Origin of the sequence: Streptomyces sp. NPDC046712, assembly GCF_040645695.1 — a bacterium.
Lineage (GTDB): Bacteria > Actinomycetota > Actinomycetes > Streptomycetales > Streptomycetaceae > Streptomyces.
Genome location: NZ_JBEYYW010000033.1, coordinates 1 through 57,671, shown reverse-complemented (window position 1 = coordinate 57,671; position 57,671 = coordinate 1). Strand labels below are relative to the sequence as shown.

Genomic DNA, 57,671 nt, shown 5'->3' with positions numbered 1-57,671 from the left:
TGCGCCGTCAATTTCGGCACCGCTCCGGTGCCCGCCCCGGTCTCCGGCGCCCCGCTGCTGTCCAGCGGACCGTGCCCGACCGGCGCACTGCCCGGGTCCACCGCCGCCTGGTGGATCAGTGACGACACCACCCTGGAGGGACTGCGATGACCATGCGACGGATGACGATGGCCTGCTGCTCCGTGCTCACCCTGGCGCTCGGCGCCACCGCCTGCGGCGGCGGCCCGGTGAGCGCCGGCGGCGGCGACAAGGCGCTGTCCGGCCAGACCCTCGATGTGGCGGGGGTCTGGTCGGGCGCCGAACAGAAGAACTTCCAGAAGGTGCTGGACGCCTTCACCGAGAAGACCGGCGCCAAGACCCGGTTCGTGTCCACCGGCGACAATGTCTCCACCGTCGTCGGCAGCAAGATCGAGGGCGGCAACGCCCCCGACGTGGTGATGGTCCCCCAGGTCGGCGTGCTCCAGCAGTTCGCCCGGCAGAACTGGCTCAAGCCGCTGTCGGAGACCGCGAAGAAGTCCGTCGACGCCAACTACGCGCCGGTGTGGAAGAACTACGGCTCCGTCGACGGCACCCTGTACGGCCTGTACTTCAAGGCCGCCCACAAGTCGACCGTCTGGTACAGCCCGGAGGCGTTCGACCAGGCGGGCGTGAAGCCGCCGAAGACGTACGAGGAGATGCTCAGGAGCGGGCAGGCGATATCCGACTCGGGCCTGCCGGCCTTCGCGGTCGCCGGCGAGGACGGCTGGACCCTCACCGACTGGTTCGAGAACATCTACCTCTCCCAGGCCGGCCCCGAGAAGTACGACCAGCTCGCCAAGCACGAGATCAAGTGGACCGACCCGACCGTGGTGAAGGCGCTGACCACACTCGGATCGCTCTTCTCCGACAAGAAGCTGATCGCGGGCGGTCAGAAGGGCGCACTGGGCACCGACTTCCCCGGCTCCGTCGAGAAGGTCTTCGGCCCGAAGCCCGAGGCCGGGATGGTGTACGAGGGCGACTTCGTCGCCGGCGTCGCCAAGGACCAGTTCGGCAAGAAGATCGGCGAGGACGCCACCTTCTTCCCGTTCCCGGCGGTCGCGGGCGGCAAGGCGCCGGTGGTCAGCGGCGGTGACGCGGCCGTCGTCCTGAAGGACGGCAAGAACCAGGAGGCCGCGACGGCGTTCCTGGAGTACCTCGCGACGCCTGAGGCCGCGGCCGTGTGGGCCGGGGCGGGCGGCTTCCTGTCGCCGAACAAGAAGCTCGACCTCGCCTCCTACGGCGACGACACGCTGCGCGAGACCGCCAAGTCGCTGATCGACGCCGGGGATTCGGTGCGCTTCGACATGTCGGACCAGGCTCCGGCGGCGTTCGGCGGCACCAAGGGCGTGGGCGAGTGGAAGATCCTCCAGGACTTCCTGCGCGACCCGTCGAACCCGGCCGCCACGGCCGCGGCGCTGGAGGGCGCGGCGGCCAAGGCGTACAAGGGCTGAGGCGGCCGTCATGACCACAGCCACCGCTCCCCCACCACCCCGGGTCGACGCCGCGAAGGGCGCCCGGCGGGACAGCAGCCCGCGGGACCGGGCCCGGCGACGCCGGCGGATCATCGCCGTGGCCTTCGTACTGCCGGCGCTGCTGCTGCTCGGCGCACTGGTCGTCTACCCGGTGCTGTTCTCCGTGGGCCGCAGCTTCTTCGACGCGTCCGGCACCCGGTTCGTCGGCGGGGACAACTACACGGAGATGTTCCGCGACCCGGCCACCCTGACCGCCATCCGCAACAGCGCCATCTGGGTGGTCGTCGCACCGACACTGCTCACCGGCCTGGGGCTGATCCTCGCGGTACTGGTGGAGAAGGTCCGCTGGGCGACCGCCTTCAAGCTGCTGCTCTTCATGCCGATGGCCGTCTCGTTCCTCGCGGCGGGCATCATCTTCCGCCTCGCGTACGAGGAGGACCCGGACAAGGGCGTGCTGAACGCGGCGGTGGTCGGCGTGCACGATGCCTTCCAGGACTCCTCTTCGTACCCGACGGCCCGGGTCCGCGAGGGTCAGGGGCTCGACAATCGGCCGGACGGCTCGTACGGGACGGCCGACGCGGTCTCCCCGGGGCAGAGCGTCGCCCTCGGCCTCGTCGGCGTACCGCCCAAGGAGCTCCCCGCCGGCGCGAAGCCGGCGGCCGCCGGCACGGCAGGTCCGAAGGACGTGGCGGGCGCCGTGTACCTGGACTTCACGCCCGGTGGCGGGGGGCGGCCGGGCGTGATCGACCCCGCGGAGCGAGGCCTGCCCGGCATGACGGTGGAGGCGGTGCGCGACGGGAAGACGGTCGCCACCGCGACCACGGCGGCCGACGGATCGTTCCGCTTCACCGGCCTCCAGGCCGGCGCCTACACGGTCCGGCTGCCCGCGGAGAACTTCGCGCCGCCGTACGAGGGTGTCTCCTGGCTCGGCCCCGCCCTGGTCACGCCCGCGATCATCGGCGCGTACCTGTGGATCTGGACGGGCTTCGCGATGGTGCTCATCTGCGCCGGGCTGTCCTCCCTGCCACGCGACGCGCTGGAAGCTGCGCGGATGGACGGGGCGAACGAGTGGCAGGTCTTCCGCCGGATCACCGTGCCCCTGCTCGCACCCGTGCTGACCGTCGTCTTCGTGACGCTGGTGATCAATGTGATGAAGGTCTTCGACCTGATCTACATCATCGCGCCGGGGCCCGTGCAGGAGGACGCCACCGTGCTGGCCACCCAGATGTGGCTGGTGTCCTTCGGCGGCGGCAACGACCAGGGGCTCGGCAGTGCGCTCGGTGTGCTGCTCCTGCTGCTGGTGATCCCCGCGATGGTGTTCAACGTCCGCCGCTTCCGCAGGAGTCAGTCATGAGTGCGACCGCGACGATGCCGGGCGGCCGGCTGCGCCGCTGGCTGGGCAACGGCCTGGTCCAGGCGTTCCTGGCCGTGGTCGGCCTGATCTGGGTGACCCCGGTCGCCGGGCTGCTGCTGTCCTCGCTGCGCTCGGCGAGCGACAACGCGGCGAGCGGCTGGTGGACGGCGCTGACGGGTCCCGGACAGCTGTCCCTGGACAACTACACCGCCTTGCTGGGCAACGCGGGCATTACCCGGGCCTTCTGGAACACGGTGCTGATCTCGGTGCCGACGACGGTCCTGGTCGTGGTCGTCGCGGCGCTCGCCGGATACGCCTTCGCCTGGCTGGAGTTCCCCGGCCGGGACTGGATCTTCCTGGGTGTGGTGGCGCTCCTTGTGGTGCCGGTGCAGGTGGGTCTGCTACCGGTCGCGAAGCTGTTCGGGCAGCTGGGGCTGTTCGGCACGATCCCGGGCGTGGTGCTCTTCCACGTCGCCTACGGGCTGCCGTTCGCCGTGTTCCTGCTGCGCAACTACTTCGCCGACATCCCGCGCGAGATGCTGGAGGCGGCGCGGATGGACGGGGGCGGCGAATGGCGGATATTCACCCAGCTGGTGCTGCCGGTGGGCCGCCCGGCGATCGCCAGCCTGGCCATCTTCCAGTTCCTCTGGGTGTGGAACGACATGCTGGTGGCGCTGCTCTTCGCCGACAGCTCCTCGCAGCCGCTGACGGTGGAACTGCAGTCTCAGGTACGGCAGTTCGGCAGCAACATCGACGTGCTCGCGCCGGGCGCCTTCCTCTCCCTGATCGTGCCGGTGGTGGTCTTCTTCGCCTTCCAGCGTCACTTCGTGCAGGGGGTGATGGCAGGTTCGGTGAAGTGACGCGGGCGCCTGGGGCGCCGGTCAGCGCAGGACCGAGGGGGGCAGCGCCCGGACGGCCTGGAGCGCGGCGTACAACTCGGCCGTGTTGACCGGATCGGTGACGTCGCGTCCGGTGAGCCGGTGGATCCGCCGCAGTCGTTGGCGGACGGTGTTGGCGTGACAGTGCAGCGCTTGCGCGGCCTCCTCCATGGAACCGGAGGCCGCGTACCAGGCGTTGAGCGTGCCGATCAGCACGGTGCGCTGCTCGGCGGGGAGATCGAGGAGCGTGCCGAGGACCGAGCGGGCCATCCGGGCGGCCACGTCCGGGGAGTGCACCACCAGCCCGGCGAGTGGGCCGTCGTCGAAGCTGGCGACCGGCGGGCCGGCCGGGTCGGCGGTGGCCAGGGCGAGCCGCGCCAGCCGCAGACCGGTGGCGCTCTCGGCGAGGTTGGCGAACGGCGGGCTCACCCCGTAACGAAGGGTGGCCGACCGCCGGAGCACGATCAACAGCCGCTCCAGGGTGCGCTGGTCGCGGACCGAGACCACCCCGGCCAGCAGGCCGGCGGTGCGGCTCCAGGCGGAGGCGATGCCGTGGGCGGCGAGCCGATTGCCGATCTCGGGCGCCGGCCCGGGCGGCGGATCGGCGACCAGCACCACGAACAGGCCGTCGTACGGCAGGCGCAGGGCGTCCGCCACCCGCCAGAGCGCCTCCGTGGTGCGGGCGGTGCCCTCGAACAGTTCGGCGAGAGCCGGGGAACCGGCCTGGTCCGCGGCGGTCGACGTCGCGTGCTGGTACGCGGCGGTGATCTCGTTGGCGCCCGTCTCGATCAGCCCGAGCAGGCGGGCCGCCCCGTCCGGCAGCGCCTCAAGGCCGCCGTGACCGGCGTCGCGCGCCTCGGCGGTCAGCTCCTCCAGCAGCATCCGCCCGCCCGCGTGGTAGGCGGCGATCACGGCGGGAAGCGGGACGCCCTGGCCCGCCCGGCGGAGCGCGGTGGCGGTGGCCGGGGCGGCGCCATGACGGCCCGTCAGGGTGCCCAGTGTGAAGGTCAGATGGGCGCGGCAGGAGCCCCTCAGCTCCTCGACCGGGACCAGCCTGCGGTAGGCGACGGTGCCGGAGGGGGCGAGGATCCGGTCGACGGCGCGTTCGCTCAGCTCGGTCAGCCGCTCGTTCAGAGCGGTGGCCAGCAAGCCGATTCGTCGACCCGTCGGAGGGGTGGTGACGGGACTGTCGGGCATGGCCGCATCTTAACCATCTGTACGGCATTGTCGAACGCCATTTGTCATTGTCGTCGCTCACATGATGGGGCTTCACATTCTGTCCCACGCTCCATCACCAGGCGCGCACATCCCGTCGATCATCGGTGCACAGCCTCCTCACCCGCACCCACCAGGGACAATCATGAGATTCCTGCGCACCGCCGTGCCCACATTCGCCGCGCTGCTGGCCACGCTGATCCCGACGGCGGCCACACCCGCCGCCGCCGTGGAGAGCGGCGATCTGGCAGACGCCTTCTACACCCCACCGTCCGGTGAACTCACCGTCCAGCCGGGCGAGGTGATCCAGTCCCGGACCGCCGAGTTCCGGATCGAGCCGACCGGCCTGATCGACCAGCGCGTCCACTCCTGGCAGGTGCTCTACGGCTCCGCCGACGCCGACGGGCGCCGGATCGCCGTCTCCGGCACCGTGCTCGTCCCCGAGGCCCCGTACGCCGGCCCGGGCCCACGACCGGTGGTCGCCCACGCCATCGGCACCCATGGCCTGGGCGACAGGTGCGCCCCCTCACGGGCGCTGGCCGACGGCACCCAGTACGAGAGCGTCGTCATCAAGTCGATGCTCGCGCGCGGCTGGGCCGTGGTCGTCACCGACTACCAGGGGCTCGGTACCCCCGGCGGGCACAGCTACGTCAACGGGCGGGCCGAGGGCCAGGCCGTGCTCGACTCGGTGCGTGCCGCCAAGCGGCTGCCCGGGGCGGGGATCGCGTCCGACGCCCCCGTCGTCATCGCCGGCTATTCGCAGGGTGGCCAGGCGGCGAGCTGGGCGGCCGAGCTGCAGCCCACGTACGCACCGGAGTTGAATCTGCGTGGCGCCTCCGTCGGCGCGCCCGCCGCGGACCTGCTGCTGGTCGCGCAGGGGGTGGACGGCAGCCCCGCGTTCGGCTTCGGTCTGACCGCCGCGGTCGGCCTGAAGCACGCGTACCCGGAACTCCCGCTGGAGGAGCTGCTCACCGACCACGGCCGCGAACTCCTGGCCGACATCGCCGACGACTGCACCATGGAGATCGCCGCCAAGTACGGGATGCACAGCTGGGACCGGCTGACCACCGAGGACCCGTTCGCGCGGGCCGACTGGCGCGGCCGGCTCACCGAGCAGCGGGCCGGGCAGCACCGTCCGGCGGTGCCGGTGCGGCTGTACCACTCGCGCCTTGACGACGTGATCCCGTACCGGGCGGGCACCGAGCTCAAGGACCGGCTGTGCGGACTCGGCACGTCCGTCGACTGGGACACCTATCTGGTGCCCACCCACATCGCCACCTTCTACGCCGCCGCTCCGGCGACCGTCGACTGGCTGGCGGACCGCATCGAGGGTCGGCCGGTCGTGAACGACTGCTGACCTCGGGAGGCGGCGGCCGGTGGCGGACCTGACGGCCCGCCCCCGCCGGGCGGCCTGGCGGCGCGTACGACCCCGCCGCGGGTCACACGTCGGACGGCGGCCCGGCGTCGGAGAGCGGCCGGAGGATTTGGGCCGCTGCCGCCGCCGCACCCCTCGCCTGATCGCGAGCGACGGCCGCCACGGCCGCGTCGCCCAGGCCATCGGCGAGGCGAGCTCGAGCCGACCAGTTGTACGAGCTGTCGGGCCGAAGTCCGATCCGTTCGCTGATCAGCGCACGGGCCAGTTCGTGCCGTCCGGAGCCGAGAGCGGAGTCGAGAAGGGTCTTCTGGAGGGCGTCGCGCTGCGCATGACTGCCTCCGAACTCGTGCAGCCTACGGCGCAGCGGCCACAGCAGATCCACGACGGTGGAGTGCTTCCCTTGCGCGTGCGCCACCAGCGCCTCACACGCGGGCAGGCCGATGTCCGCGGTCATCCGACGGTTGGTGAGGGTGTCCGACCCCTCCTGGGCCAGCCACCGCCGTCGGTCGGCGATGAGCCGCGTCGCCTCCCCGAACCGCCCGGCCCCGACGTACGACATGACGGCATGCACGTCGTTGAACGCGTAGAAGGGAGGATCGGCCCGCGAGGCCCACGCATCGGCCAGCGCCTCCCAGCGGGCGCCGGCATCCGCACCCGCGAGTCGGATCCGCCACAACAGCGCCGCGGCGTCCAGCAGCTCCATGGCCACTCCGGCCGACGCGTCGTTGTGCAGGGCGGCGTCGTACACGCTCAAGGCGGAACGCGTGTCTCCGGCCTCCAGCGCGTACAGGGCGTAGTGCCACCAGTTGTGGACGTTGAGGTAGTTGCCTCGCGCCCAGTCCTCACGGCGCGCATCGAGGTAGCCGATGCCTTCGGAGACACGTCCCTGCATCTCGTACGTGTGGACCACGGCGTGGATGGCCCAGACGTCGCGAGGGTTCTGCTCGACCGCGGCGAGCCCCGCCTCCTCGGCCTGGCGGTAGTGGCCCGACTCCTCCAATCCGAACGCGTACATGCCCAGCACCAGACCTCGATGGGGGTCGTCGGCGTCCCAGGCCGAGAGGGCTCCACCGATGCGGTCCCGCAGACGCACGGCGTCGCCGGTGAAGAAGTCCAGCTGGTGCCCGACGGACAGGGCGAGCGCGTCGGTCGGGCACACCAGTGACAACTCCTCCAACAGCCGGCCGGCCCGCCGCAGATCTCCTGCCAGCCATGCCTCGGCGGCGGCCAGGTGCAGGCGCTCCCGCACGGGCAGGGCGGAGACGTCGACGCCGGCCGCGTACCGGTCGAACCGCTGCCGTGCGGTGACGGCCTCGCCCGGTTCCGTCCCCAGCATCCCCAGATAGACGGCGAAGGACTGGGCGACGGGCGAGGTCGGTCCACTGAGGAGAGCGTCGTCGACGGCCTGCTCCACCTCGGGGCTGAAGTGGAGCAGGGCCTCGACTCCGCGGTCCAGATGTGCGGCTGTCTCCGAAGTGCACTCGTGCAGTGGATTGCCGTACCGGTCTGTCACCATCAGAGATCACCTCTGCGCCTACGGGGTGGTACGAGAAGCGCGGCAGCGTGAACGCACCGCGACCGACATGAAGCCATCATCGGCCCGCCCCGCGCCACCCCGACATGCGCGACCCGCCCGACGAACCTCGGCCGGACCGCACTCACCCGCCCGCCGGCCGGAAGACCCGCAGGTCGCGTACCTCGTAGGACATCTCGGTGGTGTCGTCGGGCGGCGCGGGGTGATACCGCCCCGCGCACACGGACAGGTTGACGATCAGATGGGCGTGCCAGCTGCGGCCCACGCCGCGGCCGTCCGCGAAGACCTCGACGTCGTCGAGCCACCACACCACGGAGCGGGCTCCGAACTCGGTCCGCAGCCGGATCCACCCACCGGGCCGCACCGCGGCGGAGCGGTGGTAGAGGTGGGTGCCGCGCACATGGTTGGACAGCTCCAGCAGATCGGGGTTGTCGGGGTGGTACTCGAAGACGTCGACCTCCTGCCCACCGTCGCGCCAGGTCCAGATCGCCGGCCAGGCTCCCGTCTCCTCGGGGAGGCGCACCCTTGCCTCCAGTACGTCTCCGGCGCGCAGCTCGAATCCCTGCGGACTCCCCTCCGTGGTGAGCAGTCCGGTGTCCCAGAGTCCGTCCGGGCGGCGCGTCGCGCGGAAGACCCCGGAGCGGGAGTAGGCGGGATCCTCCACCAGGTGGTCCAGTTTGTTGTCCGCCGGATTGACCGGTCCGCCGTCGGGATAGGCCCAGCTGCGGCCCGCGATCCACTGTTCTCGTGAGCCGAAGTCCGCGGTGAAAACCGGCTCCTCGACCGGGGCCCAGGTCGGCATCGTCGCTCCTCGCGTCGGAGGTGGTCTTCCGTCTGCGGTAGTTCTGCCCGTCGTACCCTCCGCGATGCGGAATCCCTCACTCCATGTCAAGAAGTCGCCATCTCGGTGGTCACGTTCGCGTGGCCGCCCCCTTCACGGCCAGCCGGGCAGTTCCTCGCGGAGGCTGCGCTCGAGGTCGGTCAGGGGGACGGCGCCGGCAAGGCGCTCGGGGTGGCCGGGCGGCGGGTCGTCCAGCGGCGGGGGCGGTGGCGGGGGGATCCACAACTGGCCTGCGGCGATCAGCAGGTTGCCCAGCGCTTTCAGACAGCGCGACACGTACGGCGGCATGGGCGGAGCTTGCGGCACACCGCCAAAGCCGTTCCAAAGCGGCAGTTCGGAGCGGACGTCGGGGCTCTCGGGACCGCCGCTGCGTGGCGCGCGTTTTCGGCCATTCGCCCTACGTACGTACTTTCCCCGATGCGTGGACACACCCCGGCCACGGAGAGTGAAGCCCAGGCATACGCAAGCCTGTTCACGCCACGACTCGGGGGTATCAATGCGCTATGAACTACTGGGTCCACTACTCGTCTCGGACGACGCCGGCGCCCATCACTCCCTGAGTGCTCCCAAGATGGAGATGACGCTGGCCACCCTGCTCGTCACCGCCGGGCGCGTCACCACCAAGGAGCAGCTCGTCGCCGAGCTCTGGAGCACCGCGCCGCCCCGGCGGGCCTCGGCCGCCGTCCACGTCTACCTGTCCCAGTTGCGCAAGTTCCTCGTCGCCGCGGGGGACCGCGAAGGCCGGGCCATCGTCACCAAGCCGTCCGGGTACGTCCTGCACCTGGACGGCGCGAGCTACGACGTCGACGACTTCCAGGAACTGATGCGCACCGGACGGGCCCACCAGCACGCGGGCCGGTACGAGGCGGCCCTCGAGGCCTTCGAGGGCGCGCTGCTGCTCGTCCGCGGTCCCGTCCTGGACGGGACCGCCGAGGGCCCGGCGCTGTCCGCCTTCACCACCTGGGTGGAGGAGGAGCGGCTGGACTGCCTGGAGTTGTCGGTCGAGGCGCGTACCGCGCTCGGCCGGCACCGGGAGGTGATCAGTCTGCTGACCGGGCTGATCGCCCAGTACCCGCTGCGCGAGTCCTTCTACCGGCAGCTGATGCTCGTGCTCTACCGCTCGGACCGGCAGGCCGAGGCGCTGCGCGTGTACCGCTCGGCGCAGCAGGTCCTGCGCTCCGAACTGGGCCTGGAGCCCTGCCGGTCGCTGCGCCGTCTGCACCAGGCGATCCTGACCTCCGACCGGCTCCTCGACCTTCCGATGGCGGGCTGACGATGGCCCGGCAGGAAGAGGACACCTGGCTGCGGCGGTTCCATCCGTCCCCCGACGCCTCGGCCGAACTGGTGTGCTTCCCGCACGCGGGCGGCTCGGCGGCCTACTGGTTCGCCCTGTCCCGGCTGCTGACGCCGGCCGTCGAGGTGGTGGCCGTGCAGTACCCGGGGCGTCAGGAGCGGCACCGCGAGGAGCCGGTCGGCGATCTCCATCTCCTGGCCGACCGGATCGCGGCCGTGCTGTCCCCGCCGGGCGCCCGCCCCCGGCTGTTCCTGGGGCACAGCATGGGGGCGTCGCTCGCGTACGAGGTGGCCGTCCGTCTCGCACGGGCCCCTGGCGGGGGCCCGGCCGCCCTGCTGGTCTCCGGTCGTCCGGCGCCCTCCCGGCACCGGACCGGAGCGGACCGGCTCGGCGACGACCGGGCCCTGCTGGCGAAGGTGCGCGCCCTGGGCGGCACCGGCCCCGGTCTGCTCGACGACCCGGAGATGCGTGAGCTGGTCCTGCCGGTGCTGCGTGCCGACTACGGGGCACTGGCCGGATACGTCCCGACCCCCGGTCCCCCGCTGTCCTGCCCCGTGGTCGGGCTCACCGGGGACCGCGACACCGAGGCGGCGCCGGACGAGGTCGCCGCCTGGGGCGCGCACACCACCGGCCCGTTCGCCCTGCGGGTCTTCACCGGCGGGCACTTCTTCCTCACCGACCACCTGGCCGACGTCGCCGACGTGGTCACCGGCCTGGTCGCCGGCCCGCTGCCACTGCGCGCATGAGCGGCAGTCTGCTGGCCCTCAGCGATCTGCACGTGGCCTACGGAGAGAACGGCGCCGCCCTCGACGCCCTGCGGCCCCGGCACGAGGACGACTGGCTGCTGCTGGCCGGGGACGTGGGCGAGATCCTGTCCGACGTCGAGGCCGCCCTGCGGCTGCTCAGCCGGCGGTTCGCCAAGGTCGTCTGGGCGCCCGGCAACCACGAGCTGTGGTCGCATCCGCGTGATCCGTCGACCCTGCGCGGCGTGGCCCGCTACGAGCGCCTGGTCGACACCTGCCGCGCGCTCGGGGTCGTCACGCCGGAGGACCCGTACCCGGTGTGGCAGGGGCCCGGCGGTCCGGTGACCGTGGTCCCGCTGTTCCTGCTGTACGACTACTCGTTCCGGCAGCCCGGCGTGCGGACCGCCCGGGAGGCCCTGGACCTGGCCGCCGAGCACGGTGTGGTGTGCGCCGACGAGAGCCTGATCCACCCGGAGCCGTACCCGGACGCGGCCGCGTGGTGCCGGGCCCGGCTTGCCGAGACCGAGAAGCGTCTCTCCGCCCTCGGGCCCGACGTCCGCACCGTGCTGGTGAACCACTTCCCCCTGGTCCGCGAACCGACCCGGGTGCTGCGCCATCCCGACTTCGCACTGTGGTGCGGGACCGAGGCGACGGCCGACTGGCACCTGCGGTTCCGTGCCACGGCAGTGGTCTACGGCCATCTGCACATCCCCCGGACGACCTGGCACGACGGCGTCCGGTTCGAGGAGGTGTCGGTGGGCTACCCGCGCGAGTGGCGCCGCCGCGGCGACCGTCCGCCCGGCCCCCGGCTGATCCTGGCCGGCCGCCCCGACCTTCCCAAGGAGCGAGCGTGATACGCGACCTGCTGCCGTCCTGGGCCTCGTCCGCCGAGGTGTACGGCGATCCGCCCGATGCCCGGCTGCACCCGGCCGAGGAGGCGGTGATCGCGCGAGCGGTCCCGTCACGACGCCGCGAGTTCACCTCCGTGCGCCACTGCGCCGCCCGCGCCCTGGGCGAACTCGGCGTACCCTACCGGCCGTTGCTTCCCGGCGAGCGCGGGGCGCCGGGCTGGCCGGACGGCGTGGTGGGCAGCATGACCCACTGCCGGGGCTACCGCGCGGCCGTGGTGGCCCGCTCCCACGAGGCCGCGGCCCTCGGTGTGGACGCGGAGCCCGACGAGCCGCTGCCGCGCGGCATGCTCGACACCGTCTCGCTGCCGCGCGAGCGGGACCGGGTCCGCGAACTCGCCGCGCTGCGCCCGCACATCCACTGGGACCGGCTCCTGTTCAGCGCCAAGGAGGCCGTGTACAAGGCGTGGTTCCCGCTGACCGCGCGGCTCCTCGACTTCCACGAGGCCGACCTCCGGCTCGACCCCTGGCGCGGGACCTTCCGGGCCGACCTGCTGGTACCCGGCCCGCTCGTCGACGGGCGGGAGCTGCGCGCCTTCCACGGCCGCTGGGCGGCACGGCACGGCCTACTGGCGACCGCGATCGCACTCCCTCAGCCGGCCAGCGCCATCAGCCGGGCCAGCTCGGCCCGCGAGTTCACCCCCAACTTGCTGTAGATCCGGGTCAGATGGGCATCGACGGTGCGCGGGCTCACCGTCAGCCGCAGGGCGATCTCCTTGGTCTTGCAGCCCTCCCCGGCAAGCGCCGCGACCTCCTTCTCCCGCAGCGTGAGGTCCGCGAACGCGCCCTCCGGTCCCGTGTCCGCCTCGCGCGCGGAGGCGGCGCGGGCGGGCCGGTCGAGCTCCCGCGCCAGCTCCCGTGCCCGGGCCCCGGCCGGGCTCTCCGCCCCGAGCAGGTCGACGGCCTCCGCGTACACCCGGGCCGCCTCGGCGTTCTGCCGTCTGCTCAGCAGGGCGTGGCCGCGGGCCATCAGCGCATGCCCGCGCTGCTCGGCGATCCCCACGGCGGCGGCCGCGTCCGCCGAGTGCGCCGCCCACTCCTCGACGACCTCCGCGGACATCCCGACCGTCTCGAGACCCGCCGTGACGGCGGCTGCCGCGAGCAGCTCGTAGCCGCGGGCGGCGAGCACCGCGACCGGTTCGGAGACCCGCCAGGCCTCCCGGCGCGGCAGCAGCAGCGCGAACGCGGCCTCGCCGTCGCCGGCCGCGAGGTGGGCCTCGGCCTGGAGCAGTGCGTTGAGCGGGGTCCGCGGGGATTCCAGCGGGTCCCCGCCCACCGGACGGGTGAGCCGCGCCGAGGGGTTGCGGCGGCCCAGCTGCGCCCAGGCCGCCTCGGTGATGGCGTCCGAGAGGCCGACGTGGTCGCTGCGGCCGGCCGCCTTGGCCACGTCACGGCACTCCTGCGCCGCCGTCAGCGCGTCCGGCATACGGCCGGACTGGTAGTGGACGTAGCCGAGGGTGTCCAGGAGCGGCGCGAGCAGATGGGCGTCGCCCCTGGCCCGTACGGCGGACAGCGCGCGCTCCGCGTGGCCGTGCGCCGGCCCGTACCAGCCCATGAGGGCCTCGGCCCAGCTCAGCAGGAGCAGCAGGGTGCTCTCCGGCTCGTCGGCCGGGCCGCTGTCGTCCAGTTCGTCGATGGTCTGGGCGGCGGCCACCAGCGCCCATTCGGCGGCGCACGTGTCGCCGGCGACGACCGCGCACAGTCCGCGCAGCGTGAGCGCGCCGGCCTCGGCGACCGGACCCGCGCCCGCCGTGAGGCGGACCAGCCGCTCGACGTCGGCGCGGGCGGGCACCTGTCCGGCCAGCACCTTGGAGACGTGCCGGCGCAGCTGGAGCTGGGCCGCCGCCTCCGGGGCCGGGCCGGGTTCGGCGGAGAGTTCCGCGGCGATCAGGCCCTGGGCGTCCTCGTCCCGGCCGAGGGCGGCGAGGACGGCGGACAGGTAGGCCACGATGCCGGGCCGGTCCGCGCCGGTCCGGGCGGCGGGGCCTGCGAGGATCTCCCGGACCAGCCGGACGACCCGGTCCGCGTCGCCGGCCGCGGCCAGGTGCTGGACCACCGATCGCCACAGCTCCTCGGTGACGGGTTCGTCGGCCTCCGCGGCGGCCGGTGCGTTGTCGCTCGCGTCCTCGTGACCGCTTCCGCCTCCACCGTCCGCGGCGTGCGCGGCGCGGTCGAGCCGGATCGCGACCGTCAGCCAGTGCGCGGCGGCGGCCGGCCGGCTCAGGTGGAGGGCGAAGCGCGCGGCCGTGCCGAGGTCGCGCCGGTCGGCGTCGCCGATCCCGGAGCCGGCCCGCTCGATGTGCGGGGCCAGTTCGGTGGCGGGGGCGCCCAGCGCGCGCAGGCACGTCAGGGCCCGGCCGTGCGCGCCCGCCCGCCAGCAGGCGTCGGTCGCCTCGTACAGGACCTGGCGCAGTAGGGGGTGACGGAGGGTCAGGAGTCCGGGCTGGTTGGTGGGCCGCACCAGGTCGCGGCGGCGTAGTTCGCCCAGGATCGCGCAGCCGCGGGCCCGGCTCACCGCGGCGACCTCGGCCACGGTGTCGACGGTGAAGGTGTCGCCGAGGACGGCCGCCGCCCGGACGACGGTCAGGGAGGTCTCGTCGAGCGGTTCGAGCTCGGCGTGCAGGTGCACGGCGAACCCGCTGGCCGCGGGAACCGGCCCGGCTCCGGTGGCTTGCTGCTCCTCCTCGGCGAGGGCGAGCAGGTACAGCGGGACTCCCCCGGCGCGTTCCCGCAGCCGCGCGAGGCCGGGGGCGTCGGGCGTGGTGCGCAGCACGGCGGCGCTCTGCGCGAGGTCGAGGGCGGGCAGGTCGACGAGGTCGACGAGCCCCTGCTCGACGCCCTCGTGCAGGGGTGCGCGGACGGCGGCGGGGATTTGGCGGGGGCGGTGGGCGACCGCGACGGCCAGGCCACCGGGGACGGGCCAGTGGATCAGGGTGCCGAGGAGTTCGGCGGTGCCCGGGTCCGCCCAGTGGTAGTCGTCGAGGATGAGCAGCAGCCCGCCGGGGGCGGCGGTCAGGCAGGCGCCGATCAGCCGGCGCGCCTCGGCGTAGTAGTGGCAGCGGCCCCCGGCCCCGCGGCGGGCGTCGGGTCCCGGCCCCTGTGCGAGCAGGCTCAGCAGCGCGGCCGTCGGCGGCGTGGCCGCGCCGGTGGCGTCCTGGTCCTGCCAGGTGGAGAAGGCATGGACGAAGGGGCCGTGGGCGACGCCCGCTTCGGCCTCCGCGCAGCGGCTGCGCAGTACCCGGACGCCACGGCGCTCGGCCTGCCGGGTCAGGGCGGTGAGTAGCCGGGACTTGCCGCTGCCCGGGTCCGCGGCGATCTCGGCCACTGCGGACCGTCCGTCCCGCGCGGCGTCCAGGATCCTTGTCAGACAGGCGAGTTCGGTGGTGCGGACCGTGGTGAGCGGGGGGTTTCCGACGGCGGCGATGGTGGTCACGGTGCGTCTCCTTCCCAGCGGCGGCCCGGAATCGAAATCGTTTCCGGACACAGCCTAGGAGACGGTTCTCGCGGTCAAGTCGCCTGTAACAGAAGGTTCATGGTGTCGAACCGGGGGGCCGGGGCGATCGCCCGGCACGGCCTTAGGCGAGCTTTAGAGCCCGGCGTGAGCCTGACTCCCGCCGGGCGGCGTCCTGCCGTGCCGGCTCTCCGGACACCCGCCTGAGGAGTCGCCCGTGCCCACGCTTGGGGAGCCCGTCGCCGACCGCGCCGTACGCCGCGTGCCGATCGGGGACCGGACGGAACTGCTCGTCGACCTGGCATCCGGGCAGCCGGTGCTGCGCCGGCTCGACCTGGTGATCGCCGGGACCGGCCGCCATCTGCGGTTGATCCGCGAGTTCCGCGGCGGTTCCACCGCCGATGAGGGGTTCGGGCCTGGCTGGTCCGTCTCGGCCGGCGGCGCGACCGCCGGGACCGGCGACGACCCCCTGGGCTTCACCGACTCCCAGGGCCGGGTGACCACGCTGCACCGGGACGGCGAGGGCCGGTTCACCAAGCTGCTCGATCCCTCGGGCGCCCAGGTCGCCGCGTTCGGCTACGACGCGGTCGGCCGGCTGATCCGCGACGAGGACGCGGGCGGCGCCGTCACCGAGTACGACTGGGACGACGCGGGCCGCCTGACCCGGATCACGCCGCCGCACGACGGCCCCGTGGAGCTCGCCCACACCGGTGACGGCCGGGTCGCCCGGGTGGGCTGGACCGGCCCGGACGGCCCGGTGGGGATCGGCTTCGGATACGCCCGGGGGCGCACCACCGTGACCGGCCCGACCGGGGGGCGGACCGTATACGCCTTCGACACGGCCGGGCGGCCGACCGCGGTGACCGACGCGCTGGGCCGTACCGCACGCCAGGAGTGGGACGGTGCGGGCCGGCCCACCCGCTCGACCGACGCGGCCGGCGGCACGCTGCTGCGCCGCTACGACGACCAGGGCCGGCCTGTCGCGCTGCGGCTGCCGACGTCCGGGGAGTTCTCGGCGGCGTACGGCGATCCCGCCCACCCCGGTCTGCCCAGCACGCTGCGGAGCCCGGCCGGGCACGAGCTGCTGCTCGAACGGGACGCCGCGGGCCGGGTGGTGCGCACCCGGGTCGCGGGCCGCGCTGCGCCGCTGGACTCCCGGACGTACCACCCCGGGCACGGCAGGATCACGGAGTTCACCGACGGCAACGGGGCCACCACCGCCTTCCGCCACGACGCCGCGGGCAACCTTACGCACGTCGTACCGCCCGAGCCGCTGGGCGGCACCGCTTTCCGCCACGACGCGCTGTCCCGGATCACGGCCGTGACCTCCGGCGACGGCCGCACTCTCGGGCGGCTCCACGACGCCCTGGGTCGCCCGGCCGGCGTCAGCGACGAGGACAGTGGGGAGACGCTGCTCGCGCTGAGCCGCGACGGTCTGGGCCGGCCGGTCCGCAAGTCCGGTCCCGGCTGGTCGTACGCCTTCGACTGGGTCCGCACCGCGGGCGGGTCGCGGCTGAGCAGGGCCGTCCGGACCGACGGCCAAGGCACGGAGGAGATCCGCGCCGGGTACGACGCCGAGGGCCTGCCGGTCTCGCTGACCACGCCCGGCGGCACGACCCGCTACGCGCACGACGCGGCCGGCCGGCCGGCCTCCGTCACCAGCCCGGCGGGCGACACCGCCGTGCTGACCCATGACGCGGCAGGCCGGCTGACCTCGGTGGACTTCGGCCCGGCCGTCCAGGAGATCGGCCGCGACGCCTCGGGTAGGCCCACCTCGCTGACGGTGCGCGACACCGCCGGAAACGTCCTGCTCGCCGTGGAGTACGGGTACAGCACGGGCGGCGGCGCGGACACCGGCGCCCTGCGGCACACCGTGGTCGACGGGGAGTTCACCGGCTACGGCTACGACACGCTGGGGCGCCTGGTGCGGGCGGGCGAGGTGGAGTACGCGTACGACGAGGCGAACCACCTGGTGCGCCTGGGCGAGGTGCGGTTCACCCTCAACTCCGCCGGCCAGGTGACCCGGTTCGGGGAGACCACGTTCGCGTACGACGGGGCGGGCAACTTCACCGAGGAGGAGAACCCCACCGGCTCCTTCGCGTACAGCCCCACCGGACAGACGCTGACGGGGGTGTTCGGCGGACAGCGGGTGGTGGACATCACCTACGACGGGCTCGGTCACGAGACACCGCGGCGGATCACCGAGACCACGGTCGACGGACGCACCGTCACCCACGTCCTGACCCACAGCCATCTGGGCGTGGTGCGGGTCGCCGACGACGGGACGCCCACGGACTTCGTCCGCACTCCGGACGGCGCCCTGCTCGCCGTCCTCACCGCGGACGGGCGGCGGTACTGGGCCGTGACGGACCATCAGGGCTCGGTGCTGGCGCTCCTCGACGAGCAGGGCGGGCTCGCCGCCCGGTACCGGTACACCCCGCACGGGGCGGTCACGGCGACCGGTGCGGCGGCGGCCGCCAATCCGTTCCGCTACCGGGGCGCGTACCAGCTGCTGCGCAGCGCACACGTCCTCGACCACCACCTCTACAACGGGTTCTGGGGCCGCTTCACCCAGCCCGATCCGACCGGTCGGCAGTACGCGCCGTACACCTTCGCCGACAACGACCCGCTCAACACCGGGACCTGGACGCGCGGCAGCTTCTGGGCGGTGCTGACCCGGACCGGCGAGTCCGCGACGGACGTGTTCTTCCCGTCGCCGAGCGGCTTCTTCCCGACCACGGACGGCTTCTCCCCGTTCCCCGGCGACGCGACGGGGACGGCCACGCACGCCGACGCCTTCACCGGGCCCGGCGCTGCTCCGGACCGGCCGCCGCTGATCGCCGGGGCGCTGCCGTCCCCGACGCTCTGACCCTCCACGACACCCGCTCCACCCCCTACCGAGAGGAACCGCACCATGGCAGACCAGATCGTGATCCGCGTGCCCAAGGAGATCGTCGTCAAGGTGGTCGACGACGTGGAGGTCGCGGATCCGCAGGTCGGGCAGACCGGCACCTTCGACGACGAGCTGTTCGACGAGTCGGGCAAGCTGATCGGCACTTCGCACGGCTCGTTCCGGATCGAGTACGTGCGCCCGGGCGACGGCGGCCTGCTGACCTACTACACCGAGGACATCACCCTCGACGACGGCACGATCCACGCCGAGGGCTGGGCCGACTTCAACGACGTGCGCACCAGCGAGTGGGTGTACTACCCGGCCACCGGGACGGGCGGCCGCTACGCGGGCCTGACCGGCTTCCGCACCTGGCGGATGACCGGCGTCCGGGCGTCCGCCGAGGCCCGGATCCTGCTGTCCGACTGAGCCCGCGGCAGGTACCGGGAGAGAACACGAGGAGAAGGCGAGTAGGCACTGATGACCGGTCGGGACGTACACATCCTCTCGGCGGCGTCCGCGCTGCCGGGACCCGCCGTGGACAACGCCGCGCTGGCCCGGCGGTTCGGCATGGATCCGCTGTGGGAGCAGTGGGTCGAGGCGTTCATCGGCACCAGATCCCGCCATCTGGCGCTGGATCTGGAGTCCGGGCGGATCACGAGTTCGCTGGCCGACCTGGCCGAGCGGGCGGGCCGGCGCGCACTGGACGCGGCCGGCCTGACGGCCTCGGACGTGGACGCGGTGGTGCTGGGCACGGCCACCCCGGACCGGCTGATGCCGGCCACGGTGAACATCGTCGCGGACCGGCTGGGCATCGACCAGGTCCGTTCCTTCCAGCTGCAGTCCGGCTGCTCCGGGGCCGTACAGGCGCTCGACGTGGCCCGGCAGATCCTGCTGAGCGGCGACGGCCGCCGGGTGCTGGTGCTCGGCGGGGACGTGATCGCCCGGTTCTACGACGTGACGGTGGACCTGAAGAAGACCGCGCCCTCCGAGCTGGTCAACTACGTGCTGTTCGGCGACGCGGCCGGGGCCGCCGTCCTCGGCGTCGAGCCGGGTCCCGGCTCGGCCCGGGTGCGGGCGCTGTTCACCCGCCTGGTCGGCCTGGGCCGGGAGCCCGGGGCGGTCCTGGAGTGGTTCGGTCCGGCCGACCGGGACCGGGATCCGGACCGGCCGGCCGCGACGGAGGACTACAAGGCCATCGAGGAACACGTACCCGCGCTCGCCGAGGAGGTGCTGACGGAACTGCTGGCCGGAGCCGGCTGGCAGCCGCACGACGTGGACTTGCTGCTGCCGCCGCAGTTGTCCGGCCGGATGACGAGCCTGATCTCCAAGCGGCTGGCGCTGCCGACCGCCGAGGACGTCTCCGTCGTGGACGAGGCCGGCAACAGCGGCAACGCGATCGTCTTCCTCCAGCTGGAGCGGGCCCTCGCCGGCCGGCTCGGGCCGGGGAGGCGGGCGGTCGGCATCTCCATCGAGTCCAGCAAGTGGATCAAGTCCGGTTTCGCTCTGGAGGGGAACTGAGATGGTGGAGTCCCTGAGCGACCTGCACCGGGCGGGCCTGCTCGCCGAACGCTATCCGGACGTCGCGGCGCTGCTGGCCCACCTGCCGGAGGAGGAGCTGGTCCGCTCCGGCCGGCTGCTCGCCCGGCTCGATCCCGAGACCGTGCTCGCCGCCCATCCGGCGGTGCCGGCGCCGCTGGTGACGGTGACCGGGCACGGCACCCTGTCGGCCCTCGTCCCCTCGCTGACCGCCGAGTTCGCCCGGCACGGACTGCTGGCGCGGATACGGCTCTCCGACTTCGACAGCTGGGTCTTCGACCTCGTCGACCCGGACAGCTCCCTGTACGCGGCCGGGCCGGCGTTCGCGCTGTGCGTGCTGGATCCGGCGGTGGTCGCCGACGAGCTCCCGGCGCCGTGGCGGGTCACGGACGTGGAGCGGGTGCTGGACGAGAAGCTGGCCCTGGTCGAACGGGCCGCCGCGGTCTTCGCGGACGCCGCCCCGGGCGGCACTCTGGTACTCAACACCCTGCCGCTGCAGCGGGAGTTGACCGCGCAGTTGATCGACCGCCGGGCCCGGGCCCGGCTGGGCGCGCTGTGGCGGGAGGCGAACGTCCGGCTGCTGCGGCTGGCCGAGGAGCGGCCCGGGGTGGTGACGGTCGACCTCGATCCGCTGCTCGCCGAGGGCGTGCCGGCGCGGGACGTGCGCCAGAGCGTGTACGCGAAGGCGCATCTGTCGGAACCGCTGCTCGCCGGCTACGCCCGCGAGGTCGGCCAGCTGGCCCGGCAGTCGGCCGGCGGCGGCAAGAAGGTGCTGGCGCTGGACCTCGACAACACGGTGTGGGGCGGGGTGCTCGGCGAGGTCGGGCCCGAGGGCATCGAGACGGAGGGGAGCTACCGCGGCGAGGCGTTCCGCCGCTTCCAGCGGGTGGCCGCGCAGCTCGGCTCGCAGGGCGTGCTGCTCGCGGCCGTCAGCAAGAACGACCAGGAGCCGGTGGTCAAGACGCTCCGTGAGCATCCCGGTCTTGCCCTGCGCGAGGAGGACTTCGTCCGTATCCGGGCCAACTGGGCCCCCAAGCACGACAACCTGACCGAGCTGGCCCGCGAGCTCAACGTGGGCGTGGACAGCGTCGTGTTCGTCGACGACAGCTCCTTCGAGTGCGGCCTGGTGCGCCGGGAGCTGCCCGGGGTGGCCGTGGTGCAGGTCGACGAGGAGCCGGCGCTGCATGTGCCGCGGCTGCTCGCCGAGGGCTGGTTCGACGTGCGGGAGCTGACCGCCGAGGACGTCGCGCGGCCGGTCCGCTACCGGCAGGAGCAGGCCCGGCAGGACTTCCTGGACGGCTTCGACTCGCTGGAGGGCTACCTGCGCGAGCTGGAAGTCTCCGTGACGCTGGCTCCGGCGGCCCCCGAGCAGTACGGCCGGGTGTCCCAACTGACCTTGCGCACCAATCAGTTCAATCTCACCACCGGCCGGCTCCAGCCCGCCGAGGTGCAGGCGCTCGCGGAGGATCCGGCCGCCTCGGTGCTCGCCGTCTCGTCGTCCGACCGGTTCGGGGACAACGGGCTGGTCGGCGCGGTGCTGCTGCGCCGCGACGGCGACACCGTGCACATCGACAACTTCCTGTTGAGCTGCCGGGTGTTCTCCCGCGGCATCGAGACGACGGTGCTGGCGGCGGTGCTTCGCGAGGCCCGGGAGAGCGGTGCCGGGCAGGTGCTCGCGGCCTACCGGCGGACCGCGAAGAACGGCAAGGTCGCCGACTTCTATCCGCGCGCCGGCTTCGCCGAGGTCGACACCCACCCGGACGCGGCGGCGTTCCGGCACGGCCTGGACCCGCTTCCGGAACCCGCGGACCACATCCGACTCACGGCCCGGTTCGACGCCGCGCCCCCGAAGGGAAGTACCCCGTGAAGACCGTGGAGGACTTCGTCCTGCTGCTGCAGGACGAGCTCGCCCTGTCCGTGACCGCCGAGGACCTCGATCGCGGCTTCGACGCCGTCGAGTCCTGGGACTCGGTGCACCTGCTGGCGCTGTGCACGGCCCTGGAACGGGAGACCGGGCGGTCCCTGTCGCTGGCCGACGCACTGGAGGCGGAGAGCCTGGACGCGCTGTACCGGCTGGCGGTGGGGCCGTGACCGACGAGGAAGCCTCGCGGGTGCCCGATGAGGGCGGGCCGCTGCCCCGGCAGCGCCGGCACACGCTGTTCTTCCTGGAGGCCGTGCGCGACTTCGCGCCGGTCTTCCTGGACACCGAGGTGGACATGAGCCGGGTGCTGGCGCACCGGGCCGCAGCGGCGGAGCGCGAGGGCGTGCGCTACGCGGTCTCCGCGTACGTACTGCGGGCCGCCGGCCGGGTCCTTGCCGCGCACCCGGACGCGAACGCGGCGATCCAGGGCGGCCCGCGCCGGCCACGCGTCGCGCACTACCCGTTCGTCAACGGCAAGCTCGCCCTGGACCGGACCCTGGAGGGCCGCCGGGTGGTCCTCGGGACCGTCGTACCTGACCTCCAGGACGCCGAACTGTCCACCGTCCAGAAGCACATCGACCGGGTGCGGGACGGGGACCCGGAGGAACTGGCGGACTTCGAGGGCATCCGCAGGCTGCACCGGCTGCCCTGGGCGGAGGGCCGGCGGACGTTCCGCAAGGCCGCCGGATCGCTGGCGCTGCGACCGCACCTGACCGGAACGTTCTCGGTGACCTCGCTCGGGCACCGGGCGGTGGACTCGTTCCACTCGGTCGGCGGTACGACCACCACCTTCGGGGTGGGCCGGATCCTGGACCGGCCGGTCGTCCGGGACGGGCAGGTCGTGATCGCTCCGGTGCTGCGGCTGAGCCTGGCGTTCGACCACCGGGCCATCGACGGCGCCGAGGCGGCCGACGTGCTGACCGAGGTGAAGGAGGCGCTGGAGAGCGTATGAACGACATCGCCGAGCTGAAGAACTTCGTGGTGGCGCACACCCGTTCGCAGGGGCTGCCACCCGAGACGTACGATCCGCTGCTGGACCGGATCCGGCACGATGAGGACGGCACCCCCGGCTCCTGGGTGCGCGAGTGGAGCGCGGAGGCGGCCCGGCTGGCGGACGCCGGCAAGCCGCTCGAGGCGTCGGTGCACTACAACATGGCGCGCTTCCCCTTCGTGGACGGCGCGGCCCGGGCCACGGCGCTGGAGCGCTGTACGGCGTCCTTCGCCGAGTGGGCGGCCGGATTCCCGGCGATCAGCCGGCTGGACGTCGAACTGGCCGGGGGGCGCGTGCGGTGCTGGACCGTGGGCCTGGACGCCGAGGCTCCCCGGCCGCTGCTGGTGATGACCGGGGGTATCGTGTCGGTCAAGGAGCAGTGGGCCCCGGTGCTGCTCCAGCTCGACCGACTGGGCTTCGCCGGACTGGTCACCGAGATGCCCGAGGTCGGCGAGAACACCCTGCCGTACGACGCGGACGCGCACCGGATGTTCTCCGGCCTCCTGGACGCGGTCGAGGGGCGGGCGGACACCGCGCGGACCTACGCGCTGGCGCTCAGCTTCAGCGGTCATCTGGCCCTGCGGGCGGCCCTGTCCGACGAGCGGATCCGGGGCGTGGTCGGCGCCGGGACGCCGCTGCACGACTTCTTCACCGATGCCCGGTGGCAGCGCGGGGTGCCGCGTGTCACCACCGACACGCTCGCGCACCTGGCGGGCAGCACGCCCGGGGAGGTCTACGGGCTGCTCGCGGACCGGGCGCTGGGGCCGGAGGAGCTGGCGGCGCTGCGCATCCCGGTGGCTCACGTGACCAGCCTGCGCGACGAGATCATCCCGCCCGGGGACGCGCGGCTGCTCCGCGAACGGGTGCGCTCGGTGCGGCTCCTCGAGCACGACGACGTGCACGGTTCGCCACGGTTCTTCGCACAGACCCGGCTGTGGACGCTGCTGTCGGTGCTGCGGATGCGCGGCGGATACCGCGAGGAACGGATCGCGCTGACCCGGGAGTTCGCCCGGCTGCGCTACGCGCCGCCGGCGCGGGCGCGCACGGCGGTGCGGGCGTGAGCGGGGCGGGCATGGGCGGGGCGGCCGCGAGCGGGACGGGTGTGAGCGGTGGGGCGAGCGTGAGGGGGGCGGGCGTGAGTGGGGCGACGGCCGTGCCGTCCGGTGAGCGATGTCTGCGCAGTGTGCTGGGGCGGTTCGCGACCGGGGTGGTCGCGGTCGCCGCGCGGGACCCGCGGACCGGCGAGCGGGCCGGGCTGGCCGCGAACTCGTTCTGTTCGGTGTCCCTGGACCCGCCGCTGGTCTCCTTCTGCGTCGCGCACACGAGCTCCAGCTGGCCGCGGATCCGGGCGGCCGGCCAGTTCGGGATCTCCATCCTGGGGGCCGGTCAGCGGGAGGCGGCGACGCGGCTCGCGGTGCGCGGCGGCGACAAGTTCGCGGGGCTGCCGTGGTCGGCGTCCCCCGGCGGGGCCCCGGTCCTTGACGGGGCGCTGGCCTGGCTCGAGTGCGCGATCGAGGCGGAGCATCGGGCGGGCGACCATGTGATCGTGGTCGCCCGGGTGCTCCGCCTCGACGCGTCGCAGGACGGGGAGCCGCTGCTGTTCTTCCGGGGCGAGTTCGAGCGGATCAGCCGCTGACGGCCGGTCCGGTCCCGGAGCCCTCGGCGGTCCGGTCGGGGGCCGCGAAGGCGCGCAGGAAGGTGTCCACACCGGCGGTGACGATGCGCCGGACCTGCTCGGGGTCGAGCGGCCGGGTGCCCAGCGCGCTCAGGCCCGGCAGCTCCTCGTAGACGAGGGCGATGAACTGGTTGGCGGCCCGCTCGGGGTCCTCGATCCGCAGATGTCCGGCGTTGGCGAGCCGGGCGAGCCGGCCGGCCAGCGCGTCGGTGAACTGGTTGGGGCCACTGGCGCGGACCTCGTCGAAGAGGTCGGGGAAACGGAGCGCCTCGGCGTACAGCAGCCGGCGGACCGATTCCGACTGCTCGTCGCAGTAGCAGTCCACGAGCTTGTGGGCGACGTCCTCCAGGCCGGGGCGCAGCCCGCCGGGATCGGTCGGGAAGGAGTCCAGGACCTCGAGGGTCTTCGCGTTGGAGCGGGCCGCGGTCTCGGTCATCACATGCCGGAAGAGGTTCTCCTTCGAGCCGAGGTGGTTGTAGATCGTGGGCTTCGCGACCCCCGCCTCGGTGGCGATCAGGTCCAGGCTCGCCTGGCTGTAGCCGACGCGTGCGAAGACCCGCAGGGCCGCCTCCACGATGGCCCGCCGCTTGTCCATCCGGCCCCGGTCCGCCGGGGCCGTCCTCGTCTTCGGGGTCTCGCCAACGCTCATGCGCCCATGCTACCGTCACAGCCACAAAATTTAACTACCCAGTTCAAATTGATAGGCACTACGGTTCAAAGGAGTTGCCGTGTCTGCAACGAAGACGGCGGAGGGCGGGCCCGCCCGGCTCGATTCCGGGCTGCTCACGCTGCTGGGCGTGATGGTGCTCGGCGGGATGATGTCCTACCTCGACGCGACGATCGTCAACGTCGGAATCTCCACCCTGAGCAGCGAGTTCACGGTCACGCTGGCCACCATCGAATGGGTCACCACCGGCTATCTGCTGGCGGTCGCCCTGGCCATCCCGCTGGCAGGCTGGGCGCTGGTCCGCTTCGGCGCCAAGCGCATGTGGCTGCTCGGGCTCACGGTCTTCCTGATCGGCTCGACGCTGGCGGCCTTCGCCTGGAACGCCGAGTCGCTGATCGCGTTCCGGGTCCTGCAGGGCCTCGGCGGCGGCATGATCGACCCGATCATGATGACCGTGGTCGCGGGCGCGGCCGGTCCCGAGCGCATCGGCCGGGTGATGGGCCTGATCTCCGTGCCGATCACCCTCGGCCCGGTCGTCGGCCCGATCGTCGGCGGTCTGCTCCTGGACAACCTGTCCTGGGAGTGGCTGTTCCTGGTGAACATCCCGTTCGCGCTCGCCGCCATCGTCCTGGCGATCAAGGTGCTGCCCGCCGACCCGCCGCCGAGCGGCGACCCGGTCCCGCTCGACGCCCTCGGCGTGTTCCTGCTCTCCCCCGGTTTCGCCGCGCTGGTGTACGCGCTCTCCCAGGCCGGCGCGCACGGCTTCGGCAGCACCCGCGTCGTCGTCGGACTCGCCGTGGGTGTGGCGCTGTTCGCCGCGTACGCCGTGCACGCCCTGCGCACCGACAAGACCCCGCTGCTCGACCTGCGGCTCTTCGCCGGCAAGGGATTCACCGCCAGCGTCACCACCATGTTCCTGCTCGGCGGCGGCCTGTTCTCGCTGCTGTTCCTGCTTCCGCTGTACTACCAGCAGGTGCACGGGAACTCCGTCCTGGAGTCCGGGCTGCTGCTCGCGCCGCTCGGCCTCGGCACCCTCATCGGCATGCCGCTGGCCGGCAACCTGGCCGACCGGTTCGGCGCACGCGTCCTCGTCCCGACCGGTGCCCTGCTGATCGGCGCGGGCGCGCTGGTCTTCACCGGTTCCGGGGCCGACAGCTCCCAGGTGCTGCTCACCGCCGCCCAGCTCGCCGCCGGATTCGGCATGGGCCTGGTCGGCGCGCCGACGATGAGCTCGGTGTACCGGACGGTGCCCGGCGAGGCCGTCGCCGGGGCGACGGGCGCGGTGTTCATCCTGAACCAGATCGGCGCCTCGCTCGGCATCGCCGTCGTCGCGCTGATCCTGCAGGGCGGCGGCGCGCACGCCGCCCCGACGACCGAGAGCTTCGGCGACGCCTTCTGGTGGCCGGTGGCGGCCGCCGTGGTCGTCTTCCTCGCCGGACTGCTGCTGCCGGGCCGGCCGCAGCGCGCCCCCGAGACCCCGGCCGACACGACGGCCGACGCCCCGGCCACACCTGTCGCCGACCCGGCCTGATCCGACACACAGGCCCTGGCCCCCGGCCACGCCCGTCGCCGACCGGCCTGACCCCAAGTCAGGCCCCGGCCCCGGCCACCACACCCGTCACCTATCCAGCCTCATCCGAGAACTCTCGTCACCTATCCAGCCTCATCCGAGACACAGGCCCCGGCCCCGGCCGCCACACCGCGTCGTCGATCCAGCCTCGTCCGACACACAGGCCCCGGCCCCGGCCGGTGCCAGTCGCCGACCGACCCAGCGCCTTATCCGCCGGACAGCCCCTGGCCCCGGCGTCGCCCGACTCCGGCCGGGCGCCGTGCCACCCCCGTCGCGGCGCCCGGCCGGTCCCGTACCCCGTCCTGTCACCACCTCCCCGAGGAGGACCCCATGACCACCGCCGGCCACGCCCCGGTCCCGCTCTCCGTGCTCGATGTCGTCCCGGTATTCGAGGACGGCTCCGCCACCGCCGCCCTGCGCGACACCGTGGCGCTCGCCCCGCGTCTCGAGTCCCTCGGCTACCACCGCTACTGGGTCGCCGAACACCACAACACCCCCAGCCTGGCCACCTCCGCGCCCGCTGTCCTCATCGGTCGGCTGGCCGCCGCCACCAGCACCCTGCGGGTCGGCTCCGGCGGCGTGCTGCTGCCCAACCACGCCCCGCTGGTGGTCGCCGAGCAGTTCGGCACCCTGGAGGCCCTGCACACCGGCCGCGTCGACCTGGGCCTGGGCCGTGCCCCCGGCACCGACCCGGTCACCGCGCGCGCCCTGCGCCGCTCGCCGGAGCGGGGCGAGGACGACTTCCTGCTCCAGATCGCCGAGCTGAACGGCTACTTCGCCCCCGCCAACTCCGCCTCCGGCATCACCGCAGTGCCGGCCGCCGACGGCCGTCCCGAGCTGTGGGTGCTCGGCTCCAGCCCGGCCAGCGCCGCGGCCGCGGGCACGCTCGGCCTGCCGTACGCGTTCGCCCACCAGATCAACCCGCACGCCACGGCCTTCGCCCTGGAGCGCTACCGCGAGGCGTTCCGGCCCTCTGCCCACCTGGACCGGCCGCGCACCCTCGTGTCGGTCCTGGCCACCGTCGCCGACACCGATCGGGACGCCCGCACGGTCGCCTCGCCCTACCTGCTCGGCAAGATAAGGATGCGGACGGTCCGGCGCTTCGACGCCTTCCCGTCCGCCCGCACGGCCGCCGCGCACACGTACGGCGGCGCCGAGCGGGCCTTCCTCGACGAGCTCCTCGAACCCCAGCTGGTCGGTTCGCCGGACACGGTCCGGGACAAGCTCGCCGATCTGCTCGCGCGTACGGGCGCGGACGAGGTGATGGCCCTGACGGTGGTGCACGGCCAGGAGGAGCGGCTGCGCTCCTTCGAACTGCTGGCACGGGCGGCCGCCGGCACGCGGGTACCCGTCCCGGGCGCCGACGAGGGTTCAGTCCGGCTTTAGCCCCGGCCGCGACAGTGGCCCCGGCCCCGCACTCGTCGATCGCACGGAGAACGTCATGCACTCGCGCCGTCCGGCCCCCAGAGCCGTCCTGTTGTCCGCCCTCGTCCTCGCCGCCGTCCCCGCCTGCTCCGCGGGCGGGGGCGCCGTTCCGGCAGCCGACGCCAAGCCGGTGAACGGCGGGAAGCTCGTCTACGCCACGGACAGCGAGCCGGACTGCTGGGACCCGCACACCAGCGCGCAGGACGTCACCGCGTTCGTCCAGCGGCCGGTCTTCGACTCGCTGGTCTACCAGACCCCCGAGGGCGAGCTGAAGCCCTGGCTGGCGAAGTCCTGGAAGGTCGGCGGGAACGGCACGTCGTACACCTTCACCCTCCGCGACGACGTCACCTTCCACGACGGCAGCAAACTGGACGCGGCGGCCGTCAAGGCCAACCTCGACCACATCACCGACAAGAAGACCCAGTCGCAGTACGCGGCGGGGCTGCTCGGCCCGTACTCGGGCGCCACGGTGAAGAGCCCGACCGAGGTCGAGGTGCGCTTCAGCCGCCCCTACGCCCCGTTCCTCCAGGCCGCCAGCACGACCTACCTGGGCATCGCGGCGCCCGCCTCGCTCGCGTCCGGCGCCGACAAGCTCTGCGCCGGCAACGCCTCGGTGGGCAGCGGCCCCTTCAAGGCCGGCGCGTACACGCGCGGCCAGCAGCGCGGCTACACCAGGAACGCCGGCTACGCCTGGGCCCCCGAGGGCGCGGGCCACACCGGCCCGGCCCGGCTGGACTCCTTCACACTGCGCTTCATCACCGAGGACGCCACCCGGGTCGGCGCCCTGACGTCCGGTCAGGTCGAGGCGGCCGGCGCGGTCCCGCCGCAGCAGGCAGGCGTGGTCAAGCGCGACTCCCGGCTTTCCCTGACCACCAAGGCCGTGCCCGGCGCGGTCGACGCCTTCTACCTCAACACCCGCGGTCCGCTCTTCTCCGACGTCCGGGTCCGCCGGGCGTTCAAGCTCGCCATCGACCTCGACGCGGTGGTCGGCTCGGTCTTCCAGGGCACCGGCGCCCGGGCCTGGAGCATCCTCTCCCCCACCACCCCGGACAGCTACGACGCCTCGCTGGAGAAGAGCTGGCCGCACGATCCGCAGCAGGCCGCGAAGCTGCTCGACGAGGCGGGCTGGACGGGGCGGAACGCCGAGGGTTACCGCACCAAGGGCGGCAAGGTGCTCACCGTCGTCGCGCCCGTCTACGGCAAGGCCAGCCTGTTCTCGCAGGCGGTGCAGGGCGACCTGAAGAAGGCCGGCATCAAGCTGGACCTGCCCGCCTCCACCGACGCGGCCGAGGTCTCCGGCCGGCTGGACTCCGGCCGGTACGACGTGGTCGAGACGTCCTGGGCGCGCGCCGACGGCGACATTCTGAGCCACTTCTTCCTGTCCACCGAGACCTCCGCGGGCGGCGGGCACAACTTCGCCCGCGTCGCCGACCCGCAGGTCGACGGCTGGCTCAAGGAGGCCCAGGCCGCGCCGGACGGCGAGAAGCGCGCCGCGCTCTACGCCAAGGTGCAGCGCTGGACGCTGGACCAGGCCGCGGTGGTGCCCGCCTACGTCGAGCAGTCCACGGTGGCCGTGAACAAGAAGGTGCACGGGCTGCGCCAGTCGATCTCGGGCTGGCCGGAGTTCTACGGCGCCTGGGTCGAGGCCCGCTGATGCCGGGGGTCGTCCGGTACCTCGCCGCCCGGCTGGGCGCGGCCGCCCTGGTCGTGTGGGGCGCCGCCACGCTGGCCTTCGTGGTGCTGCAACTCGTGCCGGGCGACCCGGTCGACGCGGTGGTCGGCTCCCACGCGCTGCTCGACGCCGGGCAGCGGGAGGAGCTGCGGCACCGCTACGGGCTCGACGAGCCGCTCGTCGTCCAGTACGCGAAGCACGTCGGCCGGCTCGCCACCGGCGACCTGGGCGATTCGTACCAGCTCCAGCAGCCGGTGACCCGGGTGCTGGCGGACCAGCTCGGGCCGACGCTCGAACTGGCGCTGTACGCCACGGTGGTGGCGCTGGTGCTGTCGGTCGCGGTGACCCTGCTGACCACCGGGCGGGCCCGCTGGCCCCGCCGGGTGTCGGCGTTCGTCGAGCTGGTGGTGGTGTCCACCCCGTCGTTCTGGCTGGGGATCATGCTGCTGACGGTGTTCTCGTTCCGGCTGGGCTGGTTCCCGGTCTCCGACAGCGGAGACGGCCGCTCGCTGGTGCTGCCCGTGCTGACGCTGGCGCTGCCGATCACGGCGGTGCTCACCCAGGTGATGCGCGAGGGACTCCTCGACGCGCTGGAGCAGCCTTTCGTGCTCACCGCCCGGGCGCGCGGGCTGCACGAGCCCGCCGTACGGTCCCGGCACGCGCTGCGTCATGCCGCGCTGCCCGCGCTGACGCTGGCGGGCTGGTTCACCGGCTCGCTGCTCGGAGGGGCCGTGGTGGTGGAGAACGTGTTCGCCCGCGCCGGCATCGGCCGGGTCGCGCTGCAGGCGGTCGGCGGCCGGGACCTTCCGGTGGTCCAGGGCGTGGTGGCGCTGTCGGCGGTCGCCTTCGTGGTGATCGGCGCGCTGGTGGAGGTGCTGTACGTGGTGGTGGATCCGCGGCTGCGGAAGGGCACCGGGGTGGTGGCCGCATGAGCGCCGGGATCCGCGGCGTCCGGCCGTCCGTGTGGGTGGCCGGGGCCGGGCTCGCCCTGATCCTGCTCGCGGCGCTCGCGCCGGGGCTGTTCACCGGGGTCGGCGCCGTCGACACCGATCCGCTGAACGCGCTGCGCCCGCCGGACGGCGCGCACTGGTTCGGCACCGACCAGCTGGGCCGGGACGTGTACGCCCGGGTGGTGCACGGCACACGCTACTCGCTGGCCATCGGCGCGGCCGCGACCGGCGCGGGCGTCGCGGTCGCGGTCGTGTGGGGGCTTGCCGCCGCTCTGTCCGGGCGGATCGGGGACGCGCTGCTGATGCGCACGGCCGACGCGCTGCTCGCCCTGCCCGGGCTGCTGCTCGCGCTCCTTGTGGTGTTGGTGGCCGGCAAGGGGGTCGTCGGGACGACGATCGCGGTGGCCGTCGGTACGGCCCCCGGGTTCGCCCGGGTGGTGCGCGCGCAGGCCCTGGTCGTGCGCCGCTCCGGGTACGTGGAATCGGCGGTCGCCCTCGGCGTGCCGCGCCCGCTGATCGTGGTCCGGCACGTGCTGCCGAACACGCTCGGTCCGCTGCTGGTGCTGGCCACGGTGACCCTCGGCGCGGCCATCTCCACCGGCTCGGCGCTGAGTTACCTGGGGCTCGGGGCACAGCCGCCGACCCCCGAGTGGGGCGCGATGCTCACCGAGGGCCAGGGCTTCCTGGATCAGGCGTGGTGGATCGCCCTCTTCCCCGGACTGCTGCTGCTGTGCACGGTCCTCGCGGTCACGGTGGTGGGTCGCCACGCGCAGAACCGAGCCGAAGGGCGGGCCTTCTCATGACCGGTGTACGCGAGACCGGCGTACGGACCGCCAGGGCGTGGCGGACAGGTGTCCGCGCGTCGGCCGCGCCGGACCGGCCCGAGGTGGACGCTCCGGCGCACGACGGGCCGCTGATCGAGGTGACCGAGCTGGACGTCCGGTTCGGCAGCGGTCCCGGACAGGTGCACGCCGTGCGCGGCGCGTCGCTCGAGCTGGCAGCCGGCCGCTGCCTGGCCCTGGTCGGCGAGTCCGGGTCCGGCAAGAGTGCCCTGGCCCGCAGCCTGCTCGGGCTTGCCGGGCCCACCGCCTCGGTGGGCGCGGCGCGACTGCGGCTGTTCGGGCAGGACGCGCGGGAGTTCGGCGACCGCGAGTGGCGCGGGATACGGGGTCGGCGGATCGGCCTGGTGGCGCAGGACGCGCTGGTGGCGCTCGACCCGCTGCGGCCGGTGGGCAAGGAGATCGCCGAACCGCTGCTGACCCACCGTCTCGTGCCCCGGCAGCAGGCCGGCCCGCGGGTGCTGGAGCTGCTTCGGCGGGTCGGGGTACCGGAGCCGGCCGAGCGCGCGGCGAGCCACGTCCACCAGTTGTCCGGCGGGCTGCGTCAGCGGGCGCTGATCGCCTCAGCCCTGGCCGCGGACCCGGGCGTGATCGTCGCGGACGAGCCGACCACCGCCCTGGACGCCTCCGTGCAGGCCCGGATCCTCGCTCTGCTCGGGGAGTTGAAGGCGGGCGGCACCGGGCTGCTGCTGATCAGTCACGACCTGGCGGTGGTCGAGGCGCTGGCCGACCGGGTGGCGGTGATGAAGGACGGCCGGATCGTCGAGTCGGGCCCGGTGCGGGACGTGCTGGAGCAGCCGCGGCATGCCTACACCCGGGCGCTCCTCGCGGCCGTGCCGGGCAGCCGGCGACGGCCCGCGCCCACCGCCGTCACCGCGGGCGAACCGCTGCTGGTGGCCCGCGATCTGGTGAAGGAGTTCGCCGGGGCTCGCGGCGGCCGGCGCACCGCCGTGGCCGGCGTATCGTTCGCGCTGCGACCCGGCGAGTCGCTGGGCCTGGTCGGCGAGTCCGGGTCCGGCAAGTCCACGCTTGCCCGGCTGGTGCTGGGCCTCTCGGTGCCCGACGCCGGGGACGTACTGCTGGCGGGCCGGGAGTGGAGCGCGGCGCCCGAGCGGGAGCGGCGCCCCCGCCGCGGCGACGTGCAACTGGTGCCGCAGGATCCGCTCAGCGCCTTCGATCCGCGCTGGAGCGTGGAGCGGATCGTCGGCGAGGGGCTGGCCGCGTCCGGCGTGCGGCGCCCGGAACGACGGACGCGGACGCTGAAGCTGCTGGAACAGGTGGGGCTGTCCGGGGAGCATCTGGCGCGACGGCCGTCGGCTCTGTCCGGCGGGCAGCGGCAGCGGGTGGCGATCGCCCGGGCCCTGGCTCCCGGGCCGCGGCTGCTGGTGTGCGACGAGCCGGTGTCGGCTCTCGACGTGTCCGTGCAGGCGCAGGTTCTGGACCTGCTGCGGGAGCTGCAGGACTCGCTCGGTCTGGCGATGCTGTTCATCTCGCACGACCTGGCGGTGGTCCGGGAGGTCTGCGCACGGGTGATGGTGATGAAGGACGGCCGGATCGTGGAGTCCGGCCCGGTGGAGCAGGTCTTCGCGGCGCCCTCCCACGCGTACACCCAGACCTTGCTGGCGGCGGTGCCGACGCGGGCGCGGGCCGTGCCGGACCGCGGGGCGGGCACGGCCGGCGGGGTCGGTCCGGCACAAGAGCGGCTTTAGATCCGGCCAACAGGGCGCTGCCAGCGTAGGGCTGTCCGGCGGATCAGGGTCGGACAGCCCCTACGCGTGCCCCATCCCGTCCAGCCGGAGGTCAGCGTCCATGCCTCGCCCACCAGCCACCCCGCGCACGTCGAGACTCCCGTCCCTCACGGGACTGAGGTTCGTCGCGGCGCTGCTCGTCTTCGCCTTCCACACCACCTGGCAGACCAGGTACGTCACCGGGTCCGGCGGCGAGGCGCTCGGTGACGCGTTCGCCAACGCCGGGTTCTACGGCGTCAGTTTCTTCTTCGTGCTCAGCGGCTTCGTGCTGACCTGGTCGGCGCGGGCCGACGACACCGCGCCGCGGATCTGGCGCCGCCGGCTGGCCAAGATCTACCCCAACCACCTGGTGACCTTCGTGCTCGCGGCCGTGCTGATGCTGATCGCCGCCGATCCCTTCACCACCAAGGGCACGCTGGCCAATCTCTTCCTGCTCCAGGCCTGGTTCCCCGACATCACCGTGCCCAACACGATGAACGCGGTGAGCTGGTCGCTGTCGGTGGAGCTGTTCTTCTACCTGAGCTTCCCGTTCCTGCTGCGCCTGCTCGACCGGGTGCCGATCGCCCGGCTGTGGCCGCTCGCCGCCGCACTCGGCGCGTTCACGGTGCTCGCTCCGGTCGTCGGACAGTACGCCGTCACCGGGACCCCGCTGCCGTTCATCGACGACGGCACGCTGTCCTTCGAGCAGATCTGGTTCGTCTACTTCTTCCCGCCGGTCCGCGCCCTGGAGTTCGTCCTCGGCATGGTCGCCGCCCGTCTGGTGCTCGCCGGGGCCTGGCCGCGGTTCGGCCTGCTGCCGGCCGGGCTGCTCGCCGTCGCCGGATACGTCGTCAACTCGCTGGTCCCGTATCTGTACGGGGTCGCCGGCACGGCCGCGCTGTGGCTGACCCCGCTGGTGGCCGCCGCCGCGCTGGCAGACGAGCGCGGTGAGCCGTCGCCGCTGCGCGGCCGGGTCCTGGTCCGGCTCGGGGAGCTCTCCTTCGCGTTCTACATGGTGCACGGCCTGGTCGTGTCGTACGGCCACCGATGGCTGATCGCCGGTCACGACCTGCCCGCGGGCGCCGGAGCCGGCCTGCTGGCGGCGGCGCTGCTGGTCTCCCTGGCACTGGCGTACGTCCTGTTCCGCTGGGTGGAGACGCCGCTCGTCCGGCTGCTCGGCTCGCCCCGGCCCGCACCGCTCGCACCCGTTCCGGCGGCCGTGCCGCACACCGCCACCCTGGAGGCCAAGGAATGACCGAGACGACCGGGACGACGGGGACGGCCGCGGCCCCGCCCGCCTATCCCCAGGCCCGCAGCTGCCCCTTCCAGCCCCCGGCCGGCTACGACAGCTACCGCGCCGAGGGGCCGGTGTCCCTCGTCGAGCTGTACAACGGCCGCCGCGTGTGGGCGGTCAGCGGCCACGAGGAGGCCCGCAAGGTGCTGCTCGACGCCGCCACCTTCTCCTCCGACCGCGTCCACCCGCACTACCCGGCCACCGCGCCGCGCTTCGAGGCGGCCCGCAAGGTCCGCAACTTCATCGGCATGGACCCGCCGGAGCACACGGTGCAGCGGCGCATGCTGCTCTCCACGTTCACAGTGAAGAAGGTGAACGCGCTCAGGCCGGGAATCCAGCGGCTGGTCGACGAGCTGATCGACGCGATCGAGGCCAAGGGCCCGACGGCCGACCTGGTGCCGGACTTCGCGCTGCCGGTGCCGTCCATCGTCATCTGCGAGCTGCTCGGCGTCCCGTACACGGATCACGCCTTCTTCGAGCAGCAGTCGCGCCGTGTGGTGACCGGCACGACCACCCTGGAGGACAGCACCGACGCCTTCGCCCAGCTGAGCTCCTATCTGGACGGGTTGATCCGGCGCAAGGAACAGGAGCCCGGCGACGGCCTCCTGGACACGCTGATCGCCGAGCAGCTCGTGCCCGGGCACCTCTCGCACCGCGACCTGGTCGACATCGCGCTGCTGCTGCTCGTCGCCGGGCACGAGACCACCGCCAGCGCGATCGCGCTCGGGGTACTGACCCTGCTGCAGCACCCCGAGCAGCTGGCCGCGCTGCGGGCCGACGCCGCCCTGCTGCCGACGACGGTCGAGGAGCTGCTGCGCTACATGGCCATCGCCGACGGCGTGGCCCGGTTCGCCACGGTCGACACCGAGCTCGCCGGCCATCGGATCAGGGCGGGCGACGGGGTGATCGTGGTGATCTCGACCGCCAACCGGGACGACGACGCCTTCCCGGGCGCGGACGCCTTCGACGTGGCGCGCGGCGCGCGCCACCACATCTCCTTCGGCCACGGCGTGCACCAGTGCATCGGCCAGAACCTCGCCCGCGCCGAGATGGAGATCGCCCTGTCCACCCTGTTCCACCGGCTGCCGGGGCTGCGCCTCGCCGTGCCGGCGGGCGCGCTGCCGCTCAAGGAGCCGGGCGGCGTGCAGGGCATCTGGGAACTGCCCGTCACCTGGTGAAAGGACCGCGGATCGCGGTCGCACCGCGGTCAACGGCATTGCAGAAGGGACCTGAAGACATGCGCATAACGGCCGACACCCACCGGTGTCTGGGGGCGGGACAGTGCGTGCTGTCCGACCCCGACCGTTTCGACCAGTCGGACGACGGGACGGTGCTCCTCCTCCGGGCTCCGGTGACCGGCGCGGAGGAGGAGGCGCTGGCCCGCGGCACCGTGGCGCTGTGTCCCTCGCAGGCGCTCACCCTGGAGGCCTGAGGATGCCGGTCGAAGGACGTCTGGTCGACGCGGTCGCGGACCACCGGGGCCGGCTGCTGACCATCGCCGAACTGCCGCCCGTGCCCGGGGTGGACGTACGGGAGCGACTCGTCCCGGGGCCGCCCGGCGGGCCCGACGTGAGGGTGCGGGTGTACCGGCCGCGTGCCGAGCAGGCGGCGCTGCCGGCGGTGCTGTGGATCCACGGCGGCGGGTTCTGCCTGGGCAACGTGGACTCCGTGCACGTGGGCGCCGCCCAGGCCGCGCTGCACGCACGGGCCGTGGTGGTCGCGGTCTCCTACCGGCTGGCGCCGGAGCATCCGTACCCGGCGGGACTCGACGACTGCTGGGCGGCGCTGGAGTGGATCGCCGGCCACCCGGGCGAGCTGGGCGCCGACCCGGCCCGCCTCGCGGTCGCGGGGGCGAGCTCCGGCGGTGCGCTGGCCGCCGGGCTGACCCTGCTCGCCCGTGACCGGGGCGGGCCCGCGCTGTGCTTCCAGCATCTGAGCACGCCGGTGCTCGACGACCGGCTGACGACCGCGTCGATGGCCGCGTACACCGACACACCGGTCTGGAACCGGCGTCTGGCCGAGGAGAGCTGGCAGCTGTACCTGGGCGAGGACGGGCCCCGGGACCGGCTGCCCGTGTACGCGGCCCCGGCCCGGGCCGGGGATCTGAGCGGGCTGCCGCCCGCCTACGTCTCGACCGCGGGTCTGGACCCGCTGCGGGACGAGGGGCTCTCGTACGGGCTGCGGCTGGCCGAGGCGGGAGTGCCGGTGGAGCTGCACAACTTCCCCGGCGCGTATCACGCGTTCGTGGACGGGGTGCCGCCCGAGGAGCAGCAGCGCATCGGGATCGAGCACGTCACGGCGCTGCGCACGGGGCTGCACCGGCCCGCCGCCGACCGGGTCCGCCCTGCGGCCGACCGGGTTTAGAACGCCGAAAGAGCCCCGTTAGGGCAGGTGGTGAGTCTGGTGACGCATTCGTCCTCGACGAGGGAGTACGTGACAGACCATGGCCAAGCCCAGCTCCGCACCGATCGCCGTCGTCGGACTCGCCTGCCGTCTGCCGGGCGCCGCCGACCCCGACGCCTTCTGGCGGCTGCTCGGCCGGGGCGAGGACGCGGTCGGGAAGCCGCCGGCGGACCGCTGGTCCGCCTCGGCTCCCCGGCGCGGGGCCTTCCTCGACGAGGTGGACCGGTTCGACGCCGCCTTCTTCGGGATCTCGCCGCGCGAGGCGGCGGCCATGGACCCGCAGCAGCGGCTGATGCTCGAACTGGGCTGGGAGGCCCTGGAGGAGGCCGGGATCGTGCCCGGAGCGATGGCCGGCAGCCGCACGGCGGTGTACGCGAGCGCCATGTGGGACGACTACGCGGCGCTGCACCACCGGCTCGGCGAGGCGGCGGCCGGACGGCACTCGGTCACCGGGCTCGGCCGGGGCATCATCGCCAACCGTCTTTCCTACGTGCTGGGGCTGACCGGCCCCAGCCTGACCGTCGACGCGGCCCAGTCCTCGTCGCTGGTCGCGGTCCACCTGGCCTGCGAGAGCCTGCGGCACGGGGACGCCGACCTGGCCGTGGTGGGCGGCGTGAACCTGATCCTGTCGCCCGGCAGCAGCGCGGACAGCGCCCGGTTCGGTGCCCTGTCCCCCGACGGCCGGTGCTACACCTTCGACTCCCGCGCCAACGGCTACGTCCGGGGCGAGGGCGGGGTCGCCGTCGTGCTGAAGCCGCTGGACCGGGCCGTCGCCGACGGGGACCGCGTGCACGGCGTGATCCTGGGCAGCGCCGTCAACAACGACGGCGCCTCGGCCGGCCTGACGGTGCCGGACCGGGCCGCGCAGGAGGCCGTGCTGCGGGCGGCGCACGCACGCGCCGGCACCGACGCGACCGCCGTCCAGTACGTCGAACTGCACGGCACCGGAACTCCGGTGGGCGATCCGGTGGAGGCCGCGGCGCTCGGCGCCGCGCTCGGCGCGGGCCGGCCGGCGGACGCCCCGCTGCTGGTGGGCTCCGCGAAGACGAACGTCGGGCACCTTGAGGGCGCGGCCGGCCTGGTGGGCTTGCTGAAGACCGTCCTGGCGGTGTCCCGGCGGCGTATCCCCGCGAGCTTGAACTTCCGCGAGCCGAATCCGGCCATCCCGCTGGACGCCCTGGGACTGCGGGTGCAGACACGGGAGAGCGCCTGGCCGGCGCCCGACCGACCGCTGGTCGCCGGCGTGAGCTCGTTCGGCATGGGCGGCACCAACTGCCATGTGGTGGTGGGCGAGGCGGACCCGGCGCCGGCGAAGACGGCCGGCGAGGGGCGTCCGGACGAGGTGGGCTCCAGGTCCGCAGGGCCCGTGGCCTGGCTGCTGTCCGGACGCGACGCCGCGGCGCTCCGCGGGCAGGCGGACCGGCTGCACCGGCACCAGGAGGAGCACGGCCACGACGCGGTGGACACGGCGTACTCGCTCGCCGCGCACCGTACGCGCTTCGACGAGCAGGCCGTGGTGATCGCCGAGGACACGGCCGGTCTGCTCGCCGGGACGGCCGCGCTGGCGGCGGGCCGTGACCACCCGGCGGTGGTGCGTGGCAGCGCGGCGACGGGCCCGGCGCGTACCGCGTTCCTGTTCACCGGTCAGGGCAGCCAGCGCGCAGGCATGGGCCGTGAACTCTACGAGACGTACGAGGAGTTCGCCGCCGCCTTCGACGAGGTGTGCGCAGCCTTCGACGCGCACCTGGACCGTCCGCTCAAGGAGATCGTCTTCGCCGAGGACGACACCCTGCTGCACCGCACCCAGTACACCCAGCCCGCGCTCTTCGCCCTGGAGACCGCGCTGTACCGGCTGCTGGAGACCTGGGGCATCACCCCGGACCACCTGGCCGGTCACTCCATCGGGGAGCTGACGGCCGCTCATGTGGCGGGAGTTCTCTCCCTGGAGGACGCGGCGCTGCTGGTCGCCGCGCGCGGCCGGCTGATGGGCGAGCTGCCGCAGGGCGGCGCGATGGCCGCCGTGGAGGCTCCGGAGGACGCCGTACGGCCGCTGCTCAACGAGCGGGTGACGCTCGCGGCGGTCAACGGGCCCGATTCCGTGGTGATCTCGGGCGACGAGGACGAGGTCGAGCGGGTCACGGCCCACCTGTCCGAGCAAGGCCTCCGCACTCGGCGGCTCACCGTGAGCCACGCCTTCCACTCCCCCCACATGGATCCGATCCTGGAGGAGTTCCGGTCCATCGCCGCCGGACTCACCTTCCACACACCCCGCATCCCGATCGTCTCCACCCTCACCGGCACCCTCGCGACAGCCGAGGAGCTGGCGTCGCCCGACTACTGGACCCGCCACATCCGGGAGGCCGTCCGCTTCCACGACGGCGTACGGGCCCTCCACGATGCGGGCGCCACCGTGTACCTCGAACTCGGGCCGGACGCGGTGCTCGCCGGCGCGGCCCGCCGCACCCTGGCCGAGACGGGCGGCGGACACGTCCTGGCGGCCGGGCTGCGCCGCGGCCGGCCCGAGGCGTCCACCCTGCTGGCCGCCGTCGCGGGCGCGCACGCCCGGGGGACCGAGGTCGACTGGGCCGGGCTGTTCGCGGCCCGGGGCGGCCGGGCGGTGCCACTGCCCACGTACGCCTTCCAGCGCGAGCGTCACTGGCTGGACGGGTCCGGGGCGGACGCGGCGGAGGCAGCGGCCGCGGCCGAGCCCGTCGGGTCGGCCCCGGTCGCCGCGCAGCCGTCGGCCGCCGACCGGAGCGGGCCGGGCGACCCGGCCGCACCGTCCGCCGCGCCCGACCTGACGGAACTGGTCCGTACGCACATCGCCTTCGTGCTCGGGCATGTCACCGCCGACTCCGTCGACGCCGCGCGCACCTTCAAGGAGCTCGGGTTCGACTCGCTCTCCGGCGTCGAGCTCCGCGACCGGCTCCAGTCCGCGACCGGGCTCTCCCTGCCGTCCGCGCTGATCTACCACCACCCCACACCCGAGGCGGTGGTCGGCCTGCTCCAGGAGCGGTACGCCGGCCCGCGCGCCGCGGCTCCCGCCGCCGCCCGGCCCCCGGCCGCACCGGCGGGGACCGGGAGCGACCCGATCGTGATCGTCGGCATGGCCTGCCGTTACCCGGGCGGGGTCGCCTCCCCCGAGGAGCTGTGGGAGCTCGTCGCCTCGGGCGCCGACGCGATCGGACCGTTCCCTGCCGACCGGGGCTGGGACCTGGACGGCCTGTACGACCCCGACCCCGACCGGCCCGGGACCACGTACGCGCGGGAGGGTGGATTCCTCACCGGCGCGGGGGACTTCGACGCCGCGTTCTTCGGCATCAGCCCGCGCGAGGCCGCGGCGATGGACCCACAGCAGCGGCTGCTCCTGGAGACCGCGTGGGAGACGTTCGAGCGGGCCGGGATCGCTCCCGACGGGCTGCGCGGGACCCGGGCCGGCGTGTTCGTCGGCGCGACGGCCATGGAGTACGGGCCGCGGCTACACGAGGCGGCCGAGGGCTACGACGGGTACCTGCTGACCGGCAGCACCGGGAGCGTCGCCTCGGGCCGGCTGGCGTACACCTTCGGCCTGGAGGGCCCTGCCGTCACCGTCGACACCGCATGCTCGTCCTCGCTGGTCGCCCTGCATCTCGCGGTGCAGGCGCTGCGCCAGGGCGAGTGCGACCTCGCGCTCGCCGGCGGGGTGACGGTCATGCCCACCCCGGGCATGTTCCTGGAGTTCAGCCGGCAACGCGGCCTCGCGCCGGACGGCCGGTGCAAGCCCTTCGCCGCGGCGGCGGACGGCACCGCGTGGGCCGAGGGAGTGGGCCTGCTGCTGGTCGAACGGCTCTCGGACGCCGAACGCCACGGTCACGAGGTGCTTGCCGTCGTGCGCGGCACGGCGATCAACCAGGACGGCGCGAGCAACGGCCTGACGGCGCCCAACGGCCCTTCGCAGGAGCGCGTGATCCGCCAGGCCCTGGCCACCGCCGGGCTCACCGGGGCGGACGTCGACGCGATGGAGGCGCACGGCACCGGCACCCGGCTCGGCGACCCCATCGAGGCGGACGCCCTGCTGGCCACCTACGGCCAGGACCGGGCGGACGACCGACCGCTGTGGCTGGGCTCGCTCAAGTCGAACATCGGACACGCGCAGGCCGCGGCCGGCGTCGGCGGCGTCATCAAGATGGTCGAGGCCATGCGCCACGGCGTCCTCCCCCGCACCCTGCACGTCGACGAACCGACCCCGCACGTCGACTGGACGGCCGGCGCGGTAGAACTCCTCACCGAGGGCCGGGAGTGGGCCGCGGAAGGACGTCCGCGACGGGCGGCGGTGTCGTCCTTCGGCATCAGCGGTACCAACGCCCACGTGATCCTGGAGCAGGGTCCGGAGCGGAGCCCGGAGCCGGTGGCGGAGAACCGGCCGCACACAGGTCCGGTGCTCCTTCCGCTGTCCGCACGGACGGCTGACGCGTTGCCCGCGCAGGCCGCGCGCCTGTCCGCGTACCTGACCGATCGCCCGGACGCCGACCTCGCCGGGGTCGCGGGCGCGCTGGCCCGGGGCCGGGCCGCCCTGGAGCACCGCGCGCTACTGGTCGCCGAGGACCGGGAGGAGGCACTGGCCGCACTGGCCGCGCTGGAGGCCGGGGACGACCACCCGGCGGTGGTGCGGGGCAGCGCGGCGACGGGCCCGGCGCGTACCGCGTTCCTGTTCACGGGGCAGGGCAGCCAGCGGGCCGGGATGGGCCGTGAACTGTACGAGACGTACGAGGAGTTCGCCGCCACCTTCGACGAGGTATGCGCAGCCTTCGACGTTCATCTGGACCGCCCGCTCAAGGAGATCGTCTTCGCCGAGGACGACACCCTGCTGCACCGCACCCAGTACACCCAGCCCGCACTCTTCGCCCTGGAAACGGCCCTGTTCCGCCTCGCGGAGCACCACGGGCTGGTGCCGGATCACGTGATCGGGCACTCCATCGGCGAGTTCGCCGCCGCCCACGCGGCAGGCGTCCTCTCCCTGAAGGACGCCGCCCAGCTCGTCGCCGCACGCGGCCGCCTGATGGGCGGACTCCCGCAAGGCGGAGCCATGGCGGCAGTGCAGGCGACGGAGGACGAGGTGCTTCCGCTGCTGGGTCAGCGCGTGGCCCTGGCGGCGGTCAACGGACCCGATTCCGTGGTCGTCTCCGGCGACGAGGACCAGGTCGAACGCATCACCACCCACTTCGCGGCCCTCGGCCGCCGCACCCGACGCCTCACCGTCAGCCACGCCTTCCACTCCCCCCACATGGACCCGATCCTCGAGGAGTTCCGCTCCATCGCCGCCGGACTCACCTTCCACACTCCACGCATCCCGATCATCTCCACCCTCACCGGTGCCCTCGCAACAGCCGAGGAGCTGGCCTCGCCCGACTACTGGACCCGCCACGTCCGCGAGACCGTCCGCTACCACCACGCCGTCGAGACCCTCCGGGGCCTGGGGTCGGGCCGTGCGCAGGTGCTGGTCGAGCTGGGGCCCGACGCCGCGTTGAGCGCGACGACTCCGGGGGCTCTGCCCCTGCTGCGCCGCAATCGCGCCGAGCGGCGCACCCTGCTCGGCGCGCTCGCCGCCGCGTACGCGAGCGGCGCGGTCCTCGACCGGACTGTGCTGCACCGCGGCCTGCCCGCGCACCCGGGCGATCTGCCCACGTACGCCTTCCAGCGCGAACGCCACTGGCTCGCCGCACCCACCACCGTGGCCGGTGCGGAGCTCCTGGGGCTGACGGGGCTGCCCTCGGTCGGGCACCCGTTCCTCGGCTCGCGTATCGAACTGGCCGAGGACGGAAGCCTGGTCCTGCCCGGTCAGGTCTCGACGGCCGCGCACCCCTGGCTGGCGGACCACCGGATCGCGGGCCGGGTACTCCTGCCCGGAACCGCCTTCCTCGACCTGGCCCTGGCCGCCGGCGAGCAGGCCGGGACCCCTCGGGTCGAGGAACTGACCCTGGAGGCCCCACTCGTCCTGGCCGGGGGCATGCCGACACGGCTGCAGGTGTCGGTCGGGGCCGCGGACGAGAACGGGGCGCGCACGCTGTCGGTCCACGGTCGCACCTCGGACACGGCGACGGACACGGGCCCGGGTGAGGGCACGTGGGTCCGGCACGCCACCGCACTGCTCGCACCGGCCCGTACCGCCGTCCCCGCCGCCGAACCGACCACTTCGTGGCCGCCGCCAGGTGCCGAGCCGGTGGATCCTGCCGCACTGTACGAGGAGCTCGACGCCCTCGGATACGGCTACGGGCCCACGTTTCGGGGCGTCCGCGCGGGCTGGCGACACGACGGGGAGCTTTACGCGGAGCTGGAGTTGCCGGTCGCGGAGGCCGGGGCAGGCGCGCCGGCGGCCCGAGCGGGCGAGGAGCCGCAGGGATTCGCCGTGCACCCCGCCCTCCTCGACGCCGCGCTGCATCTTCCGGTGATCCGGGCCGTCGGGGAGGCCGGCGACGGGCTGCCCCTGCCGTTCTCCTGGACCGGGGTGGAACTCCACGCGACGGGAGCCTCGGTCCTGCGGGTGCACTGGTCGGCGGACGGCCGGCTGACGGCGGTGGACACGGAGGGACGACCGGTCCTGTCGGCGGACGCGCTCGCGCTGCTGCCCGTGGACCCGGCCCGGCTGGGCGCGCCCGCCAGGCGTCCGCGCGACCTGCACCGGCTGCGCTGGGAGTCGGTCGTCGTGGAGACCGCGCCGGCCGGCTCCGTCGCCCTCGTGGACGCGGTCGCCGAGTGGGAACCGGAGGTCGAGGTCCCGGCCGTGGTCGCGGTCCGCGTCCCGGCCGGTCGCGCGGGAGCGGGGCACGCCCTGGAGCAGCTTCGCTCATGGCTGACGGAGGATCGCTTCCGGGACGCGCGGCTGCTGCTGCTCACCCGGGGCGCGGTCGCCGCGGCCGACGGGGACGAGGTGGCGGACCCCTGGGCGGCCGCTGTGTGGGGGCTCGTACGGACGGCCCAGTCGGAGCACCCGGACCGCTTCGCGGTCGCCGACGTCGATCTCGCACTGGAGGCGGCGGAGGGGGCGACGGAGCCCGAGATCCAGGGCGCGCTTGCGACGCTGGCCGCCGCCTCGACGAGCGAGCCTCAACTCGCCTTGCGTGCTGATGTGTTGAGAGCCCCGAGGCTGGTCCGTGCCGATGATGGCGCGGATGCTCCGGCGCTCGGCGGTCCGGCCGGGTTCGCTGACCGCACCGTCCTGGTGACCGGTGCCACGGGCGCTCTGGGTCGGCTGCTGGCCCGTCATCTTGTCGAGCGGCATGGCGCACGGGACCTGTTGCTGCTCAGCCGGTCCGGGGCCGCGGCCGCCGGGGCCGACGAACTGCTTGCCGAGCTGACTGCGGCCGGTGCGCGGGCCGAGTTCGCGGCCGTGGACGCCGCCGACCGCGAGGCGCTGGCCCGGGTCCTGGAGTCCGTACCCGAGGAGCGTCCGCTGGGTGCGGTGTTCCACCTGGCGGGGGCGCTGGACGACGGCACGCTCGCGTCGCTGACCGGCGACCGCCTGGACGCCGTCCTGCGACCGAAGGCCGACGCCGCCCTCCATCTGCACGAGCTGACCGCGGACCGGGACCTGTCCGCCTTCGTGCTCTTCTCGTCGGTCAGCGGTCTCGTCGGCACCGCCGGGCAGGCCAACTACGCGGCCGCCAACGCCGTCCTGGACGCGCTCGCGGAGCAGCGGCGCGCGGCCGGTCTGCCGGGCGTCTCGCTGGCCTGGGGCCTGTGGGACACCGACGACGGTATGGCCGGTGGCCTGGGTGCGGCGGAGCGGGCGCGGTGGGCGCGCTCCGGGTTCGCCCCACTGACCGGCGCCGAGGGTCTGGCCCTGCTCGACGCGCTCCCGGCCGGTGCGGCGGGCGCGCTCGTCCCCGTCCGGCTGGACGGGGCGGCGCTGCGCGAGCGGGCGGCGGCCGGGCCGCTGCCGGCTCCGCTGCGGGACCTGGTACGGACGCCCCTGCGGCGGGCCGCGGCGACCGTTCGGCCGGCCGGCGAGGAGTCCTGGGCCGAGCGGACGGGCGCGCTGGCGCCGGCGGAACGCGAACGGGCGGTGAGCGAGCTCGTCCGGACCACCGTAGCCACCGTCCTCGGTCACGCCACGTCCACGTCGATCGACGCCGCCCGAGCCTTCCGGGACCTGGGCTTCGACTCGCTGACCGGCGTGGAGCTGCGCAACCGGCTGAGCACTCTCACCGGCCTGCGCATACCCGCGACCGCCGTCTTCGACCACCCCTCCCCCGAGGCGCTCGCCGCCCACCTGGTGGGGCTGCTGCCGGGCGGCTCCGCCACGGGGCGGACCGACCGGGACGCGCCGGGAGCGCTCGCGGCGGTGTCCGACGACCCGATCGTGATCGTCGGGATGGCCTGCCGCTATCCCGGCGAGGTGGGCTCCCCCGAGGAGCTGTGGGAGCTGGTGGCTTCGGGCGGCGACGCGATCGGGCCGTTCCCCGCGGACCGGGGCTGGGACCTGGACGGACTGTACGACCCGGACCCCGAGCGCCTGGGCACCTCGTACACCCGGGAGGGCGGATTCCTTTACGGGGCCGCCGAGTTCGACGCCGAGTTCTTCGGGATCAGCCCGCGCGAGGCGGTGGCCGTCGACCCGCAGCAGCGGCTGCTCCTGGAGACCGCCTGGGAGACGTTCGAGCGGGCCGGCATCGACGCCGCTGCGGTGCGCGGCAGCCGGACCGGCGTCTTCGCGGGCGTGATGTACAACGACTACAGCGCGCGACTGGCCAGAACACCGGAGGAGCTCGAGGGGTACGTCCTCACCGGCAACACGGCGAGCGTGGTCTCGGGCCGCCTGGCGTACACCTTCGGCCTGGAGGGCCCGGCCGTCACCGTCGACACCGCCTGCTCCTCGTCGCTGGTCGCGCTGCATCTGGCGGCACAGGCGCTGCGCAACGGCGAGTGCGACCTCGCCCTGGCCGGCGGGGTCACCGTGATGGCGCGGCCGGACACCTTCGTGGAGTTCAGCCGGCAGCGGGGGCTGTCGGCCGACGGGCGCTGCAAGTCCTTCGCGGCGGCGGCGGACGGGACGGGCTGGTCGGAGGGCGTCGGGCTGCTGCTCGTCGAACGGCTCTCGGACGCTCGACGCAACGGCCACCAGGTCCTGGCCGTCGTCCGCGGCTCCGCCGTCAACCAGGACGGCGCGAGCAACGGCCTGACCGCGCCCAACGGCCCCTCCCAGGAGCGCGTGATCCGCCAGGCCCTGGCCACCGCCGGGCTCACCGGGGCGGATGTGGACGCTGTCGAGGCGCACGGCACCGGAACCCGGCTCGGCGACCCCATCGAGGCGCAGGCCCTGCTGGCCACCTACGGCCAGGACCGGGCGGAGGGGCGCCCGTTGTGGCTGGGCTCGCTCAAGTCGAACATCGGACACGCGCAGGCCGCGGCCGGCGTCGGCGGCATCATCAAGATGGTCGAGGCCATGCGCCACGGTGTCCTGCCCCGGACCCTGCACGTGGACGAGCCCTCGCCGCATGTGGACTGGTCGGCGGGCGCGGTCGAGCTCCTCGCCGAGGCGCGGGAGTGGGCCGCGGAAGGACGTCCGCGGCGCGCGGCGGTGTCGTCCTTCGGCATCAGCGGCACCAACGCGCACGTGATTTTGGAGGAGCCCGAGGCGGCTCTGGTGGGGACGCCTGTCGCGTCCGACACGCCCGCCCCGGACGCGGATGTGGATACGGATGTGAATACGGGAGCGGGTGCGAGTACGGGTCCTGGAGCCGTATCCGGCCTCGTACCGCTGCCACTGTCCGCGCACTCGCCGGCGGCGCTGCGGGCGCAGGCCGCCCGGCTCTCGGCGCACCTGGAAGCCCGGCCGGACACCGCCCGGGCGACCGCGGCGCGCGTCCTGGCCACCGGCCGAGCGGCGCTGCCCCACCGCGCGGTGGTGCTGACGGAGGACCGGGAGGACGCCCTTGCGGCGCTGGCCGCCTTGGCGGCCGGCGAGGAGCACCCGGCCGTGGTGCGCGGCTCGGCGGACGGCGAGCTCCGCGCGGCGTTCCTGTTCACCGGGCAGGGCAGCCAGCGGGCAGGCATGGGGCGTGAACTGTACGAGACGTACGAGGAGTTCGCCGCCGCCTTCGACGAGGTGTGCGCAGCCTTCGACGTTCATCTGGACCGCCCGCTCAAGGAGATCGTCTTCGCCGAGGACGACACACTGCTGCACCGCACCCAGTACACCCAGCCCGCACTCTTCGCCGTCGAGGTCGCTCTCCACCGCTTGCTGGGGGCGCACGGCCTCACCCCGGACCACTTGATCGGGCACTCCATCGGCGAGTTCGCCGCCGCCCACGCGGCAGGCGTCCTCTCCCTGGAGGACGCCGCCCAGCTCGTCGCCGCACGCGGCCGCCTGATGGGCGGACTCCCGCAAGGCGGCGCCATGGCGGCAGTGCAGGCCAGCGAAGCGGAGCTACGTCCCCTGCTCACCGCAGTCGTAGGGCTCGCGGCGGTCAACGGACCCGATTCCGTGGTCGTGTCCGGCGACGAGGACGAGGTCGAGCGGGTCACGGCCCACTTCGCGGCCCTCGGCCGCCGCACCCGACGCCTCACCGTCAGCCACGCCTTCCACTCCCCCCACATGGACCCGATCCTCGAGGAGTTCCGCGCTGTCGCCGCGGGACTCACCTTCCACACACCACGCATCCCGATCATCTCCACCCTCACCGGCACCCTCGCAACAGCCGAGGAACTCGCCTCCCCCGACTACTGGACCCGCCACATCCGCGAGACCGTGCGCTACCACGAGGCGGTGGAGACCCTCCGGGTTCTGGGCGACGTACTCCCCGTCGAGGTGGGGCCCGACGCCGCGCTCACGTCGCTGACTCCCCGGGCGGTACCGCTGCTCCGTCGCAACCGCGACGAGCGGACCGCGTTCCTGACCGCGCTGGCCACCGCCCACGCCCACGGCGTGGCCGTGGACCGGGCCTCCTTCGCCGCCGGCGGCGGCGTCTCGACCGCGCCCGCCGACGCCCATGAGCTGCCCACCTATCCCTTCCAGCGGGCGCGCTACTGGATGGAGGCCGCGTCGGCCGAAGCGGACGGAGCCTCCCTGCTCGGTGCGGCGGTGGAACTCGCCGACGGTCGGGGGCTGTTGTTCTCCGGCACCCTCGATCCGAAGCAGTTGCCCTGGCTCGCGGACCATGCGGTGGGCGGCGCGCCCCTCGTCCCTGGCAGCGTCTTCGCCGAACTGGCGCTCCAAGCGGGCGAGTACGCGCAGAGCCCTGTGGTGGACGATCTCACTCTGGAGGCGCCGCTCCTGCTGCCCGCCTCCGGCCCGGTCGCGCTGCAGCTGACCGTCGACGCGCCGGAAGCCGGGGGGCGCCGCCCGTTCGCGGTGCACGCCCGGACCGCCGAGGACGCGCCCTGGGTGCGCCACGCCTCCGGGACCCTCGCGCCCGAGGACACGGTCGCCGAGGCGGCCGACACGGCGTGGCCGCCGCCCGGCGCCGCCGCGCTCGACGTCGAGCGGGTGTACACCCGCCTCGCGGACCTCGGGTACGGCTACGGACCGGCGTTCCGCAATCTGACCGCCGCCTGGCGGGACGGAGACACGCTGGTCGCCGAGGTGCGGCTGTCGGCGGACGCCGAGGCGTCGGCCGACGCCTTCGCCCTGCATCCCGCGCTGCTCGACGCGGCCCTGCACCTCGTGCCGGTACGTGACGAGGACGCCGCCGAACCGGTCCTGCCCTTCGCCTGGACGGGCCTGAGGCTGCACGCCACCGGGGCCACTGCGCTGCGGGTCTCGCTCGCCCCGGCCGGACCGGGCGCGGTGTCCCTGCGCGCCACGGATCCGACCGGCGCGCCCGTCGTCACCGCGGAGGCCCTGGTGCTGCGGCCGCTGCCCGAGGGCGCGCTGTCCGCCGCGCCGGCCGTGGCCGGGCTTCCGCTGTACGCCGTGGCGTGGCTGGACGCGGCTGCGCCGTCCGCCGCGGATGCGGAGATCGCCGCCGCGACCGTGACGGAGCACCTTGGGTCGTACGAGAGCCCGCAGGCGGCCGTAGCGCGCGCCCTGGAGCTCGTACAGGACTGGCTGACGCGGGAGCGGCCCGCGGGGGCGCGGCTCGCGCTGGTCACCGAAGGCGCCGTGGCGACCGGTGCGGGTGAGGGCCCGTCCGCGCTGGCGACCGCGGCCGTGTGGGGGCTGGTCCGTACCGCGCAGACCGAGCATCCGGACCGGTTCGTGCTGGTCGACACCGACGGCAGTGCGGCGTCCGCGGCCGCCCTCGACCGGGCGCTCGGCTCGGGCGAGCCCCAACTCGCCCTGCGGGAGGGTCGGACACTCGTCCCGCGCCTCGCCGCGCTGCCGACCGTGCAGGGCGGTTCGCGGCCGCTTCGGACGGACGGGACGGTGCTGCTCACCGGCGCGACCGGGGCCCTCGGCGCGCTCCTGGCCGAACACCTGGTCACCACGCACGGCATCACCCGACTCCTGCTCACCAGCAGGCGCGGCTCCGACGCCCCCGGCGCCTGCGAACTCACCGAACGCATCACCTCGTTGGGAGCAGAGGTCACTCTGGCCGCCACCGACACCGCCGACCCCGACGCCGTCCGCGCACTCCTCGACGGCATACCGGACGCGCACCCGCTCACCGCCGTCGTCCACGCCGCCGGCGTGCTCGACGACGGTCTGCTGGAGGACCTGACGCCGGAGCGGCTGGATCTCGTCCTGCGCCCGAAGGCCGACGCCGCCCTGGTGCTTCACGAGCTCACCGCGGACCGGGAACTCGATGCCTTCGTCCTCTTCTCCTCCGTCACCGGCGTGACCGGCACGGCAGGGCAGGCCAACTACGCCGCCGCCAACGCCTACGTGGACGCGCTGGCCCAGCACCGGCAGGCCCTCGGCCTGCCCGCCACGTCCCTCGCCTGGGGCCTGTGGGACACCGAGACCGGTATGGGCGGACGGCTCAGCGCCTCCGACGTCGCCCGCATCGGCCGCACCGGCATCGCCCCGCTCACCGTCGCCGAGGGGCTCCGGCTCTTCGACGCCGCGCTGGCGGCGCCGGCCGGTCCGGAGCGCGCGGCACTGGTCGCGAGCAGGTTCACGCCCGCCGCCCTGGAGGGCTCGGCGTCCGTCCCGGCCCCGCTGCGCTCGCTCGTCCGGGTCACCCGGCGGCGTGCGGCCTCCGGTACGGCCCCGGCCGCGGCGGCCGACCTGGTCGGCAGGCTGTCGGCGCTCTCCCGCGCGGACGCGGAGCGCGAGGTCCTGGAGCTGGTGCGGGCGGCCGCGGCCACCGTGCTCGGCCACTCCGGCGCCGACTCGGTCACGGCCGGCCGGGCCTTCACCGACCTGGGCTTCGACTCGCTCGCCGCCGTCGACCTGCGCAACCGGCTCGGCGCGGCCACCGGCCTGCGGCTGCCCACGACCCTCGTCTTCGACCACCCCACGCCGACCGCTCTGGCCGGCCGACTCCTCGTCGAGCTGCTGCCGGACGAGGCCGGCGCCGACACCGGCGCCGAGGCCGGGCAGACGGCGGCAGTCGCGGCGCGCGTCGACGACGACCCGATCGCCGTCGTCGCGATGGCCTGCCGGTTCCCGGGCGGGGTGAACTCCCCCGAGGAGCTGTGGCAGCTGGTCGCGGACGGCACGGACGCCGTGTCCGGCTTCCCCACCGACCGCGGCTGGGACCTCGCCGGACTCTACGACCCGGACGGCGAGCGCCCCGGCACGTCGTACGCCCGGGAAGGCGGATTCCTGTACGGGGCCCCCGAGTTCGACCCCGTGTTCTTCGGCATGAGCCCGCGCGAGGCCCTGACCACCGACCCGCAGCAGCGCCTGCTCCTGGAGACCGCCTGGGAGGCGTTCGAACGGGCCGGGATCGCTCCGGCGGCGCTGCGCGGCTCGAAGACCGGTGTGTTCGCCGGGGTGATGTACAACGACTACGGGGCCCGGCTGCACCAGGCGGAGGAGGCGCCCGAGGGCTTCGAGGGCTATCTGGTCAGCGGTAGCGCGGGCAGCGTGGCCTCCGGCCGGGTGGCGTACACCTTCGGCCTGGAGGGCCCGGCCGTCACCGTCGACACCGCATGCTCCTCCTCCCTCGTCGCCCTGCACCTGGCGGCGCAGGCGCTGCGCAACGGCGAGTGCGACCTCGCCCTGGCCGGAGGCGTGACGGTGATGGCCAGCCCGGCGACGTTCGTGGAGTTCAGCCGGCAGCGCGGGCTCGCGCCCGACGGGCGCTGCAAGCCGTTCGCGGCGGCCGCCGACGGGACCGGCTGGGCGGAGGGTGCCGGACTGCTGCTCGTCGAACGGCTCTCGGACGCCCGCCGCCACGGACACCAGGTCCTGGCCCTGGTCAGCGGCACGGCCGTCAACCAGGACGGCGCGAGCAACGGCCTGACCGCGCCCAACGGCCCCTCCCAGCAGCGCGTGATCCGGCAGGCGCTGGCCGCCGCGGGGCTCACCGCCCGGGACGTCGACGCCGTCGAGGCGCACGGCACCGGAACCCGGCTCGGCGACCCCATCGAGGCGCAGGCGCTGCTCGCCGTATACGGCGCGGACCGGCCGGTGGACGACCCGCTGTTCCTGGGGTCTGTGAAGTCCAACATCGGTCACACGCAGGCCGCGGCCGGCGTCGCCGGCGTGATCAAGTCGGTGATGGCGATGCGGCACGGCGTCCTCCCGAGGAGTCTGCACATCGACGAGCCGTCCCCCCACGTCGACTGGACGGCGGGCGCGGTGGAACTCCTCACCGAATCCGTCGCCTGGCCCGAGCGGGACCGCCCGCGGCGGGCCGCCGTCTCCTCCTTCGGGATCAGCGGCACCAACGCCCACGTGGTCCTCGAGCACGTCACCGACTCGGCTCCGGAGCCCGCTCCGGCCGAGCCGGACGGCGTGCCCGAGGCCGAGGACCCGCTGCCGTGGCTGCTCTCCGCGCGGACGCCCGAGGCGCTGCGCGCCCTGGCCGGACGGTTGCACGCATGGGTCGAGTCCCGCCCGGAGGCGGAACTCCGCGGAACGGCCGCGGCGTTGGCCGGCGGGCGGAGCGCCCTGGAGCACCGGGCCGCGTTCGCCGCCGTCGGCCGTGAGGAGGCGTCGGCCGCTCTGCGCCGCCTGTCCGAGGGGGACCACTCGCGGACCTCGGTACGCGAGGCGCCCGCCGATACGCCCCGTACGGCGTTCCTGTTCACCGGACAGGGCAGCCAGCGGGCCGGAATGGGCCGTGAACTGTACGAGACGTACGAGGCGTTCGCCGCCGCCTTCGACGAGGTGTGCGCCGCCGTCGACGTCCACCTCGGCCGCTCGCTCAAGGAGATCGTCTTCGCCGAGGACGACACCCTGCTGCACCGCACCGAGTACACCCAGCCGGCCCTGTTCGCCCTGGAGACCGCGCTGTACCGACTGGTGGAGACCTGGGGCATCACCCCGGACCACGTGGCGGGCCACTCCATCGGAACGGTGGCGGCAGCTCATGTGTCCGGCGTGCTGAGCCTGGCCGACGCGGCGACGCTGATCACGGCACGGGGCAGGCTGATGCAGGCCCTGCCGCCGGGCGGCGCCATGGTCGCCCTCTCGGTGGACGAGGACGCGGCACGGGCGCTGCTGGCGGGCCACGAGGACGTGGCGGGCATCGCGGCGGTCAACGGGCCGCGGGCCACGGTCGTCTCCGGCGCGGAGGAAGCCGTACGCGAGATCGCCGCCCGGGCCGCCGGAACCGGCGCGAAGACCCGGCGCCTCACGGTCAGTCATGCCTTCCACTCGCCGCTGATGGAGCCGATGCTCGACGCGTTCCGCGCGGTGGTGGCGGGCCTCGAATTCCACCCGCCGACCGTCCCGCTGGTCTCCGACCTCACCGGACGCCTCGCAAGCGCCGAGGAGCTCGCCTCGCCCGACTACTGGACCGCCCACATCCGCGGCACCGTGCGCTTCGCCGACGTGCTGCGCACCCTGCGGGAACAGGGAGCCGGGGCATTGCTGGAGGTCGGCCCGGACGCCGTACTCGCGACGATGGCCGCCGACACGCTCGCGGACGACGAAGTGCCGGACGGCACCGTCGCGCTGCCGCTGCTGCGCCGTGACCGGGCGGAGGCCGCCGCCCTGTCCGAGGCGCTCGGCGCGCTGTGGACGGCGGGGGTCCCGGTGGACTGGACGGCGTACTTCGGCGGCCGAGGCACGGACGCACCGAACCTGCCCACGTACCCCTTCCAGCGCGACCGGTACTGGCTGGACGTGCCTGCCCGCAGGCGGGCGGACGTCGGCGGGGCCGGACTCGGCGTCGCGGACCACCCCCTGCTCGGCGCGGCCCTCGAACTCGCCGACGGCTCGGGCGTCGTGCACACCGGGCTGCTCTCCCCGCTCACCCACCCCTGGCTCGGGGACCACGCCCTGCTCGGAGCGGTCGTGCTGCCTGGTGCCGCGCTGCTGGATCTGGCGCTGTACGCGGGGCGGGCGGCCGGCGCGCCGACGCTGGACGAACTCACCTTGAGCGCCCCGCTGTTGCTGCCCGAAGAGGGTGCGGTGCAGCTCCAGGTCACGGTGGGCGCGGCCGACGCGGAGGGACGGCGGACCATCGGCGTCCACGCGCGTGAGGCCGGGACCGACGCCCCGTGGACGGAGCACGCCTCCGGTGTGCTGGCCCCGGATCCTGGCCCCGACACCGAGGCCGACGGGGCGGACCCGCTCGGCGTGTGGCCGCCGGCCGGTGCGGAGCCGGTCGACGTCTCGTCCGCGTACGAGGACCTGGCGCGGCTCGGCTACGCCTACGGACCGGCCTTCCAGGGCCTCCGGGCGGCCTGGCGACGCGACGACGGCGCCTGGTTCGCCGAGGTCTCGCACGGAGAGGGCGCGGGCGGCGATTCCGGCGACGCGGCCCACGGCTTCCCGGTGGGGCCCGCGCTGCTCGACGCGGCGCTGCATCCGCTCGCGCTCGAAGGACCCGGCGAGTCCGGCGGCCTGCGGGTGCCGTTCTCCTGGGCCGGGGTACGGGTGCACGGCACGGCGGGCTCCGGCGTTCTCCGGGTCGCCCTCACCCCGGCGGGCCCCGACCGCAGCCGGCTGTTCCTCGCGGACGGGGCCGGGGAACCGGTGCTGTCCGTGGCGGAGCTGAGCGTACGGGAGACCGACCCGGCCCGGCTGCTCGCGCGCCGGGGATCCGGCGCCGGCAGCACCCTGCACCGGGTGGACTGGGCACCGCTGCCGGAACCGAAGTCCGCCGCCGCGGACTGGGCTCCGTACGAGGAGGCACCCGGGTCCGTACCGCACTCGTCCGGGACGGTACCGGCCTCGTCCGGGTCCGTACCGACCTCGTCCGAGTCCGTGACGCACTCCACCGTGTCCGTACCGAACTCGTCCGCATCCGCCCCGTACAAGGTGCTGCCCGCGGCGCCGGGCGCCTCCGTGTACGAGACGCTGCGGACGCTCCGCGACTGGCTGGACGATGAGCGGAGCGCCGACGCGACGCTGGTCGTCCTCACCCGTGGCGCGACGGCCGTGCGGGCGGCGGAACCCGTCACCGGGTTGGAGCAGGCTCCTCTGTGGGGGCTCGTGCGCACGGCGCAGAGCGAGCACCCCGGCCGGTTCGTTCTCGTGGACACCGACGACAGCGCGGCCTCGGAGGCGGCGCTCGGCCGGGCCCTGGCCTCGGGTGAGCCTCAACTCGCTCTGCGCGAAGGCGCGTTGTTCGTCCCCCGGCTGGCCGTCCTGCCGGAGCCCGAGCCGCGTGCCGGGGTCCTGCGGACGGACGGGACGGTGCTGCTCACCGGCGCGACCGGGGCCCTCGGCGCGCTCCTGGCCGAACACCTGGTCACCACGCACGGCATCACCCGACTCCTGCTCACCAGCAGGCGCGGCCCCGACGCCCCCGGAGCCCGCGAGACCACCGACCGGCTCACCGCGCTCGGGGCGCACATCACCCTGGCCGCCACCGACACCGCCGACCCCGAAGCCGTCCGCGCACTTCTCGAGGGCATACCGGACGCGCACCCGCTCACCGCCGTCGTCCACGCCGCCGGAGTCACCCGGGACGGTACGCTCGCCTCCCTCACGGAGCCGGACGTCGTCGAGGTGCTGCGCCCGAAGGCAGACGCCGCCCTGGTGCTGCACGAGCTGACCGCGGACCTGGAGCTGGACGCCTTCGTGCTGTTCTCCTCCGTGGCCGGCATCACGGGCAACCCGGGGCAGGCCAACTACGCGGCCGCCAATACGTACGTGGACGCACTGGCCCAGCACCGGCAGGCCCTCGGCCTGCCCGCCACATCCCTCGCATGGGGCCTGTGGGACACCGAGACCGGCATGGGCGGCGCACTCGGCGCGGTGGACCTCGCCCGCATCGCCCGCACCGGCATCGCCCCGCTCGCCGTCGCCGAAGGACTCCGGCTCTTCGACGCGGCCCTGCTCAGCGGGCTGCCGCTCGTCGTGCCGGCCAGGGTCGACTCGGCGGCCCTGCGCCGGGCCACCGACCCGGCCGGCATCCCGGCCGTGCTGCGGGACCTCGTCCCGCCACGGCCCTCGGGGCCCGCGGCGAACGCGACCCGGCCGGACGGAACCCGGGGCGCGGCGACGGACGGCACTCCGCCGTGGGTGCGCAAGCTCGCCGAGGCGTCCGCGGCCGACCGGCCCCGGATAGCCCTGGATCTCGTCCGCGCGACGGTGGCCGAGGTACTCGGCCACCCGCCGAACCACCCCGTGCCCGTCGACCGCGGGCTGCTCGACCTGGGCTTCGACTCGCTCACCGCGGTCGAACTCCGCAACCGGCTCGGTACGGAGACCGGCCTGCGGCTGCCCACGACCGTGCTCTTCGACCGGCCGACGGCAAGCGCGCTCGCCACGCATCTGCTGGGCGAGCTCGCCCCCCGCCTCCCCGGCGGCGCGGCGGCCACCCTGGCTCGCATCGAGGAGCTGGAGGCCTCGTTCGCCGACGGCGACGGACTGGGCGCCGAGGCGCGCGAGCGCATCGCCGACCGCCTGACGGCGGTCCTGGCGCGGCTCCGCCCGGAGGCCGCGGCCTCCGACGACACGCACACCACCGCACTCCTGGACCAGGCTTCCGACGACGAGCTGTTCCGGCTCATCGACGGCGGCCTCGGCTCCGAGTGAACCGCACCAAGAGGAGAGTTGACGTCGAATGACGAACGAGGACAAGCTCCGCGACTACCTCAAGCGGGTGACCGCCGATCTGCTGCAGACGCGGGAACAGCTGAGCCAGGTGGAGGCCGAGCGGCACGAGCCGATCGCCATCGTCGGCATGGCGTGCCGCTACCCGGGCGGGGTGCGCTCGCCGGAGGATCTGTGGCGGATCGTTTCGTCGGGCACGGACGCCATCTCGCCCTTCCCGGAGAACCGAGGCTGGGACACGGCCGCCCTGTTCGACCCCGACCCGGAGCGCACCGGCAAGACGTACGCCCGCGAGGGTGGCTTCCTGCACGACGCCGACCGCTTCGATCCTGCGTTCTTCGGTATCAGCCCGCGTGAGGCGCTGGCGATCGACCCCCAGCAACGACTGCTCCTGGAGACCGCCTGGGAGACCTTCGAGCGGGCCGGCATCGACGCTCGGACGCTGCGCGGCAGCCGGACCGGTGTGTTCGCGGGGGTGATGTACGGGGACTACGGCGGCCGGATCCGCAAGGCCCCGGACGGCCTGGAGGGGTACATCGGCACCGGCAGCGCCGGGTCGATCGCGTCCGGCCGGCTCTCGTACACCTTCGGCCTGGAAGGCCCGGCCGTCACCGTCGACACCGCGTGCTCCTCCTCGCTCGTGGCCCTGCACCTGGCCGTCCAGGCGCTGCGCAACGGCGAGTGCGACCTCGCTCTGGCGGGCGGCGCGACGGTGATCGCGACGCCCGGACTGTTCGTCGAGTTCAGCAGACAGCGGGGACTGTCCGCCGACGGGCGCTGCAAGGCCTTCGCGGCCGCGGCGGACGGAACCGGATGGGGCGAGGGCGTCGGGCTGCTGCTGGTGGAGCGACTTTCCGACGCCCGCCGCAACGGACACCAGGTGCTGGCCGTCGTCCGCGGCTCGGCCGTCAACCAGGACGGTACGAGTGGGCAGTTGTCGGCCCCGAACGGGCCGTCGCAGCAGCGGGTGATCCGTCAGGCCCTGGCCGACGCCGGTCTGACCACGTCCGACGTGGACGCGGTCGAGGCGCACGGCACCGGCACCCGGCTCGGCGACCCCATCGAGGCGCAGGCCCTGCTGGCGACGTACGGGCAGGACCGGCCGGCCGACCGGCCGCTGTGGCTGGGCTCGCTCAAGTCCAACATCGGGCACACGCAGGCCGCAGCAGGTGTCGGCGGCATCATCAAGATGGTCGAGGCCATGCGCCACGGCGTGCTCCCCCGCACGCTGCACGTCGACGAACCGTCCCCGCATGTGGACTGGACGGCCGGCGCGGTCGAACTCCTCACGGACGAGGTGGCGTGGCCGGAGGCCGAGCGGCCCCGTCGCGCGGCGGTCTCCTCGTTCGGCATCAGCGGCACCAACGCGCACATCATCCTGGAGCAGGCCGGCGAGCAGGCAACGCAGGGGCAGCCCTCCGGCGACGGGATTCCGGCGCCCTGGACGCTGTCGGGTCACTCCGAGGCGGCGCTGCAGGACCAGGCCACGCGCCTGCGCACGTACCTGGACGATCGCCCTGAAGCGGAACTGAACCCGGTGGCGCATGTACTCGCGACCGGTCGGGCGCACCAGGACCACCGGGCCGTCATCACCCACACCGACCGGGACGGGCTCACCGAAGCACTGGGAGCACTCGCGCAGGGCGCACCGCACGCCGATGTGGTGCAGAACGTGGTCAGCCCGCTCGGTAAGACGGTGTTCGTCTTTCCTGGTCAGGGCTCGCAGTGGGACGGCATGGCCCGCGACCTCCTCGTGACCTCACCGGTGTTCGCCCAGCACCTCACGGAAGCGGCCGAAGCCATCCAGACACACGTCGGCTGGAACCTCCTCGACGTCCTCGACGGAGCCGACGGCGCACCACCCATCGACCGCGTCGACGTCATCCAGCCGGCCCTGTTCGCCGTCATGACCAGCCTCGCCAAACTCTGGCAACACCACGGCATCCACCCCGACGCCGTCATCGGCCACTCACAAGGCGAAAT

At 74.0% G+C, this 57,671-nt stretch carries 35 protein-coding genes (1 of these 35 running past the window's edge); 29 read left to right on the top strand and 6 right to left on the bottom strand.

Annotated features, from left to right (window positions below):
- The 4 genes in view from ABZ939_RS31905 to ABZ939_RS31890 are tightly spaced (at most 10 nt apart) and all read left to right on the top strand, a layout consistent with a single transcriptional unit that may run on beyond the window.
- Window positions 1-150, top strand: the final stretch of a protein-coding gene (locus ABZ939_RS31905) for a glycoside hydrolase family 13 protein (RefSeq protein WP_361862968.1). It extends 1,506 nt beyond the left edge of the window; the window shows 150 of its 1,656 coding nt (coding positions 1,507-1,656); its start codon lies beyond the left edge, outside the window; it ends in the stop codon at window positions 148-150.
- Window positions 147-1,469: an ABC transporter substrate-binding protein gene (locus ABZ939_RS31900; RefSeq protein ID WP_361862966.1), complete on the top strand. Its 1,323-nt coding sequence runs from the start codon at window positions 147-149 to the stop codon at window positions 1,467-1,469. The genes ABZ939_RS31905 and ABZ939_RS31900 overlap by 4 nt, the downstream gene beginning before the upstream one ends.
- Window positions 1,470-1,479: 10 nt before the next feature.
- Window positions 1,480-2,844, top strand: coding sequence for an ABC transporter permease subunit (locus ABZ939_RS31895; RefSeq protein ID WP_361862963.1), 1,365 nt, complete (start codon window positions 1,480-1,482; stop codon window positions 2,842-2,844).
- Window positions 2,841-3,704: a carbohydrate ABC transporter permease gene (locus ABZ939_RS31890; RefSeq protein ID WP_361862961.1), complete on the top strand. Its 864-nt coding sequence runs from the start codon at window positions 2,841-2,843 to the stop codon at window positions 3,702-3,704. Before ABZ939_RS31895 ends, ABZ939_RS31890 begins: the two co-directional genes overlap by 4 nt.
- 21 nt (window positions 3,705-3,725) lie before the next feature.
- Here ABZ939_RS31890 and ABZ939_RS31885 read toward each other — a convergent pair whose 3' ends face one another.
- A complete protein-coding gene (locus ABZ939_RS31885) occupies window positions 3,726-4,919 on the bottom strand; it encodes a helix-turn-helix domain-containing protein (protein ID WP_361862958.1) in 1,194 nt (397 codons plus the stop codon).
- A 163-nt stretch (window positions 4,920-5,082) separates the two neighbouring features.
- Here ABZ939_RS31885 and ABZ939_RS31880 point away from each other — a divergent pair, with 163 nt between their 5' ends.
- A complete protein-coding gene (locus tag ABZ939_RS31880) occupies window positions 5,083-6,294 on the top strand; it encodes a lipase family protein (RefSeq protein WP_361862956.1) in 1,212 nt (403 codons plus the stop codon).
- An 82-nt stretch (window positions 6,295-6,376) separates the two neighbouring features.
- Here ABZ939_RS31880 and ABZ939_RS31875 read toward each other — a convergent pair whose 3' ends face one another.
- The 3 genes from ABZ939_RS31875 to ABZ939_RS31865 all read right to left on the bottom strand — a co-directional run bounded on the left by ABZ939_RS31875 (window position 6,377) and on the right by ABZ939_RS31865 (window position 8,975).
- Window positions 6,377-7,828: a tetratricopeptide repeat protein gene (locus ABZ939_RS31875; RefSeq protein ID WP_361862953.1), complete on the bottom strand. Its 1,452-nt coding sequence runs from the start codon at window positions 7,826-7,828 to the stop codon at window positions 6,377-6,379.
- A 142-nt stretch (window positions 7,829-7,970) separates the two neighbouring features.
- Window positions 7,971-8,648 carry a beta-glucanase gene (locus ABZ939_RS31870; protein WP_361862950.1) on the bottom strand — a complete coding sequence of 226 codons (678 nt, stop codon included), beginning with the start codon at window positions 8,646-8,648 and terminating at the stop codon, window positions 7,971-7,973.
- 132 nt (window positions 8,649-8,780) lie between these two features.
- The gene (locus tag ABZ939_RS31865) at window positions 8,781-8,975 is read right to left on the bottom strand and encodes a DUF6059 family protein (protein WP_361862947.1); all 195 of its coding nucleotides are present in this window, start codon (window positions 8,973-8,975) and stop codon (window positions 8,781-8,783) included.
- A 283-nt stretch (window positions 8,976-9,258) separates the two neighbouring features.
- Between ABZ939_RS31865 and ABZ939_RS31860 the strand changes: the two genes are divergently transcribed.
- The 4 genes from ABZ939_RS31860 to ABZ939_RS31845 are packed head-to-tail and all read left to right on the top strand — an operon-like array spanning window position 9,259 to window position 12,288.
- Window positions 9,259-9,960 (top strand): AfsR/SARP family transcriptional regulator, encoded by a 702-nt coding sequence (locus tag ABZ939_RS31860; protein ID WP_361862944.1) that lies wholly within the window; start codon window positions 9,259-9,261, stop codon window positions 9,958-9,960.
- Between the two features lie 2 nt (window positions 9,961-9,962).
- Complete coding sequence (locus ABZ939_RS31855; RefSeq protein ID WP_361862942.1) at window positions 9,963-10,727, top strand: alpha/beta fold hydrolase; 765 nt, start codon at window positions 9,963-9,965, stop codon at window positions 10,725-10,727.
- Window positions 10,724-11,578: a metallophosphoesterase gene (locus ABZ939_RS31850; RefSeq protein WP_361862939.1), complete on the top strand. Its 855-nt coding sequence runs from the start codon at window positions 10,724-10,726 to the stop codon at window positions 11,576-11,578. The genes ABZ939_RS31855 and ABZ939_RS31850 overlap by 4 nt, the downstream gene beginning before the upstream one ends.
- On the top strand, window positions 11,575-12,288 hold the full coding sequence (locus ABZ939_RS31845) for a 4'-phosphopantetheinyl transferase superfamily protein (protein ID WP_361862936.1): 714 nt from the start codon (window positions 11,575-11,577) through the stop codon (window positions 12,286-12,288). Before ABZ939_RS31850 ends, ABZ939_RS31845 begins: the two co-directional genes overlap by 4 nt.
- On the opposite strand, the gene ABZ939_RS31840 is transcribed toward ABZ939_RS31845, so the two are convergent.
- Window positions 12,225-15,065, bottom strand: a complete 2,841-nt coding sequence (locus tag ABZ939_RS31840) for an AAA family ATPase (RefSeq protein WP_361862933.1) — start codon at window positions 15,063-15,065, stop codon at window positions 12,225-12,227. The genes ABZ939_RS31845 and ABZ939_RS31840 overlap by 64 nt on opposite strands.
- 235 nt (window positions 15,066-15,300) lie before the next feature.
- On the opposite strand from ABZ939_RS31840, the gene ABZ939_RS31835 reads away from it, so the two are divergent.
- From ABZ939_RS31835 to ABZ939_RS31800, 8 genes are all read left to right on the top strand, one after another.
- On the top strand, window positions 15,301-17,952 hold the full coding sequence (locus ABZ939_RS31835) for a DUF6531 domain-containing protein (RefSeq protein ID WP_361862930.1): 2,652 nt from the start codon (window positions 15,301-15,303) through the stop codon (window positions 17,950-17,952).
- A 45-nt stretch (window positions 17,953-17,997) separates the two neighbouring features.
- On the top strand, window positions 17,998-18,402 hold the full coding sequence (locus tag ABZ939_RS31830) for a hypothetical protein (protein WP_361862928.1): 405 nt from the start codon (window positions 17,998-18,000) through the stop codon (window positions 18,400-18,402).
- Window positions 18,403-18,453: 51 nt separating this feature from the next.
- Complete coding sequence (locus tag ABZ939_RS31825) at window positions 18,454-19,494, top strand: 3-oxoacyl-ACP synthase III family protein (protein WP_361862925.1); 1,041 nt, start codon at window positions 18,454-18,456, stop codon at window positions 19,492-19,494.
- Window position 19,495: 1 nt separating this feature from the next.
- The gene (locus tag ABZ939_RS31820) at window positions 19,496-21,379 is read left to right on the top strand and encodes an HAD-IIIC family phosphatase (RefSeq protein WP_361862922.1); all 1,884 of its coding nucleotides are present in this window, start codon (window positions 19,496-19,498) and stop codon (window positions 21,377-21,379) included.
- The gene (locus ABZ939_RS31815) at window positions 21,376-21,603 is read left to right on the top strand and encodes an acyl carrier protein (RefSeq protein ID WP_361862919.1); all 228 of its coding nucleotides are present in this window, start codon (window positions 21,376-21,378) and stop codon (window positions 21,601-21,603) included. Before ABZ939_RS31820 ends, ABZ939_RS31815 begins: the two co-directional genes overlap by 4 nt.
- Window positions 21,600-22,385, top strand: a complete 786-nt coding sequence (locus tag ABZ939_RS31810) for a 2-oxo acid dehydrogenase subunit E2 (RefSeq protein ID WP_361862916.1) — start codon at window positions 21,600-21,602, stop codon at window positions 22,383-22,385. The genes ABZ939_RS31815 and ABZ939_RS31810 overlap by 4 nt, the downstream gene beginning before the upstream one ends.
- Window positions 22,382-23,485, top strand: a complete 1,104-nt coding sequence (locus ABZ939_RS31805; protein ID WP_361862913.1) for an alpha/beta hydrolase — start codon at window positions 22,382-22,384, stop codon at window positions 23,483-23,485. The genes ABZ939_RS31810 and ABZ939_RS31805 overlap by 4 nt, the downstream gene beginning before the upstream one ends.
- Before the next feature lie 74 nt (window positions 23,486-23,559).
- Window positions 23,560-24,060, top strand: a complete 501-nt coding sequence (locus ABZ939_RS31800) for a flavin reductase family protein (protein ID WP_361862910.1) — start codon at window positions 23,560-23,562, stop codon at window positions 24,058-24,060.
- Here ABZ939_RS31800 and ABZ939_RS31795 read toward each other — a convergent pair.
- Window positions 24,050-24,748 carry a TetR/AcrR family transcriptional regulator gene (locus ABZ939_RS31795; RefSeq protein ID WP_361862908.1) on the bottom strand — a complete coding sequence of 233 codons (699 nt, stop codon included), beginning with the start codon at window positions 24,746-24,748 and terminating at the stop codon, window positions 24,050-24,052. The two genes, ABZ939_RS31800 and ABZ939_RS31795, sit on opposite strands and share 11 nt — an antisense overlap.
- 79 nt (window positions 24,749-24,827) lie before the next feature.
- Between ABZ939_RS31795 and ABZ939_RS31790 the strand changes: the two genes are divergently transcribed.
- The 12 genes from ABZ939_RS31790 to ABZ939_RS31735 all read left to right on the top strand — a co-directional run.
- On the top strand, window positions 24,828-26,297 hold the full coding sequence (locus ABZ939_RS31790; RefSeq protein ID WP_361862905.1) for a DHA2 family efflux MFS transporter permease subunit: 1,470 nt from the start codon (window positions 24,828-24,830) through the stop codon (window positions 26,295-26,297).
- Window positions 26,298-26,666: 369 nt separating this feature from the next.
- On the top strand, window positions 26,667-27,722 hold the full coding sequence (locus ABZ939_RS31785; protein WP_361862902.1) for an LLM class flavin-dependent oxidoreductase: 1,056 nt from the start codon (window positions 26,667-26,669) through the stop codon (window positions 27,720-27,722).
- A 55-nt stretch (window positions 27,723-27,777) separates the two neighbouring features.
- Window positions 27,778-29,415, top strand: a complete 1,638-nt coding sequence (locus ABZ939_RS31780) for an ABC transporter substrate-binding protein (protein WP_361862899.1) — start codon at window positions 27,778-27,780, stop codon at window positions 29,413-29,415.
- Complete coding sequence (locus ABZ939_RS31775) at window positions 29,415-30,365, top strand: ABC transporter permease (RefSeq protein ID WP_361862896.1); 951 nt, start codon at window positions 29,415-29,417, stop codon at window positions 30,363-30,365. Before ABZ939_RS31780 ends, ABZ939_RS31775 begins: the two co-directional genes overlap by 1 nt.
- Window positions 30,362-31,186, top strand: a complete 825-nt coding sequence (locus tag ABZ939_RS31770; protein WP_361862893.1) for an ABC transporter permease — start codon at window positions 30,362-30,364, stop codon at window positions 31,184-31,186. The genes ABZ939_RS31775 and ABZ939_RS31770 overlap by 4 nt, the downstream gene beginning before the upstream one ends.
- On the top strand, window positions 31,183-32,931 hold the full coding sequence (locus ABZ939_RS31765) for an ABC transporter ATP-binding protein (protein ID WP_361862890.1): 1,749 nt from the start codon (window positions 31,183-31,185) through the stop codon (window positions 32,929-32,931). Before ABZ939_RS31770 ends, ABZ939_RS31765 begins: the two co-directional genes overlap by 4 nt.
- 100 nt (window positions 32,932-33,031) lie before the next feature.
- The gene (locus ABZ939_RS31760) at window positions 33,032-34,204 is read left to right on the top strand and encodes an acyltransferase (protein WP_361862887.1); all 1,173 of its coding nucleotides are present in this window, start codon (window positions 33,032-33,034) and stop codon (window positions 34,202-34,204) included.
- On the top strand, window positions 34,201-35,421 hold the full coding sequence (locus ABZ939_RS31755) for a cytochrome P450 (protein ID WP_361862884.1): 1,221 nt from the start codon (window positions 34,201-34,203) through the stop codon (window positions 35,419-35,421). Before ABZ939_RS31760 ends, ABZ939_RS31755 begins: the two co-directional genes overlap by 4 nt.
- A 59-nt stretch (window positions 35,422-35,480) precedes the next feature.
- Window positions 35,481-35,675, top strand: coding sequence for a ferredoxin (locus tag ABZ939_RS31750; RefSeq protein ID WP_361862881.1), 195 nt, complete (start codon window positions 35,481-35,483; stop codon window positions 35,673-35,675).
- Between the two features lie 2 nt (window positions 35,676-35,677).
- A complete protein-coding gene (locus tag ABZ939_RS31745; protein ID WP_361862878.1) occupies window positions 35,678-36,607 on the top strand; it encodes an alpha/beta hydrolase in 930 nt (309 codons plus the stop codon).
- Window positions 36,608-36,686: 79 nt separating this feature from the next.
- Window positions 36,687-55,670 (top strand): SDR family NAD(P)-dependent oxidoreductase, encoded by an 18,984-nt coding sequence (locus ABZ939_RS31740; RefSeq protein ID WP_361862875.1) that lies wholly within the window; start codon window positions 36,687-36,689, stop codon window positions 55,668-55,670.
- Window positions 55,671-55,698: 28 nt separating this feature from the next.
- On the top strand, window positions 55,699-57,671 hold a 1,973-nt coding region (locus tag ABZ939_RS31735; RefSeq protein ID WP_361862872.1), incomplete at its 3' end, for a type I polyketide synthase.

What these genes read in the sequence shown, in the direction of transcription:
- ABZ939_RS31900 (WP_361862966.1), top strand. Translation starts at nt 147, where the DNA reads ATGACCATGCGACGGATGACGATGGCCTGCTGCTCCGTGCTCACCCTG.
- ABZ939_RS31895 (WP_361862963.1), top strand. Translation starts at nt 1,480, where the DNA reads ATGACCACAGCCACCGCTCCCCCACCACCCCGGGTCGACGCCGCGAAG.
- ABZ939_RS31890 (WP_361862961.1), top strand. Translation starts at nt 2,841, where the DNA reads ATGAGTGCGACCGCGACGATGCCGGGCGGCCGGCTGCGCCGCTGGCTG.
- ABZ939_RS31885 (WP_361862958.1), bottom strand. Translation starts at nt 4,919, where the DNA reads ATGCCCGACAGTCCCGTCACCACCCCTCCGACGGGTCGACGAATCGGC.
- ABZ939_RS31880 (WP_361862956.1), top strand. Translation starts at nt 5,083, where the DNA reads ATGAGATTCCTGCGCACCGCCGTGCCCACATTCGCCGCGCTGCTGGCC.
- ABZ939_RS31875 (WP_361862953.1), bottom strand. Translation starts at nt 7,828, where the DNA reads ATGGTGACAGACCGGTACGGCAATCCACTGCACGAGTGCACTTCGGAG.
- ABZ939_RS31870 (WP_361862950.1), bottom strand. Translation starts at nt 8,648, where the DNA reads ATGCCGACCTGGGCCCCGGTCGAGGAGCCGGTTTTCACCGCGGACTTC.
- ABZ939_RS31865 (WP_361862947.1), bottom strand. Translation starts at nt 8,975, where the DNA reads ATGCCGCCGTACGTGTCGCGCTGTCTGAAAGCGCTGGGCAACCTGCTG.
- ABZ939_RS31860 (WP_361862944.1), top strand. Translation starts at nt 9,259, where the DNA reads ATGGAGATGACGCTGGCCACCCTGCTCGTCACCGCCGGGCGCGTCACC.
- ABZ939_RS31855 (WP_361862942.1), top strand. Translation starts at nt 9,963, where the DNA reads ATGGCCCGGCAGGAAGAGGACACCTGGCTGCGGCGGTTCCATCCGTCC.
- ABZ939_RS31850 (WP_361862939.1), top strand. Translation starts at nt 10,724, where the DNA reads ATGAGCGGCAGTCTGCTGGCCCTCAGCGATCTGCACGTGGCCTACGGA.
- ABZ939_RS31830 (WP_361862928.1), top strand. Translation starts at nt 17,998, where the DNA reads ATGGCAGACCAGATCGTGATCCGCGTGCCCAAGGAGATCGTCGTCAAG.
- ABZ939_RS31825 (WP_361862925.1), top strand. Translation starts at nt 18,454, where the DNA reads ATGACCGGTCGGGACGTACACATCCTCTCGGCGGCGTCCGCGCTGCCG.
- ABZ939_RS31820 (WP_361862922.1), top strand. Translation starts at nt 19,496, where the DNA reads ATGGTGGAGTCCCTGAGCGACCTGCACCGGGCGGGCCTGCTCGCCGAA.
- ABZ939_RS31805 (WP_361862913.1), top strand. Translation starts at nt 22,382, where the DNA reads ATGAACGACATCGCCGAGCTGAAGAACTTCGTGGTGGCGCACACCCGT.
- ABZ939_RS31795 (WP_361862908.1), bottom strand. Translation starts at nt 24,748, where the DNA reads ATGAGCGTTGGCGAGACCCCGAAGACGAGGACGGCCCCGGCGGACCGG.
- ABZ939_RS31785 (WP_361862902.1), top strand. Translation starts at nt 26,667, where the DNA reads ATGACCACCGCCGGCCACGCCCCGGTCCCGCTCTCCGTGCTCGATGTC.
- ABZ939_RS31780 (WP_361862899.1), top strand. Translation starts at nt 27,778, where the DNA reads ATGCACTCGCGCCGTCCGGCCCCCAGAGCCGTCCTGTTGTCCGCCCTC.
- ABZ939_RS31775 (WP_361862896.1), top strand. Translation starts at nt 29,415, where the DNA reads ATGCCGGGGGTCGTCCGGTACCTCGCCGCCCGGCTGGGCGCGGCCGCC.
- ABZ939_RS31770 (WP_361862893.1), top strand. Translation starts at nt 30,362, where the DNA reads ATGAGCGCCGGGATCCGCGGCGTCCGGCCGTCCGTGTGGGTGGCCGGG.
- ABZ939_RS31765 (WP_361862890.1), top strand. Translation starts at nt 31,183, where the DNA reads ATGACCGGTGTACGCGAGACCGGCGTACGGACCGCCAGGGCGTGGCGG.
- ABZ939_RS31760 (WP_361862887.1), top strand. Translation starts at nt 33,032, where the DNA reads ATGCCTCGCCCACCAGCCACCCCGCGCACGTCGAGACTCCCGTCCCTC.
- ABZ939_RS31755 (WP_361862884.1), top strand. Translation starts at nt 34,201, where the DNA reads ATGACCGAGACGACCGGGACGACGGGGACGGCCGCGGCCCCGCCCGCC.
- ABZ939_RS31750 (WP_361862881.1), top strand. Translation starts at nt 35,481, where the DNA reads ATGCGCATAACGGCCGACACCCACCGGTGTCTGGGGGCGGGACAGTGC.
- ABZ939_RS31745 (WP_361862878.1), top strand. Translation starts at nt 35,678, where the DNA reads ATGCCGGTCGAAGGACGTCTGGTCGACGCGGTCGCGGACCACCGGGGC.
- ABZ939_RS31740 (WP_361862875.1), top strand. Translation starts at nt 36,687, where the DNA reads ATGGCCAAGCCCAGCTCCGCACCGATCGCCGTCGTCGGACTCGCCTGC.